Below are 57671 nucleotides of genomic sequence, written 5' to 3'. Positions count from 1 at the left end.
GCTGTTTTCGTAAAGAATGCTGTTATAAACCACCTTCAGACTTCTAAAACGGTATAATAAAGAGGAAAATTATGGGAAATTAGTGAATTCATTTGATATATCAGCGGATTTCGAGAGTTTATCAGCGAATCAAAAAAAGCAATACTCCTTAGAAAATAGCCATTAAAAAAGAGAGGGTCTTCATAATGGGTTCCGTTCCCTATCGCAAACAAAAAAATGTTAATTAAAATGGGTATCAAATATATTAAATGGAGCAAATCAATTATGAAACATGTTAGATTTTTTATTTATCAATTCATATTGTTTGGCACACTTTTAGTTCTTAATGTTTATTCTGATAAATACATTAGCAAACCGTTTACTCGTGTTGATTTAATAGCAATATGTATAAGTGCTCCAATCGCTATAATAATTGTAAACCTCGTAATTAAGGTTTATTTACGTTTTAATACTATTCGATTACGAAATACAATTTTACTGTCTATATTAGCCATTATTTTAGCATTCATTTTTATAGGGCTAATGGAGAGTACTTGGTTTGAAATAAAAGGGCATATGTTATTCTCTTAGTAAATGTCCCTACTTTTAAAAAAATAGGTTCCTATAGGAATCTATTTTTTGTTGAGGGGGGGTGTAGTCCATAGCAAAAGAACGTAGCAATCAGAATCAAAATGTGAGTAATGAACTGACCGCAATAATTAAGAGGTAGTACCGATTTCAATAGCCGATAATCTGCTAAGTGCAGATGATCTATATCACATTAAAGCAATCTGTTCACTTAGTACTAGCGATTTCACTAGGAATAGTTGCTTGGGGAGTATTTTTAATAGGTCAAAAATTTATAATGGAAACATTTATTTCGTAAAAAAGTGATTATACTGGAAAGTCATTGTTATTCAGCTATTTTTGTAGTGCAAGGAGGACTTCAATAGTAGACGAGGCAAGTCTGTTTACTCAAGAAGATTACAGTGGAAGAGGATACGGAGTAGTTGCAAATGCCTGGGCAGTAGAGGTACAAAAACAAGGTCGAATTGCACTATATAGCACTTCGTGGGATAATTTTTGCATCCCAATTCATGGCGAGGAAGTTACAATTGGTTCAGTATGGAACGGACGTTCATATGAGCTATATTTACTCCTTCCTCAACGGGATGCTTTAGTTCAAAGCTACGAAATAAATACGGGTGAATAGCCTAGTTATATGGTATTTTTTCAAACAATTCGCACCGCAAAAAGCGGTGCGAATTATTATGCATTTTGCTTTACATTTTTGGTTATACATTCACGTTTTGCGACAGAAAACGGAACCCGTTAAGGTTTTCACCTTCTCTTTCCTCGGTTATTTCGGCTGCATTCGAATCGCTCCATCGAGACGGATGGTTTCACCATTAAGCATTGGATTTTCGATAATACTTTGAACAAGTTGTGCGTATTCGCTTGGATACCCAAGCCTAGAAGGGAACGGCACCATCTTTCCAAGTGAATCTCTAGCCTCTTGCGGCAGGGTATCAAACATTGGCGTGTGGAAAAGTCCGGGGGCAATCGTCATGACTCGGATTCCATAACGCGCAAGTTCCCTTGCTATCGGCAAGGTCATTCCAACAATTCCACCTTTGGAAGCACTATACGCTGCCTGACCGATTTGTCCGTCGTAAGCTGCAACCGAAGCAGTATTAATAATAACGCCTCTTTCGTTTTGATCATTCACTTCATTGCTCGTCATTTTCTCGGCAGCTAAACGAATAACGTTAAAGGTCCCGATTAAATTCACATTGATTACCCTAGAAAAAAGTGTTAGATTATGAGCACCATTACGCCCTACCACTTTTTCAGCTATGCCAATTCCTGCACAGTTCACGACGGTATTTACTCCACCCATAAATTCGGCCGCTTTATTGACTGCTTCTTGGATATCTTCTTCCTTCGTTACATCTGCTTTTAAATATAAAACTGATTCTCCTAATTCAGTTTGAAGCTTTGCTCCCTTTTCTTCCGATTGGTCAAAAATAACTGCTTTCCCGCCACTTCCAACAATATTACGGACTGTTGCCTCGCCAAGACCTGATGCTCCTCCCGTAACAATGGCACGACATGCTTGAATGTGCATATAGGAAACCCCCTTAAAGAATTCTCCTTAATATTTTGCAAGTTTTATACCAGTTGTAATTTTTCAAATAGACAAGTCGATTTAAACACATGCTTCTTTTTATATGTATGTGGTTTGGACAGCTATTAAGCAAAAATGACCAGATATTGTACAGTCGTAAAAAAAGAAAAAGGCCAAGCCCTCAAATCTAAAATGAGGTCCTGACCTTCTTCTTCGTTACCACACTTTCCTGTGCAGCTATACGTTTCTTTCTTTCCATTATGACAACTAAGACAATCGCGACAATGAGAAAAAGACTCGCAATCCTGAAGATAGTGGCTATATCAACAAATTGCGCCAGTCCGCCAAAAATAATACCGCTAAGCCCAATGCCTAAATCAATAGACGAAAAGATCATTCCATTAGCCACACCGCGCCGATGTGTCGGTGTCATTAATAATGCCCATGATTGCAATGTTGGGATCAAGCAGCCAAAACCAGCTCCGAATAAAACACCGGCAATGGCAATAAACAGACTCGAATGCGCAAAGGAGAGTACCCATATTCCGATAAATGTAAGCGAGGTACAAAGCAGCACAAGTCCTTTCGGGCCTTTCTCATCAAACCATTTCCCGGCGACTGGTCGCGCCAAAGTGGCCATGACTGCATTAAAAATATAGAATAAATAGATTTGCTCAATTCCTCGTTCCTGACCAAAGATGACGATAAACGTAACTATCGCTCCATAGCCAAGATTGATGATAATTGTAACAAAAGCCGGGAACCAGCTTGATTTTTCAACCAAAGAGCCCATATAGGAAAATTTAAGATCTTCTTTTCGAGTATTTTTTACAGCTTCAGGAGTTTGATAGCGTACTGCTGTAAGTAAAATGACTGCGATAAACCCTAGAAATGCGGAGATATAAATAAGGTTGTTGAACGAAGTAATTTTATATAAAAAGATTCCTAGACTTGGAGCAATAATCATACCAATGGTAATCGAAAGACCAAAATAGCCCATTCCTTCACCAAGACGCGAATTAGGTATGACATCGACGGCAGCTGTGCCATTAACTGTGGTTGACCAGCCCCAAACAAGGCCATGTACGAAGCGGAATAATAGAAAAATCACAACAACCTGAGAAATCGGATATAGAATCGTAATGAGCAAAAGCATGATAGCTCCCGTTATGACAAGCGACTTCCTCGGCTTGTATTCAAGCATAAAACCGATAAATGGCCGGCTGAGTACAGCTCCTATGGAAAACAATGCAGTTACTAAGCCAATTTCCAAACCTGATGCCCCAATGGATTTAATATATGGCGGCAGAGTTGGAATAAGCATTTGAAATGACATAAACACAAATAGGTTGCCCACCATGAGCATGGTAAACGACTTTGTCCACAAACGTTCTTTCAAATAAAAACCTCTCCTTTTAGTCCAATAAAAAAGAATCTTCGCCAAGAAGATCCGCATTCATTTCATTAATTTAGTATCATTAAATAATAACACAGAAGCCGGAAAAAGGAAAAGCAGAAGGTTTTTCCAAAATGGCTTCTATTTTTGTTATCATGAATGTATATATAAATCGTTTTGAACGGAGGAAATCGGATGCAGAAAAGGAAAATAGTCATCACTCGTGAATTGGAACAAGATCACATCGAACAAATAAAGAAAGTCATTCCTGATTGGGAATTGATTGCTAGCAAAGATAAAGATGTTTGGCAGGAGCATGCATTGGATGCTGAAATAATCGCTGGTTGGAAAAAGGGGTTGGAAGAATATTGCCACGACCCGCAGGCAAAGCTTAAGTGGTTGCAAACATGGAGTGCAGGAGTTGATTCTTTACCGCTTGAATCCTTACAATCGAAAAATATTACTTTAACAAGTGCCAACGGTGTGCATGCCTATCCCATTTCCGAAACGATTTTTGCCTTAATGCTTGGCTTAACGAGAAAAATTCATACATATGTGCGTAATCAACAAGCGAAAACTTGGCATCATGCCCATATGGGACTAGAAATGCATGAAAAAACGGTTGGGATTATCGGCGTTGGAGCAATTGGAAAAGAAACAGCGAAGCTTGCCAAAGCATTTGGGATGACTGTCTTGGGTGTAAGAAACTCGGGCAAGCCGATTGAATATGTTGATGAAATGTACACTTTAGACCAATTAGGTCTTCTGCTGCCAAAGTGTGATTATGTGGTTGTTACATTACCACATACAAAGGAAACACATCGTTTATTTGGTGCAGAGCAATTTATGCAAATGAAGTCTACTGCCTTTTTTATTAATATTGGCCGCGGAGAGATCGTGGTTGAAGATGATCTCGTCCGGGCGTTACAGGAAGGAACTATTGCCGGAGCGGGGCTGGATGTATTTGAGAAAGAACCGTTAAGTGCTGAAAGTCCTTTATGGGAGCTGGAAAACGTCATCATTACCCCGCACACCTCTGGCTCAACCGAAAATTATAATAAACGTTTGATTGAAAATATCTTGATACCTAATCTAAGAGAATATATTTCTGGTCGGAACCCCTCGATTAATCTTGTGGATTTTTCAAAAGGATATTAATTCACCATGTTTCATTTAACTAAAAAACTCGTCAACGATGAGTTTTTTAGTTAAAGACAAAATTACTCCAACTTTAGTTAGTTTACATCCACTTTCTCAATATTCCTAATCGAGAAATAAGCAATCAAGCAGCCAATTGCCCCGAGTACAAGCGGTATAGCAATATAGGAGAAAGCAGATACACCATTATTTGATGAACCGGTAATCGACACAAGGATAATGGCTGATACAATTGTTGCTGGAACAGACTTTTTAAGCATTCCAAAATATAAGGGAATTAATGTGATTCCCGCTGAAGCAATAGCGCCAAGAATCATATCGGTAAATCCTTTCCATAGGACCTCCGCTGTTAATGCTTGAGGCACAAAGTGCAAATAGAAATCAGCTAAATAAAAGAGACTGCCAACCACTAGACTCGATACGCATATTGTTAAAAATGTAAACCCTGCCACAATAATTAGTTTAGCAGACATGATTTGCTTCCGTTTAATCGGATACATAAACATCAGTGAGATGGAGTTATTTTTATACTCGTCAATGATCAGTTTGGCAATAAGTGTCGCACCAAAAATCGTAAACGTTGCTCTAATTATACTTCCGAAATCTATAAATACTACTTCATAACTTGGAAATGGAACATTTCCTTCACTTTTATCACCAAAATAAATTAAACATAATAAGCCCATGATGGCAAGATTGGCAATCGCAATTCCTTTCCAATAGCAATACAATTTATATTTCTTTATTTCAAGACTGATTAATTTACGCACTGATTCCGCCCCCATTGATTAATGTTAAGAAATAATCTTCTAGTGAATGATTCTTTTTATTGATTTCCTCAATCATGACCCCGTTTAGAATGAGAGTCTTCGATATTTCTGATTGTGATGCTCCTGTATCATAGATTCTGAACCGTGATGCGTCGACCACTTTAAAATTTGTGAGATGGAGAATTTCATCAAGTACATAAAAGGCCTTCTTCACATCGTCAACAGCAAGTTCAATATACTCCTTATTTTGTTCCTGGATTTCATCCATCGAAACCTCTTTAATTAATTTCCCGTCACTGATTACCCCAATCGTATCGGCAATTTGCTCCATTTCACCAAGGATATGGGACGAAATCAGCATGGTTATTCCATATTCACGGCAGAGCATATGGAATAATTCACGCAGTTCTTTAATCCCCACTGGATCGAGGCCATTAATTGGTTCATCAAGAATTAATAGTTCAGGCTTAGTAATGATGGCGCGGGCAATCCCAAGACGCTGCTTCATTCCGAGTGAGAAGTCTTTTACTGACTTATCCTCGATATTTTTTAATTTAACTAAATCTAGGGCTGCATCAATCGCCTTTTTGTCGTAATAGCCCATATACTCACAATGCAGTTCCAGATTTTCACGTGCCGTAAGCCGGTCATAGAAAACAGGATATTCGATGATGCTCCCCATCCGCTTTAACACTTCATAGGAGGTATTCGTCAGTTTTTCACCAAAGATTTCAATTTCTCCGCTCGTTGGTTTCACAAGATTGGTCAGCATTTTCATGATCGTTGTTTTACCGGCACCGTTTGGCCCAAGAAACCCGTATATTTCGCCCTTTTTAACCTTCATATTGACATTCGAAACCACTTCCTTGCCCTTATAGGCTTTCGTCAGTTGATTTGTTTTGATAATGTAGCTCATCAATTTTCAGCTCCTCTTCGTTCTTAACTACTTTTTATTCTAGTCAGCAGACTTTTCTTTTTTATTACTCAAATCTTACAAAAATCTTAAGAAAGAAAGGATGTCTCTGAAGCGAGGCACCCTTAGCTGTTTTAATATGTAATTCGCTTTAATTGAACGGTAAAAGTCGTTTTTTCAAAGGGCTTACTGGCTAGAAAAATTTGCCCGTCCATTTTTTCCACAAGCCGTTTGGTAATGGTAAGGCCGAGACCGCTGCCTTGATAGGACTTGTTTCGTGAATCTTCTAACGTGTACATCCGTTCAAACACTAAATCCTTGTGGAGCTCGCTGATTCCCTTGCCTTTATCCCACACGTCTATATAAACAAATTGTTCATCACTTTTAAGTGTTAAACCAAGCACTTTCCCATCACCGCCATATTGAATCGCATTGGAAAGTAAATTATTTAAGACCCTGTTGAGTTCTTCCTCATTCACTAGAGCATAAAGAATGTTTTCCGGCAGCTCAATCGCAACATCAAAACCCTTTGCCGTCAAAAGCTCATAAAAGTTTAATATATTCTTCTGGCACACTTCATTTATGTTCACCCTTGTAAGCGGCAGAGTTTTATCCCCAGACTCCAGTTTCGCAAGATCAAAGAACTTGTTAATTAAATCTAAGACTTCAACCGCTTTACAGTGAACTTTTTGCAGGAGCTCATCGGTTTCTTCTTGATTTCTATTCGGATCATTCAACATAAACTCAATATACCCGAGCACCACTGTCAACGGCGTTTTTAAATCATGCGAGATATTGGAGAGCATTTTCCGCATCGACATCTCCGTTTTATTGTAGTTTGCCATCATTTTTTGATTATGTTCTAAAAGGCGGTTGATTTCGATTAATATCTGTTTTAAATCCTTATTATCCGTTTGCAAAAGCAGCTTTTCATCCGTTTTCCTATCAATAATCTGCTTAAGTTTTTTGTGTATGTAGGTGAAATTTTCTTTATCATTGGTTCTCGATTTATATTGAAAAAAATTAAGACCCGCTAAGGCGATGATGATGATAGATAAAAAAATGATCATTATGAAAACTCCCCAAGCTTATAGCCGATGCCCCATAAAGTTTTGATATACTGCGGTTTGGACGGGTCATCCTCGATTTTCTCCCTTAGCCTTCTCATATGAACATTTATCACATTTTCATCACCGTAATACTCGTCTTCCCATACTAAGCTATAAATTTGTGCCTTCGTATAGACACGGTTTGGATGTGAGATAAATAGTTTTAGAATATGAAACTCCTTTGCGGTCAGCTTGATTTCTTTTCCGTTTTTTTGTAAGGAGAAATTTTCGAGGTCAAGTTCCAACTCTCCGACCGTTAACAGCTTTTTTTCTTGCTTTTGTTCTGTACGGGAATAATGAGTTGCCCTTCTGATTGCTGCTTTCACCCTAGCCGTTAGCTCAATCATCGAAAAAGGCTTGGCGATATAATCATCCGCTCCAAAACCCAAACCTAAAGCTTTATCTAAGTCCCCGTCTTTAGCCGACATGATCAGTACGGGTATCATGCTCTTCTCACGGATTATTTTCAAAAATTCCATTCCATCAAGCTTCGGCAGCATTAAATCAAGGAGAATCAAATCAAATGTGTCGTTTGCAAACACCGCAAGCGCCTCTTCCCCGTCAAACGCTGGCACTACCTCAAAGCCTTCTTTGGTAAATTGACCTTTAACCATATCGCTAATGGCCATATCATCTTCTACTAATAAAATTTTATGCTGCATTTTATCCCCCACCCGTTCATTCCTATATAGTTATTTTCCATATTCTCTTTGAAAAATCCTTTTTTCGTTGAAAAAAGAGAGACTAAATTAATAGTCCCTCTTTAGAAATACTTTGATTAATCTTTGAAAAATGCTGTATATCGTCAATTCGTAGTGGTTAATTGTTTTTTATTATTTTAATAACCTTCTCAGATGAGTAGACTGAAAGGGGGATAACAATCACTACTAATATAAAAATTGCTAATACATCAGATAATTGATTTTCTGGGGAATAAAAAAACTCAACGATATAACTAAGAATTTTAAAGAAGATGTAGAAAAAGACGATTGCAAAAAAATAGAAAATAATATTGCTACTAATTCTAGTTTTATTCATTTTGGGTATTCCTCTTCTCAGAAGATATTAATGGAATCAGCAAATAATTGGCGTAGCCTATGATCTTTTATATCTGGTTGGGCTGAATTTTTCACTACCTTTAAAGTTATAAACCGGTTTGATAAAGCTGGCAATCTTAACTGTTTCTTCAACCTTTTCTAAAATTTCGTTCATCGACTTATAGGCCATTGGAGCTTCATCAAGTGTTTCTTCAGAAACAGATGTCGTCCAGATGCCTTTCATGGTATTGTGGAAATCATTCATGTTTAAGGTCTTCATCGCTTTTGTCCGGCTCAGGACGCGCCCAGCCCCATGCGGTGCCGAATAATTCCAGTCCTCGTTGCCTTTGCCGACTGCTAAAATGGACCCGTCCCTCATATTAATTGGGATAATAAGACGTTCGCCTTTTTGCGCGGAAACCGCACCTTTTCGTAAAATCAGATTGTCGGTATCAATGTAATTGTGCACCGTATCGAAACGTTCTATTTCTTCAAAGCCCATATTATCGGTAATCGCCCTGGCAATTTCTTCACGGTTTGCTTTCGCAAAGCTTTGCGCTAATTTCATATCATAAATATAATTTTCAAAGTCCTCGCCTTCCAAATAGGCTAAATCGTTTGGAATAACAGGATTCTTATCCTTGTAGCCTTGGATGGCTGCCTGGATTTCCTTTTGACGTCCTTCCGCCTTTAATTTTTCAATCATCTCGCCTAAGTCATGTTGACGATGCCTTGAAATGGCTACTTTTTGATAGTAGGTGGCAATCTTTGATCCAACATAACGGCTGCCTGTATGAATCGTTAAATAGTGACGGCCATCGGAATCGACAGAGACTTCGATAAAATGATTGCCTCCGCCAAGTGTTCCTAAGCTATAAAGACTTCTATTTTCACTTAAAATATGCTCCGCTTTAAATTCTTGAATGGGCGGAAAACTCGTGTTAATAAACCTGACCGTCTCCTCTGAATGAAGATCCTGCCCGCTTGGGACATAGGTACGGATAACCTGATCAAGCTTATTAAAATCCACTTTTTTGTCCTGCAGCTTGACGGTTAAGACACCACAGCCGACATCGACGCCAACCAGGTTGGGGACAACTTTATCCTTTAACTGAATAGTGGTGCCAATCACACAGCCTTTTCCAGCATGATAATCTGGCATAATACTAATTTTTGTTTCCTTTAAAAAAGCCTGATTGCACAGTTCTTGAATCTGCTCAATCGCTGTTTCCTGCGGATAATTTGAAAATACCTTTGCTTCTGTTTGTGACCCCGTTACATTAATCACTTGTTTTCCCTCCTTCAAAAGCAGATTACCAAAAGGCTACCATCAATTGGATATTTGGGCAACGTATTTTTAATTGTTTTGATTGGAGAAAAGATCCATTTCAAATCTACTGATTTATTAAAATCCATCCCAGCCATCCGACTAAAATAAAATTGGGAATGACAAACAAAATGGCTAACCAGATCCTTTTATTTGCTATAAATTTCCCCGCAACAAGATAAAGGCCTGGAAATATTAAACCCCAAACTAGAAAAAGTGGTGTAGCCGCTAGGTATAAAGACATTGGTAATATAAGGATTGAGGATATTACAAGGAGTTTAGGTTTCCTTGTACCTATGGCTATAATGGAGAGAATGAGTGAGGCAATCGTACAAGGCCAAAATAATAACTGCATAAGGCACCTCCGGACTCCTTTATTAAATATAAATTGGTCATTATCTGTTGACCTCCTTTTCCTTCCAATTACTACTAGACTATTTAAAATTCTATATAAAAAGGATGAAGTTTTTCTGTTAAGCAGTACTCAATTCGTTGTCTAAAATTTTTCCAAGTGACCATTTCTAATGCTTCATTAATCGGAAAGAAGCCTACCTCTAGACTTTCCGAGCTTGTTGCTGGTTCTCCTCCCACAGGCTTTCCCAAAAATAATGTGTTACAAATGCAATCATTTACATTTTGAAACACTCCACAAAATTTTGTAACTTCAATATCTATACCAGATTCTTCTTTTGTTTCCCTTATGGCTGCATCCTTCAAAGATTCTCCTTCTTCTACCTGTCCCCCAGGCATTTCCCATCCTCTTCGCGGGCCTTTTATTAATAAAATCTCATTTTGCTTATTTAGCACAATAGCTGCCGCTGAAACAATATGCTTTGGTATCATCTTTATATCCTCCATTTTCTACAACAAATGCCTTTCAATATTCAATCCAAAATCCACAAATATTTACACCTTTTATTTCTTCAATATTCCCTTTATCGTCAGCAAGTTGAATAGAGCCCTTTGCAAACAGCAAATACCAATCAAATGTATCTTCTCTTACTGAAAGAATTTCTACCTTAGCCTTTAATGCACCATAATCTGTTATTTCCGGTGTTACTTTTACACATTCCAGCCCTTCGACACATTGGTACATTTCTTTACTATTAATATAGTTTTCAAATGAAGCGGGATGAGTTGGAACTCGGTAAGTAGAAAAAAACAAGAAAAAAATGAAAGTAATTATTAACTTTTGAGAAAACCTTCCTTCACCTTTTTCAGATTTTTTACAAATTAGTATTCCTATTATTGAATAAAAGGTTATCCAAAGCATCCAGTCAATTTCAAAGAAACGATTAGCAAAAAATGAATTTATTGCCCCAAAAGACAAATAGCTAGCTATGTTTGATAGTGATTTGGGAAAGTACGTATCCATTACTTCTTTATCGAAACCTTTTATAATAAATTGATAAAACGAAATAACAAAAATAAGTACCATAAATACATAGTTCAAAATTAACACTTCCTAATTTCCAATTGTCATCCTTATATATTCGGTAATCTTGAGAAAATAACCTTCAATTATTTTATTCGAAAAAAAGCGGTCTTCATGATTGAAGAACCGCGCCCGTTTATTTACTTAGAATTCCGTTTTATATTCAATCTTCTTTGCCTTATACTAACCGATCATTAAAAATTGTAATGGGATGAATCTTTTGATTTACTATTCTATCTACAATCTGCCTAATAACACTTGGGTCACGAAGTTGATTATTATCAATATTCATGAGCTCAGATACCTTTATCCACTTACTATCTATTATTACGTCCTCTTCAAGCCTCAATGATCCGCCAATAATTTCAGCGGTAAAATGAAATAAAATCACTTGATCATTTGAACTACTGATGAAGTTATATACACCAGTTGTACTAGTAAGTTTCACATCAAATCCTGTTTCTTCTTTTACTTCCCTGCAGGCTGCATCAAGTATATCTTCTTTAGACTCAATACGTCCGGATGGAAAATTCCACTTATTGATTGCAAATGGTTTATTTTCTTTAATAATTAAAACTTCGTCGCCATTAATGATTGAAACACTAACAACTAATACTATTCCATTCTGAGGCATTTTCTTATCACCTATTTTTATATTTTTAAATAATCTAGCCAAAAGTTAGAACCTTCAGTCTTTAATGCCGGTTCAATTACTCAGTTGCAGACAATTCCAAAAAACAGCCCTTCTCCGTTAAGAAGAATTCATTTTTTAAAATTCGATGATCGGATAGAATAAATCGCTTGCTCGGCTCCAAATCTGCTAATTGTTCTTTCTAATTCCATACCTACTCTCTCTAGAAGCCTGCAAGAGAACTTATTAGCAGTTTGTGTTTCCGCCACTATTTTTGCAAGATTCAATTCATTTAATGCAAAAGTAAGTATCACTTGAACTACTTCTGTTGCATAGCCAGATCCCCACCAATTGGGTAAAAACTGATATGAGATTTCCATATACACTCTCTCGTGGTGAGGGTCAAGAGAAACCAAACCAATAAAATTATCTGCGTGTTTTTCCCTTACAACCCAATAAAAAGAGTCGTCACTTGAATTAAGCATTTCATCCATTACTTCTCTAATCGAATCTTCCTGACGTATGCCCCCAAGATATCTTCTTACTTCCTGATTTACATATAATTTTTTCACATCAAAATAATCCGATTCTTGAATGATATTAATAAAACATCTATCTGTTTCAAACAAATAATTCAACTCCCTATAGTTCGAGGAAAACTCTTAAACAAGGATTTTTTCTAATATAATCATTTAAAATATTGAGTGGAAACTTTAGTTTACGCCTAGAACTTAGTTTACAAGAGGAAAGGCTGGAAAAATAAATTTTTATAATTCAATCCAAAACCTTTTAATAATATTTCCATCTTCTTCAATAAAGTCCGAATCTGGTACGCCGCCATTATTCAATATTGTTTTTTCCGAACCAATATTACTCTTGTCACAAACAACGAGGACTTTTTGGATTCCTAGTTCTTTCGCTTTTTCTAATGATAATGATAAAAGTTTCGTAGCATATCCTTTTCGCCGCTCAGAGGGACGGATGCCATAACCAATATGTCCGCCACAGTTTAATAGCTTATCAGTTAGTCGATGTCGAATATTAACAGCACCGATAACTTTTTTATCATCATTAACTAACCAGAACGTTGTGTCAGGCACCCAATTTTCAGGGAGATTTATTCCATTCTCGGAATCAAGAAAAAATTGAATCATTTCTTGGAAATTTGAGGGATCTTTACTAATGACCCACGGGACCATGTCCTCTCCACTTTCCTTCCATTCCCGGTAAAAGGACAGATATTCTGTTTCTAATTCCATTGTTGGTCGAGTTAAATATACATTTGGCTCTATTGGATTCACCTTCTAACAAAATTTTATAAAGTAATTAACTTTTGACAACCTTATTATTATTTTATTTTCGGATTGTCTTCGATTTCAATCTCAAGTTTCCCATTTGCATCAATAGATTTTATTTTTATTACAGCATTGCCTGAATATCCTTTTTCAAAATATCCAATTACATATTCTGTGTTTAAAGATCCAAAATTATCAATATACTTTAGCAGCAAAGCTCCCTCAACAAAATCCTCAGTGGAGTTTTTAATCGTATTCAAGTTGAGTTTATAGGTTTCACCCGGCGCGAGCGGTGGGATCTTAATATCTGAATTAATATTTTCATAGGTCAAATACATCTCCGGTATTTCTTCGTTTGTTTGATTTATCACCTTTATATCGATTCCTACTCGTCCAAGAAGAAAAACTGCAAGACCGACAATCGCTATTATCATAATAGTGATGACAATTAATATTTTTTTCATTTAAGCGCCCCTACATAAATATTAGCTTCCAAAATCCTTTACTAAACTAACCTCAATATCCAAGAATTTGAAAGGCTTCCGATACATCCTTATATTGAAAATACACTTTCCTTCCGAATATATCCAGCCCTGTTAATCCAATAAACATGATTTATGGTTGCAGTTACCCATTATTAAGCTCCTGAACCTTTTGTTAAGTTAATAAACTCTTCCGCATCTTTAATGGATAATTGCATTCCTTTTTCCCAAAAAGCTTGTGAAGTAATATCTTCCCCTAAATGCTTCATTACCAATTCTTCAATGGTCATCCTGCCTGAATCACGTAGCAGGTCTAAATAACTTTTTTCAAATTCTTTTCCTACTTTCTTTGCCCGTGCATAAAGGTTAAGAGAAAATAAGTACCCGAAAGTATAAGGAAAATTATAAAATGGAGTATTAGTAATATAAAAATGTGGTGTCCAAACCCACGAATGAATAGAAGCACCATCAAGGGAGCCTTGATAAGCTTCAACCATTGCCGTTTGCATTAATTCATTTATCCGTGATGAAGAAACGATTCCATGTTTTCGTTCCTCGTAAAATCTCGTCTCAACCAAGAACCTAGAAGGAATATTCATGAAGTTCATCACAGTGCGTTTTAATTTTTCATCCAGTAAAAATAATCGTTCGCTAGTGCCGTTCGCTTTTTCCATGGCTGCATCTAACATGATCAGCTCAGAAAATGTTGAGGCTGTTTCAGCCATAATCATCGGATATTTTTTATTCATACCTTTGACGGGATTCATTGCATAGTTATGAAAGGCATGACCTAACTCATGTGCTAGTGTTAAGACATTTGTGATTCTCCCGTCATATGTCATAAAAACTCTTGATTCTCCCGAAAGTGGAAACCCTGCACAAAAGGCAACAGCCGATTTATTCGGTCGATTTTCTGCTTCAATCCAGCCCTTTTCAAAGGCATTGCGCGAAAAACTTTCTAATTCCGTTCCAAACTGACTAAAATGCTCTATTATAAAATCAACAGCTTCTTCATAATTCATTTTTTGAGTACTTTGTGAAATAGGTGCCCAAAAATTATAGGCTTGCATCTTTTTATCACCGAACATTTTTGCTTTCTGGTTTAGGTAATCAGCAAACAGTTGTTTGTATTTATTAACTGCTGCCCACATGGCGTTCAGTGTTTCCTCTTTAATGCGGTTGTCCTTAAGAGGTTTTTCTAGAACATTTTTTATACCACGCTTTTCGTATACTTGTAATCGGAAACCAGCAATATGATTGAGGATCTTTGCAAACAGGTCTTCTTTCTCAGTCCATATTTCTTCTAAAGCCTTATGGGATTCCATTCGAACTAATTCATCAGGATGGGAACGTAAATTAATCGTTTGGCCAACTGATAATTCGTTATTTTCACCGTTGATTGAAATATTAACTTTAATACTACTAATAAGAGAATTATAAAACTGTCCCCAAGCATGATAGCCATCAACCATTAGATTGGACACTAAACTTTCTTCTGTTTCGGATAGCTGATTTTCAGCATTCTCTCGCCATTCGTTTAGAATAAATTTATAGCCACTTAACCGATCAGTATCAAGTAGGCTTTTCCACAAAAGTTCGTTTGTGTTTACAAGGACGTTTTTTATTTTTTGTAATGCAGACTCAAAGCGGGCACTAATAGAGGATGTCTTTCCTCGGAGTATGGCAGCATTCTGATCCTTTGGATTCTGCGCTAGAAGACAAGTAATAAAAGAATTTGCCTGTGACAAGTTCAGCTGAATACCAATTGTTTGATCAATAATATCTGCTATTTTTAGCGAATCATTTATTTCAAGTGGAGTATGAAAAAATTCTAATCTATTTTCCAATTCATCAACTTTTATCTCTACCTGTTCGATATGGTAACAAAATTGAATTGATTGGCTTCCCCCTGGAAATAATTTTTCTAAGTCCCAAACTTCTCTATACCTAGTTTCATTCATTCAATTTCCCCCTAAATTGTATAATGAATCAAATAGCTATTCCTGACCCACTCTGAATATTCCAAAAATGAAGGGCGGTAATTCCACTAAACTGTCCAGTAGGTCACAAGAAATATTAAAAAGTAAGGGAATTGTATACTTCCCCGATAATCCCCTTCAATTGATGAACCCCTAAATCGGTATTCGTCATTATCACTGCTCCAGTTTCTAAATAAGGATACGCCACCATCATACATTGAAAGCCCACACCCCAGCCGAGTGATGAAATTTCAATTTCATGCTCTGATTCATCTAGAAAAACACCTAGTCCAGTCCACTCTTTACAGCCCTGTGAGTTAATCATTTCTTTTCCTTACTTGCAGAAAGACCAATCTTACTTTCATCTTTTAAAGAACTCATAAATTCAATTACCAGACTGGCTAAATCATATGGTGTTGTCCATAGTCCGGAAGCTGCCGGATAGGGATAAATCGGATATTTAGCATTGACTATCTTTCCATTTTTATGACCACAAGAAAAATCTTCTCTTCTTTCTTTTGGTATTGTCTGTGGAAATGAACTATTTTTCATTTTTAATGGTTCAAATATATATTCATTCATTGCGTCATAAAATGACTTTCCAATGCAATCCTCTATTAGCTGTTGTATGATACAAAAACCTGCATCTGAATATTGAAAGTCGCTCCCTGGTTCATACATCACTTCAATAGGTACATTGCAATAAGGCGATCTTCCCTCCAATAAATCGACCATAGCTGGAAATCCTTGAGTGAAATTAAGTTCAGGAAAACTACCATCCGGGTCTATAACCCCTGATTGATGACAAAGCAGCCGCCGTAATGTTACTTTATTATTTTTCGTGAATTCATTATCAGGAACCTTCCACGATGAAAGTCTGTTATTTACGTCTTCATCCAAATCGAAGACACCTTGTTCCGCTAATTTCATAACTAGCATTGACGTTACAAATTTACTAATTGAACACGCATTAAATATAGAATTATTGTTTACAATATTTGTGGTTCCTGCCTCAAGGGCACCAAAGCCTGCTGTCATATTGATTTGGCCATTATCAATTAATGCGATACTTAAACCAGCTACATTATAATGTTCCATACGCTCGCTAATGTTTATATTTTTTAGCTTCATAAAAGCCCTCCGCTCTTTGCAACATTAGAATAATTTTAACACGAATATACGTTCTAATGTATATTTTTGGACTGCTCATTATTATTTTATTTTTCTTATTTCATCAAAGAGTGTCACTAAACAATTACATAAATATTAATATGCAACAAAAAAGAGCCTTTTGGCTCTTTTTACAGGTCATTCCTTCACTAATCCGCCTCTTAATTGGTTCACACCAAATTCTAAATAACCCTTTAAACAGGTCAGCATGAAAACCCAGCCTTCTTTATTATCTAGCAATTGACTAATTAGAGCTTCATCATTTTCATTAAATCCAGCTTCGTTAACTTCAATAATTGTAGTTGCATGATCCGTCTCATTCAGCGTAATCGTAACAATATGCCCTTCGCCATTTGCTCCCCATTGGAATTCGATTTTCTTATTTACCTCGATTTCCTTTATTTCTATATCCAGTTGCGCATTGTATTCAACATATCTCACTGTAATCGTCTTACCTTGCTCCCATCTTTCCGAACTCGATGAGAACCAAAAATGACCGATTTTCGTAGGATCGACGAATGCTTCAAATACCTCGTTCGCTGGTTTGAATATTTTCATTTTTGTCACGTTGTTCATACACTAAATCATCCCTTTATGGATTTTTTTAAATACGTATTATTTCTGAAAGTTGAGCAGCCAGCCAATGCCAAACTTATCGACTAAGTTTGCATGAATCGCTCCCCAGAATGTATCCTGCAGCTCAGCAGTTATCTTTCCGTCTTTGCTTAGAGCGTCATACACTCTTCTAATTTCTTCTTTGCTTTCACATTCTAAGCTAATTCGTACGTTATCCCCTTCATGGGTTTTACTGAAGGTATCTGAAAAATGAATGATACTGTTACCAAGGTGTAGTTCGGCATGCAAACACTTGCCATCCTTGCTTTTTTGAAAATTAATTATTTCCCCGCCAAAAAGACTTTGGTAATACTCCATGACATCACGGCAGTTATCTATGAATACATATGGACTAGCACTTTTCAAAAGAATCCCTCCCAATTTTTGATAAATTCATTTTATCACTGATGCTTCTTAAACTTAAATGAGTCGATTATTGATAAAAGGCATTTACCGTCTTTTGCTTTGTAAAACCATCGTTATTGAACAGATAATTTTTTAAAAAAGCAGTTTAATTAACCACTGCACAACCAGAACTAAAATAGCCGAAATAACAACTTCAATTGGTAGTCTTTTTATTCCCCCGTATTTATACTTTGAATCAAAGAGGATCCTACAGCCGTAGAATACTAAAATGCCAAGAAACAAATTAATATAGCTTCCTAACGCCACTAGCCTCACTACCCTTTTTTTTAAAACTGCTCTTTTAATTATTCAACAGAATAGCTTTTAGTGTTTGGGCATTTTCTTTATCTAATGTTCCTAAAGCATTCTCTTCTCTGTCAATAATCGTTGCTGATGCATCGCCTTGATTAAACCAGATAAAATATTCAAACAATCTCTCTGGCATATTTTTATCAAACGTGAAGAATAAAGTAGCCTTCACATCTTCTTTTCGAGACATTTTAGCCTTTACGTTCTGTTCCCACTCAATTTTTGCAAATACTTCTCTTAAAGTTTTAATCTTTTCTTTCTCTGTTATTATTATTTCGTTGTCACTGTGTTCACCTGTTAATATTTGAACATCTACTCTAGTTAGTTGGTTCAAATCAAACTCTTTAGGAACTTCTTTCGAGCATCCAATAAGAGTTATTAGGAAGATAGTAACTATAGATAAATTCATAAGAATTTTTTTCATTCAAGAACCCCCATTATCAATTTTAATTCTATCTACCTTTTTTATCATTCACTCCTAGATGGATATTCTCCAATTATACCCAAAAATATCTTCTGCAACATCTTTGAATCTATAGCTCTCTCCAATTCATTTCTGTGGCGATTAATCCATGAATATTTCCATACACCATTTTGCCATAATTCCATGCTTGTCCCTTACTACATAAATCGCATTAATCTGAAAAACGGCCACCAATAAAGAAAATTGGTGACCGTTCTTCAATACTATTAATAGATCGTTTGCATGCCTTTTCCAGCGACTGTCATCCATTCGAATTGACGCAGGCGCACCTCAAATAGTGTCAGAGGATCGCGGAACATTTCTGGATTAGCATTCATGTTATTTAGCATTTCCTGGTTCGTCTGAATCCCGGCACTTGCTTCTTCAACAGAGCGATTCAACATCGTTAGCGGGCTCTTGAAAAACATCGTGACATCCCGCTCCAATGATTTTTCAAACAGTTCAAAGGGACGGAAAAACTGCTGGCAGACCAACTTAGCCGCTTCATCATAATCCTCATTTTCGACAAATGATTTGTATTTGTTATAAAGCATTGCTTTGTTTTGCGACAGGGCGCCAAACAGTTTTCCAGCGCTTTTTAATAAAAATTGCGACGGTGTCCGGCGGAGCAGAATATTAATTGAATCCAGCTGAAAACGGCTCGTCATCCGGTCCGTATCGCGGCGCCAATCATCTAGTACTTTGAAGTCACACTCCAGCTTGAGGCGCTCGTCCCCGTACATCTGATTAAAGCTTTCTGCCATCTCATTCAAAAATTCCTGACCTTGCTCAAACTCCTCTTTGCAGCGCACAATCCAATCCTGAAGCAAGCGGTAATATTTCGGCATCACCTGCTCCTCCAAGTAAGCTTGAAGTCGTCTGTTCATCTCGTCATTTAATTCCAAGTGGATATTGCTAAAATTGCTATCTTCCTTGATTAGGACCGAACACTCCTTTAGCAAACTCGGGACTGTCTCTGCAATATCGATTTCAATCGCATCTTTAAATGCGCGATATGACTTCGTGAACGCTTTTGTTTTTTGTGCCTCCGTATCCTTCAGTTGATTGACGGCTCCGGTTAACTTCATCAACATTTCTTCATTCCAGCGCACTGATTCTACCAATTGATTCTCCACATCAATCCGCTTTTGCAACAGGCTGGCAATCGTCGTTCGAATATAGAACAATAGCTTTGCCAGACGCTTATCTTCTATGTTTATCGAATTGTTAATTGATTGAATAAACTCTTTTAAATCCTTCAACTGTGAACCGCCCTCATATTGCGAAGAAAACGCAAAAACTTGGGATTCCGGAAGATAAGTTTGAATGGTGGACCTAGTTTCCTCAAAAATCCTGATTGCTTCCTGCTCGCCGGTAATTGTATCCATTTTACTTATAATAAAATGAATCGGAATCTCAGGTGCTACGTCTTGAATTTGTGTTAGAACACTACGCTCCTTTTCCGTAAACGGGACATTAGCATCAAGCACAAATAGGACATTGTCAGCAACATGGAGACTTTTCAGAATTTCATTACGATCGTGAAGGCTGCCCTTAAGTCCCGGTGTATCAATGAAAGCAACCCTATTTCCTTTTAAAAATGCGTTCGGCCGCTTAAATTCAATGATTGATTCGAGCGCATTGCGGCGGCGATCCATTCGTTCTTGGAAATCAGAAAAACCAGCTAGATTGGTAATCTCCCAGTCGGTAATTTCAGTGATGGCTAATTCATTCTCGTCTTTAAACATGACGACAGATGAGGTTGGGCTATCCTGCAAATCTTCCCCTAAAATTGTATTAACAAACGAAGATTTCCCGCTGCCACTTAACCCGGTAATGAATATATGTTGGGTGTCAAAGTCAATTAATTGATCGACAAGCCATTTTAAACGGTGGTTCTTACCCATCTCATGGTCCTCTGCCCAATTCATAATGGAATCAAATAGTGTCAGGCACTCATCCAGTTCATCCATGTCTGTTTCTGTCATACTGATTAGGTTTTCTGCTTCACTCACAATCGTCGTACTGATACTTGCTGGAAAAAGCTCATTCCAAGAGAGCACGGCTGCTGACGCTAGGACTACATTAGCTTGGTCAGCCAACCGCAGCCAGTTCGTTAACAGGTCAGGGATAAATTCCTGAATTTTTTTAATAAAATATCTGCCGTCAATAAAGCTAAAATAAGTTTCCTTATGAAGCATGGAAAGCACTGGCCAGTTTTCATTTCGATCCAGGTCAAGATTTAATAATAGGTGGTTGATTTCTCTTAACCACGCTAAATAAGTTTCCTCATTCTTGTAGCTGTTCCAAAGCGCGGAAACGAACTGCTCAAATTTCTCCTTGTCTAGTTCAAACAGTAAGATCAAGGCTTGGCTAAAATAACTAGGTGCTAGGCTTTTCGTTACACCCTTTTCTACATACGTAATAACCATATCAAACCAAACCGGCGATTCTGTCCGTTTGGCTTCATTTACAGCTAGTTCAATCGCATTATTCCAATCCTGTTGTTCCTCGAAAAAAGTACGGGCGATTTCGGTAACATTCGGGTAATCAGGATTGGCATCGATCGTTTTTTTCATCACCGAAACGGCTGCATCTAGCTTGTCGCGCTCGATATAGAGTGAAAATAACTGTAACGCTACTTCTGTATTTAAGGTTGGATCATCTGAGACAATCGCTGTGTAAATATCCTCAGCCGTCGATAGCATCCCTAACTCATAGTAAGCATCGGCGGTATTTTTCTTCGCCCATGACTCTAGATCATTACTAATGTTTTCCCATTTAAAAATCGCCGCTTCAAAATCTTTGTAATGAAAATAGACTTCACCTTGGGCAAAGCGAATGTGGGATAAATCAGGCAAATCCTTTTCTGCTTCCTCCTGAAACGCTTCGCCAAGAACACGAATCGGCTGACTATTTTCATGCTCATTGATGAACATTTCATGATACGTTTTCTGTTTTAATTGCTTCTCTATTGACATTTCATTCCCTCCAATTGCAACACTCTATGTCATTCATATGGAAAAGAGGCGTAATTATTCCTCATACTATTCGACGGATATGTAAAATATAAGTCTCAATTAGTACGATTCTACCAAAGGATCTTTTTAAAAGGATGTCAGTTGTATTTCATTTTGGAGACAAATTAAAACTTTCGAGCTAGTATCAATAGAGAGTTCTGCGGGTTATAATTAAGACAAAGACCTAAAGGAGCAGTTAACCTTGGAACAGGAACAAGCACTTTTTTTAGCCAATTGCATCGAAAAATCACCTCCCGCCGCCTATGAGATAAAGAAATTAGAAACAGTTGGCGGGACTCTTCCAAAGTTTCACCAATGGACAAATGGGAAGAAAACGTTAGCAGCCTATGAGGTGACCCGGCCTGCAACGGAAACCGGCTATTACTTTGTATTTATTGATTGGCACCGCAATGACATTTATTATTTGGTAATTTATGCCCATGATAAAAAAACGACAGTCGCAGAGCTCCGGCAAGTAGAGGAAATTGACGAAGCACAGCAAATCGTCTGGTCATACAAACCATTTAAACGTGATGGAAAAAACGATCAGCGGAAAGCTTATTTTAAGCAAATGTTTGGCTCAACAACGGTGCACATCAAGCTTCCGGCAGCCGCAATGGAAGTGGAGTCATTTTTTGAACAAGTTTTTAAGCTATGCCAAAACCGAATAAAAGCAGATCGAATTGTGGATGTTTTTGATTTTGAAAATTGATTGGAGTGTGGAAAATGACAGCCTATAAGAATTGTCAAAGCTGTGGAATGCCTTTAGCAAAGGACGAGCATGGAGGCGGAACCGAAAAGGACGGGTCAAAAAGCACCAAGTATTGCAGCCACTGTTATTTGAACGGAGAATTCACTCTTCCCAATATAACAATGGAGGAAATGAAGGAAAGAGTGAAACAGAAGATTGTTGAATTCGGGATGCCAAAGTTTATTGCTGGTTTGTTTACTAGAAATATTCCTAAACTGGAAAGATGGAAGAGATGACGTAGTGTCGTCTTTTTTTTATCTTTCCGCTTATTTATTATTAGTGATTAATCCGACAGTTGGCTCCGCTTTGCCGACAGTTGGCGAAGCTTTTCCTTCGAATGACTTTGGTTGCCTTATCGTTCCACTTTCCAATAAGTCCGTGTTCCGTTATTTCTTATTACTGCGTCTTTCGGAACCTGCACTAGCACGAGCATAAATCCTAGTATATCAACACTGGCCCCCATTGAATTAAGGATAATGAAAAATATCATGGATCCTGTTAATTGGCCGAAGACACCTAGAATGAGCGGGGCCAAAATCGATAGAATCGCAAAAGGGGCAATCGATATCAGCAGAAACCTTGCCTTGGTTAATGATTGCTCTGTATGCACATATCCGCCGAAAAAGGTCAGCCCCATATAGGTATCCTTTGATTTGATGAAATTGGGTATGAAAATTAAATGAAAAAATTCATGAATAATAAGCATCAGAAATACCCCAATAATAAGGCCAATAATAACATCAAGATGAATCGTAAGCGTGATTGCATCCCCTGTAAAAAAAGTGTTATTTATCGAAAAGTCCGAAAAGAAATAGATAATTCCAATTGAAATAAGCATATTGAGGTACATGAATGGAACAGAAAGAATAATAGCTGAAGGAAGCGTTTTTGGCTCTTTCAGCGGATTCCAGGCACTGTTCAGTAATTCTATGTGTGTTTGCTCATTAAATTTAGGCACTTTATTCCGTATTTTAATAGAAATCTCCTCCTAAACCAATATTGCGTTCCAAGCCACCATCTACCATGGAAATAAAATCAGAGAACCATCCCTGCCAATAAAGGCGGTGTGAGCAGAGCAAGACTTCTCACATTTATAGCCGAAAAACGTATATTTTCCACTCAACTTGGATATACTGATTCGCTTTTGCGGCGCTCCGCCCCTTTTCCACACAAAAATTAGTGGGAAACATTCCCACTAATCGTAACAAAATAAGGGACTGCTGTCAGCCCCAAAGTGGTCAAAATATGCTTTATAAAACTTTACTTAAAAATGCCTTCGTCCGTTCCTCTTGGGGATTGTCAAATAATTCTTTCGGGGTATTTTCTTCGACAATCAGGCCGCCGTCCATGAAGAGAACGCGGTCGCCCACCTCTTTGGCAAAACCCATTTCATGGGTCACGACTACCATCGTCATCCCCTCTCTGGCCAGCTGCTTCATTACTTCCAGCACTTCACCGACCATTTCCGGGTCGAGGGCTGATGTCGGTTCATCGAACAGCATGATGTTCGGCTCCATCGCCAAAGCTCTCGCAATCGCCGCCCGCTGCTTTTGCCCGCCGGATAAGGAATCAGGGTAGGCCTCTGCTTTATCCACTAAACCTACTTTTCTTAAAAGCTCTAATCCTTTCACCCTCGCTGTTTCTGCTGAAACCTTTCTTACTTTCATCGGTGCGAGCATAATATTTTCAATCACCTTTTTATGGGGAAATAGATTAAATTGCTGAAAAACCATCCCGACCTCAGACCGTAACTTATTAATGTCTGTTTTTTTATCCATCAAATCTGTCCCGTCTATAAAGACATGTCCCCCGGTAATCGTTTCAAGCATATTGATGCAGCGTAGAAATGTCGATTTACCGGAGCCGGAAGGTCCAATCACAACAACTACCTCCTGGGGCTTGACGGTCACATTGATATCCTTAAGAACCTCATTCGTACCAAAGGATTTTTTTAATTTTTTCACTTCTATCATTCTGTAGCCAACCTCTTTTCAAGGAGAGATAATAGGGAGCTTAACGAAAGAGTTAATACAAGATAGATAACAGTAGCTGTAAGATACGGCTCCCATGCGCGCATATATTGTCCTTGCATCGCCCGGCCCCAATACATTAGCTCAGGGACGGCAATTAACGCCGCAAGCGAAGAATCTTTAATTAAGACAATGAACTCATTGCCTAGCGGCGGAATCATCCGTTTAAATGCCTGTGGCAAAATAACATACCTCATGGCTTGTCCATGTGTCATGCCGAGCGACCTAGCCGCCTCCATTTGCCCCCTATTGATCGATTGAATCCCGGCACGAAATATTTCTGAAACATAAGCAGCTGAGTTTAAGGAAAGAGCCAAAATCGCGGCCAAGATGCCATTCGTTGTATCTAAAAATGCAGGTACAACAGCAAAATGAATTAATAAGATTTGCACCATAAAAGGAGTCCCGCGAAAAAAGTTGATATACCATCTAAACGGCAAAGCCCACAGCTTTTTTCGCATCATTTTTCCTAAACCGATAAATAATCCGAGTACTGTGCCGATCAAAATACCCGCAACGGATAGGCCAATGGTTAATAACGTTCCCTTTAGAAAAAGAGGAGCGTATTCTACAATAAGATTCCAACGAAAATCCATCTCTCGATCCCCTGCCTAATGTGAAAATTTGCTTTGCTTTTTATTTATCCTAATCAAAAATTGCGTAACTGCTTTGGAAAACTAGTTACGCAATTTCATACGCTATTGCTGCTCTTTTAATAATTTTATATCAGGCTTGATTTTGAACCATTTTTCATAAAGCTTTTCATAGGTTCCATCTTCTAATAGTTTGTTCACAGCCTTATCTAAATCTGCCTTGAGCTTGCTTCCCTTTGGTAACAAAAGGCCGTAGAATTCCTTTTCAAACGTACCATCGTCTTCAATGAAAACGAAATTGTCGTTCGGATTATTTTTCACATAGGTTTCAATAACGGTGTTATCCGCCACAACGGCATCCACGCCACCTTTCTTCAACTCAAGGATAGCTAGATTGTTGTTTTCAAATTTTTTAAGTTTATCATTATTCTCGCCAAAAAGTTTCTCAACCGCTTCCTGGCCTGTCGTCCCATTCTGAACGGCAATCTTTTTGCCTTCCAAATCTTTGGCACTCTTAATTGGGCTCCCTTTTGGGACAAGGATTTCATTTTTAGATAGAAAGTACGGAACGGTAAAATCATAGGTTTGTAGTCGTTTAGGTGTGATCGTAATCGCAGAAACGGCAATATCGGCTGTTTTCCCTTCAATTTCAATAAAAACTGGATCCCACCCGACGTTTTCAACCTTTACAGGGTAGCCAGCTTCCTTTGCTACTGCCTTGACAAAATCAATATCAAAGCCGACAACTTCTCCTTTATCCTGATATTCAAACGGCGCATAGGCAGCATCTGTCACCACCCTCAATGTCTTCTTTTCACCATCCCCGCTTGTTTTGCTTGTGCCGCAGGCCGATAGAATAAGAGCTAATGAAACAAGTAAAACGGTTGTGAACATTTTTAATTTCTTCATTTCTTGCCCCCCATTTTTTTTGCTATTTTATTTTCCACTATTTTCATATTTTTATTGTAATAGACCCAGGAGAAAAACCGCTTTGTACAATCATACGTTGACCTTGTCCAAAACATTCTCTCTATTTTATTTTCAATGTAGCATTCCTGTTTACAAGAATGGGATTACTTGGAGCAGTGATTTTTTTTCGGGAGAATTATTGGGACGTTCCTCACCTTTTTTTAAAGTGTGAGGATTTTTTTTTATGATTTTTTGAATATTTTTAAAAAATTTTTTTACCCTCTTAACCTTATGAGGACACGAATGAAAACGCTATCAATTATTTTGACTAATTTGAATTATCTGATTTTTGTATTGACCATGTTTCCAATTGGTTGTATGATTATCGAAAATAATCATCTATAAGGAAACACTGTCTTCGGTCATCACCGCCATATTAGCGCGGGATGAGGCAAGGCAATTCTTTTTAAAATTTAGGTTTAATCATTTAAAGCGTTTTAACATTAAAGAGGAGTGGTTAGGTTGGGAAGTCAATGGATTTTCCTTGGCGGCGAGTTCGTCAAGAAAGAGGATGCTGTCGTATCAGTTTATGATCATGGTTTTTTATATGGTGATGGAGTCTTTGAAGGTATTCGCGTCTACAGCGGAAACGTCTTTAGGCTCGATGCCCACCTGAAAAGACTATTTGAATCAGCACAATCCATTATGCTGAAGATTCCATACACACAGAAAGAAATGACGCAATTAATCGTGGAAACGGTCAGAAAAAACCAGCTGGAAAGCGCCTATATTCGTGTCGTTGTTTCCCGCGGAAAAGGAAATCTCGGCCTGGACCCTTCTTCCTGCTCAATACCAAATGTCATCATTATTGCCGAGGAATTGACGATGTATCCGAAGGAGTTCTACGAGCGCGGCATCAAAATTGCCTCGGTCGCAAGCCGCAGGAATCGTCCAGATGTTCTAAGCCCTCAGATAAAGTCGCTAAATTATTTAAATAACATTTTGGTTAAATTAGAAGCCAATCAAGCCGGAGTCGAAGAAGCACTTATGCTGAACGACCAAGGTTATGTAACAGAAGGTTCAGCTGACAATATCTTCATTGTGAAAAATGGAGTTGTCTATACCCCGCCTGTTTACTTAGGCGCTTTAGAAGGAATTACCCGCAACGCCATTATTGATGTGGCCAGGACCAAGGGCTATGAGGTTCAAGAATCGCCGTTTACAAGACATGATGTATATGTTGCTGATGAGGTGTTCTTAACCGGAACTGCAGTGGAGGTCATTGCTGTTATTGAGGTAGACAGCCGTGTCATTCAAGACGGAAAACCTGGAGCCGTAACCAACGACCTTTTAGAAGAATTTAGAAAAATTGTAACAACAGACGGAGTGGCTTGTTATCCAACAAGTACAAACCATGCCGTTGTAAGTTAGGAGATAGCAAAATGAGAAGCGATATGATTAAAAAGGGGATTGATCGAGCCCCCCACCGTAGCCTATTATACGCAACCGGGGTAACCGTGAAAGATTTAGAAAAACCGTTTATCGGTGTTTGCAACTCGTTTATTGAAATTATTCCTGGACATAAACACCTTAATCATTTCGGTGAGATTGTCAAAGAAGCCATCCGTGAAGCCGGCGGCATTCCGTTCGAGTTTAATACGATTGGCGTTGATGATGGCATTGCCATGGGGCATATCGGTATGCGTTACTCACTGCCTAGCCGTGAAATTATCGCCGACAGTGCCGAAACGGTTATCAATGCCCACTGGTTCGATGGTGTATTTTACATTCCGAACTGTGACAAGATTACTCCGGGAATGCTGATGGCCGCTGCTAGAACCAATGTTCCTTCAGTATTTGTTTCAGGCGGGCCAATGGAGGCAGGTGTTTCTTCTTCGACTGGAAAGAACCTTTCTCTCACATCAGTTTTTGAAGGAGTTGGTGCTTACCATAACGGCACGATTAGTCAGCAGCAGCTGCTTGAAATCGAAACTCAGGCATGCCCTACTTGCGGTTCCTGTTCTGGGATGTTTACCGCAAATTCGATGAACTGTCTTATGGAGGTTTTGGGAATGACAGTTCCCGGTAACGGCACAATCGTTGCTACTTCTGAAGAAAGACACGAATTGATACGTCAAGCAGCTCGTCATTTAATTGATTTAGTGAAAAAAGATATTCGCCCGCGTGACATTATTACTAGAGAAGCCATTGATAATGCCTTTGCTTTAGATATGGCCATGGGTGGATCTACCAACACTGTGCTACATACTTTGGCGATCGCCCACGAGGCCGGAATTGACTATGATTTACAGGATATTAATAAAATTGCTGAAAAAGTTCCTTATTTAGCAAAAATTATGCCAGCATCAGATTATTCGATGGATGATGTCCATAAGGCTGGCGGCGTTAGTGCCATATTAAACGAGCTTTGTAAAGTTGATGGTGCACTGCATCAGGATTGCTTGTCGATTACCGGAAAAACGCTAGCTGAAAATGTGAAGGATGCAACAATCCTTAATGAACAGGTTATTCGCCCGAAAGACAACCCATATAGCCCAGTTGGCGGATTATCAATCCTGTATGGAAACATTGCTCCGGATGGCGGCGTTATCAAGGTCGGCGCGGTTGACCCATCGATTAAAACCTTCCTTGGTGAAGCGATTGTGTTTGAATCCCAGGACGCGGCACAGGAAAACATTCATAACGGCACCGTCAAGTCAGGCCATGTAGTTGTCATCCGCTATGAAGGTCCTAAAGGCGGACCTGGAATGCCGGAAATGCTTGCCCCAACCTCAGCGATAGCTGGGCGCGGTTTAGATAAGGAAGTGGCGTTGATTACAGACGGCCGGTTCTCCGGTGCAAGCCGCGGAATCTCTGTTGGACATATTTCACCGGAAGCCGCAGAAGGCGGACCGATCGCCTTTGTTCAAAACGGTGACAAGATCTTAATTGATCTTGAAGGCCGTTCCATCGAACTTCTCGTAGATGAGGAAGAATTGGCTGAGCGACGCCGCTCATGGGTGCAGCCGGAGCCAAAAATTAAATCTGGCTATCTCGCAAAATATGCAAAGCTTGTTACCTCCGCTAATACTGGCGGGGTAATGAAAATATAAACATTTAATTTTATATTAGCCGCACTGCTATTTGATTACTGGCGCGTAACACGCTTTTACTGGCGGATAAGCTCTTATTACTAACGAAAAGTCCAATTTGGAAATATAGGGATTCACTAGTACCCCTCCCCTTCCTAAGAAGATAAGGTGCTAATCAAACTGACATTTTAATAAAAAAATCGATGACGGGAATAAAGGAATAAGAAATCGTATTTTCAGAGAGCTGGGGTTGCTGGAAGCCCAGTAATACAACTTATTCCGACATCATCCCTGAGTGTTGAGCTGAACGGTTTTTACTTTAGTAGGCTCAATCGGGTGCTCTTAACCGATCACCTGTTACCAAAGGAAGCGTATTTCTATTTAGTTATCGCTTCATAAGGCAGTATTTGTAAAAATACTGTAAAACCGGGTGGTACCGAGAAAATGAAAGGTCTTTTCTCCCCGATTATTCTGCTTAGATGTTCTTGGCTGCAGTTTATTCGGGGAGAATAGGGCCTTTTTTACTATGTAATGAAAACACAGTCACACGCTCAATTTTTCAAATATTCAATTATCCATAAGGAGGGATTACGACGTGAAAGTTGAAGCAAAACAGCTGGAATTCCAAACCAGTATCGCACCTAAAACAGGTGCAGACCTTCTCATTGACCTATTAAAAAGTGAAGGTGTTGACACATTATTTGGGTATCCGGGAGGTGCTGTCCTGCCGATTTACGACGCAATCTATCGGGCCCAGGGTACCATTAAACACATTCTATTCCGTCACGAGCAAGGAATGATCCATGCTGCCGAGGGATATGCCCGAATTACCGGCAAGCCTGGTGTAGTTATTGCTACTTCAGGACCGGGTGCTACAAACTTGGTTACTGGAATCACGGATGCGATGATGGATTCCTTACCGCTCGTGGTATTCACCGGACAGGTTGCACGCAGCGTTATTGGAACAGATGCCTTCCAGGAAGCTGATGTGATGGCGATTACGACGCCAATCACCAAACATAATTATCAGGTGCAATCCGTTTCTGACTTGCCAAGAATTGTGAAGGAAGCTTTTCATATTGCTTCTACCGGCCGGCCAGGCCCAGTATTAGTCGACATTCCAAAAGACATTTCGGCGGGAGTTCTAGTTGAGGAACCTGAAGAAGCATGTATCGATTTACCCGGGTACCAGCCAACAACAAAGCCAAATCCATTGCAGATTAAGAAACTGGCAGATTCAATTGCCAAAGCAAAAAAGCCCGTCATACTGGCAGGAGCAGGTGTACTCCATGGAAAAGCTTCAAGAGAATTAACTGCTTTTGCCGAAAAACACCGGCTTCCGGTCGTGACGACATTATTAGGACTTGGCGCCTTTCCGGCTGATAGCCCGCTCTCGTTAGGGATGGGAGGCATGCATGGTACTTATGCGGCAAACATGGCTTTATACGAAACTGATTTACTCATTAATTTTGGCGCCCGTTTCGATGACAGGTTAACAGGCAATCTTAAACACTTTGCGCCACATGCGAAGGTCGCCCACATCGATATCGACCCAGCTGAAATCGGAAAAAATGTGCCAACTCAAATACCAATTGTATCCGATGCAAAAGAGGCATTAGTTGAATTAATCGTTCAAACAGCTGAATCACCCGAAAACAAGGCATGGCTGGAAACGCTCGATCAATATAAACGGGAATATCCACTTTGGTATAAACACAATCCAGACGGAATGTGTCCGCAATGGGTAATCGAAGCCGTTCATAAAGTAACAAATGGAGAGGCGATTGTTTCCACAGACGTAGGCCAGCACCAAATGTGGGCAGCACAGTACTACACCTTTAGAGAGCCGCATCGCTGGATTACATCTGGTGGTCTTGGAACAATGGGCTTCGGCTTCCCGGCTGCGATTGGGGCACAAATTGCTTCACCGGAAAGTACTGTTGTCGCGATTGTCGGTGACGGCGGTTTCCAAATGACTCTGCAAGAACTTTCCGTCATTTATGAACGAAACCTGCCAGTCAAAATCATCATCGTCAATAATGGAGCTCTTGGTATGGTTCGGCAGTGGCAGGAATTATTACACGGCAACCGGATTTCCGAATCGATTTTCCATACTCAGCCTGATTTTGTAATGTTAGCTGAGAGCTATGGGATTCGGGGGATGAAAATTGACAACCAGGAGGATCTCATCACTTCCCTGCCTGAGTTGTTTGCCCATGATGGCCCAGTTCTTGTAGATTGCCGCGTGCTGCAGCAGGAAAAAGTTTTTCCAATGATGGCTCCTGGTAAAGGAATCCATGAAATGATTGGGGTGAAACCTTTATGAAACGCATTATAACCTTAACAGTTCAGGACCGAAGCGGTGTTCTCAATCGTGTCACCGGTCTCCTGCAGCGACGGCAATTTAACATTGAAAGTATCTCCGTAGGACCGACAGAAACAGAGGGAATTTCAAAAATGACCCTTGTTGTTGAGATTGAAGATGAGCAGCGCCTCGAACAGGTAACAAAACAACTAAACAAGCAAATTGATGTGTTAAAAGTTTCCGATATTACCGATAAAGCGATTGTCGTCAGAGAACTGGCACTCATCAAAGTGGCAAGCAGCTCACAGCTCCGCAGCGAAATCAATGGCATTATTGATCCATTCCGTGCTTCGATTATCGACGTCAGCAAAGAAAGCTTAGCAGTCCAAATCACTGGCCGGCCGGAAAAAATTGATGCCTTAATCGAACTCTTGCGCCCTTATGGAATCAAAGAAATTGCCAGAACAGGACTTACCGCCTTTTTACGCGGCTACCAGCCGCAGGTTAACGAACTAGCAACTTATTCACTATTAAAATAATCATATTCTTGAAAGGATGATCAATAATGGTAAAAGTACTTTATAACGGAGATATTCAAGAGGAAGTTTTACAAGGGAAAAAAATCGCCGTCATCGGTTATGGTTCCCAAGGTCATGCTCATGCTTTGAACTTAAAAGAAAGCGGCTTTGATGTCGTGGTTGGATTACGCGGCGGGAAATCATGGGATAAGGCAGTTGAAGATGGAGTTGACGTTCGTTCAGTAGCCGAGGCAACAGCTGCAGCCGATGTGGTAATGGTCCTCCTTCCTGACGAAATGCAGCCAAAGGTGTATGAAGAAAGCATTAAACCAAATCTGGAAGCTGGCAATGCCCTTGTTTTTGCCCATGGATTCAACATTCATTTTAGCCAAATCGTCCCTCCTGCCGATGTTGACGTATTCCTAGTAGCACCAAAAGGACCGGGACATTTGGTGCGCCGCACCTATACTGAAGGCGCTGGAGTACCTGCCCTATATGCCGTTTATCAAGATTACAGCGGCCAGGCACGCGATGTTGCCCTAGCCTATGCGAAAGGGATTGGTGCAGCCCGTGCCGGCGTATTGGAAACCACTTTCCAAGAAGAAACAGAAACAGATCTATTCGGGGAACAGGCTGTTCTTTGCGGCGGAACTACCGCCCTTATCAAAGCCGGATTTGAAACACTTGTTGAAGCTGGTTACCAGCCGGAAGTTGCATACTTTGAGTGTTTACATGAATTGAAGCTAATCGTTGACCTGTTATACGAAGGAGGCCTAGAAAACATGCGCTACTCCATCTCTGATACAGCACAATGGGGCGATTTCGTTTCCGGACCGCGTGTTGTCAACGAAGATACAAAAGCGCGGATGAAAGATATTTTAAAAGATATCCAAACTGGCGCATTCGCAAAAGGCTGGATTTTAGAAAACCAAGCAAACCGCCCACAATTTAATGCAATCAATCGCAGTGAAAACAATCATCAGATTGAGGTAGTCGGCCGCGAGCTTCGCGCGTTAATGCCATTTATTAAAAAACCAGTGAATGCAAAGAAAGAAGTGGTGGTCCATGGTTCACGTTAACATCTTTGATACAACTTTACGCGATGGTGAGCAGTCCCCTGGTGTTAATTTAAACCAGCTGGAAAAATTGGAAATTGCCAGACAGCTTGAGCGCTTTGGCGTAGACATTATGGAGGCCGGCTTTCCGGCTTCCTCCCAAGGGGATTTCGAAGCAGTAAGAGCGATTGCGCGGACGATCAAAAATGCTTCTGTCACAGGATTGGCACGTGCAACGAAATCGGACATTGACATTGCGTGGGATGCTTTAAAAGATGCAGCAGAACCAAGATTACATGTTTTCCTGGCCACCTCCCCTATTCATATGCAATATAAATTATTGAAAACACCTGAGGAAGTCTCACAAATAGCCGTCGATATGGTATCTTATGCAAGAAAAAGGTTCCCGCATGTTGAATGGTCAGCAGAGGATGCTTCCCGGTCGGATCTTGATTTTCTCGTGCAAATCATTACCAATGTCATCGATGCCGGAGCAACTGTCATCAATTTGCCGGATACAGTCGGTTATACAACGCCAGAAGAATATGGACGGATGTTCCGCTACGTGCGGGAAAACGTCCCAAATATTCATAAAGCTTCATTATCCTGCCATTGCCATGATGACTTAGGTATGGCCGTAGCAAATTCGCTGGCAGCAATCGAAAACGGCGTTACCCAAGTGGAGGGTACGATAAATGGAATTGGCGAACGGGCCGGTAACGCCTCATTAGAAGAAATTGCCGTCGCTTTAAATATTCGCAAAGATAAATATCCTTACACTACCAATCTAGTTTTAAAAGAAATCAAACGCACCAGTGACTTAGTAAGCCGCTTTACCGGGATGAAGGTTCCAGCTAATAAAGCCGTTGTCGGAAAAAATGCCTTTGCCCATGAATCCGGCATCCATCAGGACGGCGTGCTTAAAAATACCTTAACTTATGAAATTATTACCCCGGAATTAGTCGGCGTCAGTTCCAATGACCTTGTGCTTGGTAAGCATTCAGGCCGTCATGCCTTTAAGGATAAAATTGAGCAAATGGGCTTTGAATTGGCTCCTGAGAAACTAAATGAAGCGTTTCAGTCATTTAAGCTGTTAACAGACCGGAAAAAAGAAGTAACCGACGAAGACCTATTTACGATTTTAATCGATATTCAGACTGCCGCTGTCGATGTGAAGAAATACGAGCTTGTTGCTTTTCAGGTTCAGTATGGCTCAGCGAATCTCCCGACAGCCACTGTCGCCCTGACCACACCTGAGGGGCTGCGTGTGGAAACTGCTCGTACAGGCAGCGGAAGCGTTGAAGCACTATATAACACTTTAGAGGCACTTATTAAAGAAGAAATTCATTTGACTGATTTTAATCTAAGTTCAGTTGGGCGCGGCCGCGATGCCCTTGCAGAGGTTCATGTCAAAATGACCGTGAACGGAACTGACGTCAGCGGCCGCGGCTCCGCACAAGACGTATTGGAAGCATCAGCAAAAGCATTCCTAAACGCCGTAAACCGAGTATTCTTTAACCAAACAGCCATGGTGAAACAACCAGCAGCACTATAGGATTTTAACTTTTGTTAATTTTTGTAAAAAGGTGCCTGACACCTTTTGGGTGTTTTTACCAAATGGTGTCAGGCACCAAAATATTTTTTTAATAAATAAGGAGGTTGCTTCTAGTGAAAAAGCATATTGTCTTACTTCCCGGTGATGGGATCGGCAAGGAAGTTATTGAATCTGCCAAGGATGTATTAAACGCAATTGCTGAAGAATTTAATCACTCGTTTAGTTTCGAGACTCATGAAATCGGAGGAGCAGCCATTGACCTTTACGGCACTCCTCTGCCGGAATCAACTGTTGATGCCTGTAAGCATGCCGATGCTGTATTACTTGGGGCTGTCGGCGGGCCCAAGTGGGATCAAAATCCCTCTCACCTACGCCCAGAAAAAGGTCTGCTCGGAATCCGTAAAGCGCTGGATTTATATGCTAACTTAAGGCCCATCAAAGGATTCAAGAATCTGCTCCATGCTTCACCGTTAAAGGAAGAAGTCATTTCAGGAAGCGACCTCCTTATTGTACGTGAATTAACGGGCGGGCTTTATTTTGGAACTCCAAGTGAACGCCGGGATAATGGTCAGACGGTGGTTGATACGCTTGCTTACACCCGTTATGAGATTGAGAGAATTGTTGACAAAGCTTTTGAGGCTGCTCAAGGCCGCCGCGGCCGTCTTACTTCTGTGGATAAGGCGAATGTGCTGGAATCCAGCAAGCTATGGCGGGAAATTGTTGAAGAAAAAAAGGCTCAGTATCCAGATGTAGCGGTTGAACATGTTTTGGTCGATGCTGCTGCCATGAAGCTAATTACGAATCCAACTCATTTCGATGTCATTGTCACCGAGAATATGTTTGGCGATATCTTAAGCGATGAAGCGTCAGTGTTAACTGGTTCACTAGGCATGCTCCCTTCTGCCAGCTTAAATGAGTCGGGTGTCGGTCTTTACGAACCAGTCCACGGTTCAGCGCCTGACATCGCCGGCAAAGGTGTTGCCAATCCAGTAGCGATGATTCTCTCAGCTGCATTGATGCTAAGATATTCCTTTGGATTGAATGATGAGGCAAAAATGATAGAAGATGCCGCCCAAGGTGCGCTTGATGCCGGCTTTCATACCGCTGACCTCCGGGTTGAAAATGGCCTCCAGGTAGGCACTAGGGAAATGACGAAGCTGATTGTTGATTTTATTAAAACGCAAACAGCTTCTAAGTGTATCGCAAGTTGTTATTTTTAAGTGATTTATAGGGGTAAACCGTCTTTGGTTGGTTGACGGTTTATCCTTACAATTTATTGGTTGTGGTTAATCGACAGTTGGAACTCGGTTGCCGACAGTTGGAGTACGCTTTGCGACAGTTGGCGTGCGCTAACCGACAGTTGGAGCGGGATATGCGACAGTTGGCGTAAGTTTTACGACAGTTAATCAAGCTATCCGCCAATTACGCAATATATAAATTTATAAACGTGAGGAAGGAAGCTATGCAGACACCAAAAACGATTATTCAAAAAATTTGGGAACAGCATGTTGTCCATCAAGAAGAAGGCAAGCCGGATTTACTTTACATTGATTTGCATCTCGTTCACGAAGTTACCTCTCCTCAGGCATTTGAGGGCTTACGAATGAACGGGCGCAAAGTGCGCCGGCCGGAGCTTACCTTTGCGACGATGGATCACAATGTGCCAACCCGCCAACGTCTAGTCATCAATGATCCTATTTCGAAAAAACAAATCGATACCTTGCAACAAAATTGTCAAGAATTCGGTGTAACATTAGCTGATATTCATCACCCGGATAACGGGATTGTCCATGTAATCGGCCCCGAGCTTGGTCTGACACAGCCGGGAAAAACGATTGTCTGCGGTGATAGCCATACCTCAACACATGGGGCATTCGGAGCACTCGCTTTCGGAATCGGAACAAGTGAAGTCGAGCATGTCCTCGCTACGCAAACACTTTGGCAGGCACCGCCAAAAACGTTAAACGTCAAAGTTAATGGCATGCTTGGGACAGGCGTTACCGCAAAAGACTTAATCTTAGCGATTATTGGGAAATTTGGCGTGCAATTTGGAACCGGTTATGTGATGGAATACACAGGTGAAGCGATTCGCGCCCTATCAATGGAAGAGCGGATGACCGTTTGTAATATGTCAATTGAGGCCGGTGCCAGAGCAGGACTCATAACTCCAGATGAAACGACATTTGAATACTTAAGAGGAAGACGACATGTCCCGCAAGGTGAAGCGTTCGATGAAGCAGTAGCAAAGTGGCGCGCCCTTGCCACCGATGAAGGTGCAGCCTACGACGCAGTCGTTGAAATCGATGCAGCTGAAGTCGAGCCGCAGGTGACCTGGGGAACGAATCCAGGCATGTGTATCCCGATTACAGCAGCCGTTCCGAATCCGGCCGAAAAAGAAAAGCCGAACGAGAGGGATGAAATCAGCAGGGCGCTCTCCTATATGGGACTTGAAGCCGGACAACTGATTTCTTCTGTAAAAATTGATCATGTGTTCATCGGCTCGTGTACAAATTCACGTTTAAGTGACTTACGTAAAGCAGCCGCGGTCGTTCGTGGTCGGAAGGTTAGCCCTACTGTGAAAGCTATTGTCGTTCCTGGATCATATAGTGTCAAGCTCTCAGCCGAAAAAGAGGGTTTAGATCACATATTTAAAGAAGCTGGGTTTGAATGGCGCGAGGCCGGATGCAGTATGTGCCTGGCGATGAATGATGATATCGTCCCTGCTGGCGAGCGCTGTGCGTCAACTTCAAACCGTAACTTCGAGGGGCGTCAAGGAAACGGAGCACGCACCCATCTTGTCAGTCCGGAAATGGCTGCGGCAGCTGCGGTTGCTGGTCACTTTGTTGATGTTCGTCAGTTCACAGCACAGGAGGTTTGTTAATTAATGGAACCTTTACGTACTCACCAGGGCATTGTTTGTCCGTTAAACCGGACCAATGTCGACACTGACCAAATTATTCCGAAACAGTTCTTAAAGCGAATCGAACGCACCGGCTTTGGGCAATTCTTATTTTACCACTGGCGTTTTGACGACAATGGGAATCCGCGTCCCGATTTTCCTTTGAATGATTCAAAATATAAAAACGCATCCATTTTAGTAGCTGGCGAAAACTTTGGCTGCGGCTCCTCTCGTGAACATGCTCCCTGGGCTGTTCAGGATTTTGGGTTCAAAGTCATTATTGCCCCTAGCTATGCCGATATTTTTAAAAATAACTGCGTGAAAAATGGCATTCTTGCGATTCAAGTTAGCGAGGAACAAGTCCAAGCAATTATGAAAAAAGCCGAATCCGAGAAGTACACATTAACCGTGAACCTTGAGGAACAAATTGTTTTTGATCATGAGGGCTTTGAAATAAAATTCGAGATTGCACCATACCCGAAACAAATGCTCCTTAACGGCTGGGATGAAATTAGTGTTACCTTAAGTAACGAGGAAAAAATCAAGCAATATGAACTTTGCCATCATTAAGCAGATTGGGGCAAATAATCAAATCAAGCACAAAAAACACATGGCTTTTAAAGATTTCGCCATGTGTTTTTTGCTTAAAATTTACCCATTGTGAAAAAACAAAACTATCCCTATGCTCTTTTTCATTACCTGGGTGCTCATTAGAATTCGGGCAAATGATCAAGATTATTTTCCTTAATCCCATCCGGTTCGCTCCGGATGATGTCTCTCCCGTACTTATGGAAAACATCAATATTCGCAATCCTTCCTTGCTTTGCTTCCTCTAGTGCAGTTATATAATCCAGTTCCCGCCCTGTATTTGTCTTAAAAGCAATAAGATCGCCATCATTGTTTTTTCTAACCGCGACGAACGCTTCTTTTCCATCCCTATTAGGTTGATTCGCTTCCATTTGGGCCTGCTGCTCACTTTGCTGCTTGTATTGGTCGTATATTTTTTCAAAATCCTGTTCCATTAAATGTCCACCTCCGAACATTTGTTAGTATTTTTCTTTTTGAAAAAATTATCCGTGGACTGAACAAACTCAAAACAAAAACCCTCCAAACAGCAAAATGGAGGGGCTCTCGCTTTGTCAAAATTCTAAACTCAAATAAACGAATGGAAAAAAATGCGTCCATACCAGAAGGACATTTGTCCACGGACGGTGCCTGACACCGTTTCTTTGACACCATTTTTTTAAAAGTAACGGTTTACCACCCCTTGTAGATTCCAATCACATTTCCATCAAGGTCCAGGAATTGCGCATATGTACCGAAATCTTGGACAGCTGTTTCAGGTATGATGACTTTCCCGCCAAGTTGGGTTACTTTTTCTAAACAGGCTGAAATATCAGCCACTTTCATATAAATGGTCAGGTAGGTAGGTTCTTCACGTGTCCAATTATAGATGATACCGTTTAAGCCAGCATCTTCTTTAGCAATATTCATTACTGGTCCATCATCGGTAATCCGCCAATTGAAGACTTTCTCATAAAACTTTTGTGAACGGTTCCCTTCTCTGGCACCAATATCGAAGAAACCGAATTGATTTTCAGATATATTATCTGCTGAAATCTGACTGTTTTTATGTCCAGCACCACTATAAGCACCAACGATATTCCCACTTGGATCGACGAACTGGGCAATTGAGCCGCCTGTTGGAACCTTCATTTCCGGCAGGATGACGGTCCCGCCCATTTCCTCCACGGTTTTCAAACATTCTTGAATGTTATCCACCTTCACATAAATGCTGACATGTGTTGGGTGATCTTTATGCGGCCATTTTAGAATGTGACCGCTTATTCCCGCACCAGAAATTTGCAGTAGAGGCCCTGCATCAATAATTTTCCAATTAAAAAGGTTTTCATAGAAGCTTTTCGCTTGATTTCCGTCCCTTGCAGCAATGACAAACATTTCAATCGGTTGACTCATTATAACCACTCCAGTTCTATTTACTTACTCCTCAAAACACTCCGCTTTCAGTATAAGCAAAGGCAGCCACTTTATAAACCATTCATCTTAAAGTTCGACCCCATTTAACCTATTTCCTCCAAAGAAAGGGGGGGATTCGAGTTTCCACTCATACTGTCCACCCCACGCGGACATTTGTCCACGAGCGGTGCCTGACACCATATTTTTAACACCTATTTTTGACGCTTTTCTTCTTTTTCAGTGCCGATTCCATCGACGAGTTTTTCGGCGACGCGCCGGTATAGGTTACTCATATGGACGAGTGAGGATATCATGAGTACCTGCTCTAGGTACGAGGAACTCTCCTCTTGGTTTGTGGTGATTTCTTCCTTAACATCTTTTACTCTCGCATCGATATCCTTTTTAAAATCAACCACATTCTGGCTGGTCAGATTCAGGTAGCTAGTATAAAAAGATTCCAAGTCAATTTCCTCGTTGATTATCTTTTTATTGATTTCATCAAGCGTGACTTTAATATCATTGATGGACAATGCCCCTTTCAGCTGATAGATCAAACTGATCAAAATCAGATGCTCTTTTGAATACTTTTTATTTTTGATCGGAAAAATCAGCTTTCCCTTGGCATAATTATTAATCATCGTCTTGGTAAGAACCTTTTCCTCGTCATTCCGTTTTGATTCAGTAAATTTATTTTCAAATAGTTGAATGACTTGATCCATATATAAATCTACTTTTGGAATTTCATTCAGCTCTAAGCTTGTCTCGAAGCCGAGCCGTTCGATTATTTGCTTGATATCTTCCATTTTAAAAACTCCGTTCATTTACTTGTTAAATTTTATTATACACAACAAAACCGGTATTGACTAGATGTCGATACATTAGTATTATTATATGTAGTTATTAAAACTACATGGTGCGCCAAGGAGGCATATTTAATGAACAGTTATATTCGGGAACCTATTAATGGATTCACTCATTTAGCTGGAGCAATTCTTTCGTTTATTGGACTTCTAGCGATGGTCATCAAGGTATCGCTGACAACTCCATCTCCACTCGCCATCGCCGCTGTTATTATTTTCGGAGTAAGTATGATTCTGCTTTATTCTGCATCGGCAACATATCACATGGTGATAGCAAGGGACAAAGTCATTGCCTTTTTACGGCGGTTGGACCATTCGATGATTTTCATCCTGATTGCCGGCACATATACCCCTTTTTGCTTTATTAGTTTGAACGGGAAAACGGGTGCCATCCTATTTTCGATAATCTCAGCTGTGGCTATCAGCGGGGTAGTCTTCAAGATGGTATGGTTCAATTGCCCGCGCTGGATTTCAACAGCACTATATATCGCCATGGGCTGGATGATTGTGTTTGTTTTTTCGCCGTTATCGGGGAGTTTAAATCCGGTTGGTTTGTTCTTATTGGTGCTCGGGGGAATCTTCTATACCATCGGTGGCGTCATTTACGGAGCAAAGCCCAAGTTTTTGGAATCTAAATATCTAGGCTTCCACGAAATCTTCCATATTTTCATCCTGTTTGGCAGCTTAGCCCATTTCTTATCCGTATTTCTTTATGTAATTTAAATAATTACTGTATCAAAAAAAGCTTGGGATCCAAGCTTTTTTGATACAGTAATCCTATTTATTACAACTGAATTTTTGTATTTCTTCCGATCTGTGCAGATCAATGTTGATTAACTATTTTTCACTAATGATTCCATCCCACTGAGGATGCCCGTTTTAGTCCTCGTCTTTTATGTCGAGGTCTTCTGGGATAGGTTCGTTTAGGATTTCTTCGACTAGTTGTTTGTATTTTTCTATTTGTTTTAGGTGAGTGTTAAATTGATCTTTATAGATTAAATACTCAGTGCCATCAAAAAGGGCACGAATTTTCTTTTTTTGGATAAGATTTTTGACTGTTTCCTCCGGTAAGGATAAATATTCTGCTGTTTCTGCTATTGTAAGGTACATTGTTTCCTACTCCTCTTTCAAAAAGTTAAGATGATTGACAACTCGTCCTGCTCTTCCTTTTGTGGTGACCGCTTGGGAAAGAGAGTTTAAGATTGCTTCTTCTGAAGCCTCGGCTGCCGCGGTAAATAACTGGTTCATTATCTGGTGGTCTTCGCGAACTTGAATCCGCATCTCCGTCAATTCCTCTGAAAAATGGGGAATTATCTGTGCGGTAGAAAATGCAATGACAATATCACCGCTGCCATGGCTAAAATGACTGCCCGTTCTGCCAAGACCAATTCCACAGCGTTTGGCAACACGCTCTAACTGACGGTCACTTAACGGTGCATCTGTTGCAAGCACGATAATAATCGAACCATCGGATGTTTCGGAAAGTCCGTCCGTCCCATCATATTGAAAGGTACGAAACTCTTCCTTTTTACCAAAATTACTAAGAACTAAACAGCCAAGGGTGTATTCTTCAAACATCCGTGATGAAGAACCAATCCCACCCTTATAACCAAAACAAATCATTCCTTTACCGGCACCAACTGCCCCCTCCTCCGCCTGCTGGTTGGAAGCATTCTTGATTGCCTCTTTCGCATGCTCCGGTTTAACCGGGAACTGACGAATTGAATTTAAATAGCTGTCATTGCATTCCCCTACAACAATATTAAGGGTTCCTGTGGTATCGCCAATTTCCACATTATCCGCTAGCATATACTCAAGCGTTCCTTGGGTCACGGCAGGTACTGCGAAGGTGTTCGTCAACATAATCGGCGATTCAAGCACCCCTAATTCATTTAGCTGGACAAGCCCCGTCGTTTTCCCAAAACCATTGATCACATAACTTGCAGCTGTTACTTTCTCTTCAAACAAATTACCTCCGTGAGGCAAAATTGCCGTTACCCCTGTACAGGCATACTCACTTCCATCTTTATCAAGAGAGAAATCAAGTGTCACATGACCAACCATGACACCATCAACATCCGTAATGCAGTTCTTAGCCCCGCTTGGCAGTTTTCCTATCGTAATTCCTGCGTTTCTAACTTTCATCGCCCTACCCCTGGTCGAAGGTCAAGGAAGTTTTGGCTGGCAAAACCCCTTACCTCCTCTTCTTTAAAGTGCTTTAACAATTCATTAATGAGATTTTGACTTTTTGAAGCGTCCTCTAAATTCGTGACAAAGGTTGAAATGCCGTCAAAATCGGAACCAAGTCCGATTTGCTTCACCCCGCCTAATGAGCAAAAATGATCAATATGCTTAACTAGGTCGGTAATCGTTGCCTCTCCTGATTCTTTTATAAAAGGCGGATGGTAAACAACATGAATCAATCCACCTTTGGCAAACATTGCTCTCGCCTGTTCATCTGTTAAGTTACGCGGATGATGGCAAAGCGCCCTTGCGTTGGAATGGCTGGCAATCGGATATTTGGCTAATTCAATGACCTCCCAAATCCCCTTGTCACTTAAATGAGAGACATCTGTCAGGTTCTGATGCTTGTTATTAAACTCGACAATCTCCTTTCCAAACAGCGTAAGCCCGGCCCCTCGTGGTTCACCGGCACCGTCCGCCGCGAGGTTTGCATTATTCCAAGTTAGACCAACAGATCGGACACCAAGCCGATAAAGAATATCGAGCTTAGTTAAGTCGTTGCCAAGCGCATCCACGCCTTCAAGCGTTAACATCGCACCAATCTGACCAATTTTGAGCCAGTCAAAATCAGACCATTCTTTTATATGAACCATATCTGGATTTTTCCCAAGCACTTCCTTGTAAAAATAATCGATTTGCTCAAGGGCAACCTGGAATTTCTGATCGCCCTTAATTTCCGGTTCAATGAAAATGGCAAAGCATTGTACCTTAACTTTCCCCTTATGTAATCGAGTTTTATTTGTTTGCAATTCAGGCGCATCCGCAAATCGTAATTTCCCTTTTGCTTCTTGGAGTTTCATCAATGCGTCACAATGCAGGTCAATGATATTCATATAGCGTGGACTCCTTTTTATTCAAAGTTTAACATACGAAAAGAGCCAGGGTAAAAATTCCCCTAGCCCAATTCTCTATTTGTTTGTACTTTCTACACGCGTCTTTTCTCGAAACAGCACGTGCTCCAGCAATAAACAGAAAATTAATCCGACGAGCAATCCATTGGCGACGATGTTGCGAAGCCATGGAGCGACACTTTCAAACGCTTCAGGAGGCAAAAACATCATCCCAATTCCGACCATTAGTGAAAGGCCGATGACCAATAAATTTCGAGCAGACGGCTCCTGCCCCATAAGATCGCGAATACCAAAGCCCATCATTTGCGAAAAGGGAATAAACAAGGAAGCATAGGCAACTTCTAATGGCAGAGTAGCTAAAAACCCGCCAATATACGGGAAAAATCCCGCAGCCATAATTAAGACTGCGCCAATAATCAACGGACGCATTTTTTTAATACCTGTTGTTGTAATAAATCCAGCCGAGACGGACAAGGGAACCACTCCAACAACGGAAAAAATACCAGAAACAAGTAAATTTAAGCCATTTCCAAAAATACCCTTTTGATACTGTTTTGGCTTCACTTCTTTTTCTAAGGCAATTCCAACCACTAAAATACTGGCAATGACGTTCGAAATCAGAACGATTGAAGTAATAATCGATGTCAGCACAATCCCTACATCAAATTTAGGGAAGCCCCACTCTAAAAGTTGCGGAATTGCAAACCAGCTTGCTGGCTCATAAGCTTTTCCTACATGATTGAATCCGAAGAAATGGAACAGCGACCAGCCGACAACAATCCCAATAAGTGGCCCCATGCTCTTCCAAATACCTTTTGCTTTCAAGGAAATTAATAGGATAATGACAATTTCAATGAAACAAATTCCAGCAATTTTCCCATTTAGCTGGCTTGTTGCGGTGATGCCGAGAATACTTTTGAAAAAGGAGCCGCTTAGTTGGGCAACCAGTAGGATTAAATAAACCCCTGTCACGATTGGGGTAAATAGATTGCGGACTTTTTCAATGATTGGCAGAAAACCTAGGATGGCAAGAAATAAACCGGCAATGATAAGCCCCATTTCTAATTGCTGCAACAGCAAACCTTGTTCTCCTGGAGCACACATCGTCCCCAGGAGAATAAAGATGGCCCACCACATTCCGGCCGCTCCTTCGACAACAGGCAGACGATGACCAATAAATACTTGGATTAACGTGGCGGCGCCAGAGACCAAAAGCATCCGCTGCATAAAGGTCGAAATTTCTGCTGGCGACATATGAAAGGCTGCTCCAACAACAACTGGCACAGCGATAATATTCGTGAGCATAAAGACTGCCCACTGGATGCCCTGAACTCCTGACAAAAAGCCGCTATCTTTTTTGGTTAAGTTATTCATTATTTAAAACACCTTCTTTTTTATAAAAAACTGATTTCTGCTTTTCTACTTTTTTACTATAATAGCGATCGAGAAAATATCCATTTGTTGAGGCCAGGACTTGTTGAAATAGCATGCCTACAACTACCGGAACGGCAACTGCTGCCGGAAAAAAGGAGACGGCAAGTACAGCACCGGCACTGATATTTCTCATTCCGCCCGAGAAGGTCAGTGTGATGACCGTATCTCGATCCCTTTTCATTAACAGGCCCAACAGGAAGGAAAACAAGTACCCTGTTAAGGCGATGAAAAAGACGGTCATCGTAATACTTACAAGTTTCATATTTATATGTTTCAAATAGGGAGCAACAACTGCCCCGTTAAGCATGACAACAAAGCCGATACTTATTTTGGAAAAAGGAGCGAGATGAATTCCCAATTGATTGTTAATTTTCCCCTTTGTTACTTGATTTAACAACATTCCAATCAGGGAAGGGATGACAACCATGCCCAGGAGACCCTTCATAATATGCAGGAAATCCATTTCCACTTGTTGGCCGATAAATAGCGAAAGCGAGATCGGCACAAGGATTGGCGAAAGCAGGGTGTCAATTAAAATAACCGATAAAACTAGCGGTATGTTTCCTTTATAGATGGATACCCAAATGAAACTCGTGACCCCAGTTGGGATGACCATTCCCAAAATGAGCCCGGTAATCGTGTAAGCATCACCAGAAAAAGCGATATGTCCGATGCCCCAGGCCCAAATCGGCATCAAGGCATGTAAGATCAACATCGCTAGGAAAATTGGAAATGGATGTACCATAACTTCTTTTATTGAATGAAAATTGGAACTTAAACTACCGGCAAAGGTCATAAAGGCAAAAATCCAAGGAATTAAAAAGGAGAAATCCTTCAGATAAGCACTGAGCAGTACACCCGTCACAACACTAACGGGAGTAATAAGAGGCATGATTTTTTCTAGTTGTTTATTTAACTTTTGCAGCATGTTTTGCCTCTCCCTCTAGTCCTTCAGTGAACTCATATAGGTCTTCCAAGCGGTAAGACCTCCGTCTAAAACAGTTACTTTATAATCGCGGTTATCGAGAATTTCTGCACATTTTGCGGCAGAATTCCCCGTTGTGCAGGTGACGATGATCTCCGTTGCTTTAGGTAAGGATAGCTTAGTATCTGATTCGTCCTCTTCAAGATCAAAGATAGTCGTCTTAGGGATGTTACGACTTTCTTCTATATGAAACTCATGGTATTTTTCTTCTGCCCGAACATCGAGAAGGACTAGTTTATCTCCACCTTTCATCCGTTCATGGAGCTCTTTCGGTGTAATTCTTTTAATTGTCATTCCGCACACCTCCATTACAAAGAATACCATAATTTCTTTTCAAATAAATCATGGGCTTAATAAAAATATTTCGGAAATCGATAAATTGGAGGAGAGAAATACGTCTCAAGCCTTAGGAAAAAATAATTCCCTAGTTCATTGAGGAAAAACGAAGGATTTCTTATCATAAATATAGAAGATAGTTGAAAAAGGGGATGGAAAACAGTGAAAAGAATTTTGATACTTTTATTGGTCATTACCGGGCTATATATTGTCTTTAATCAGTCCGTTCATTTCAATCTGTTTGGCAGCAACAGCAATACCAACACAGACGGGCAGGCTGCCATAACAAAAAACACCAAGGTGCTTGCGATTGATGTATCGAGTGGAAATACAACCATAATTCCTGAAGACAGAAAAGATTTGAAAGCTGTTTATACGGGAAAACAAATGCTGACCGTTAAGGAAGATGGAGATACAGTCGAAGTTACACTTAAAAGCAAGGGCTTTAATTGGTTTGACTGGAGCGCCTTTTCCGAAAAGAGTAAGTTGACAATCTACATTCCGAAAGATTATCAGCGAAACATGTCCATCGATTTGGGCTCGGGAAATATCGATTTTTCCGGGGAGTCAAAAAACAAGCCGGTAAAGTTGGAAGAATTAACAATCAATATTGGATCTGGCAACATGAAACTCAAAAACCTGAACGTAAAGCAATTTGACCATGGCGGCGGGTCAGGGAATGTGGATATCGATTCATTAATAACGAAAACAGGCACTTTTGATATTGCCTCTGGCAATCTTGATATCCAGCATTATACCGGAGCAATAAATGTGGAAGTATCATCCGGAAGGCTTAATATTCAACTGGATAAGTTAATTGATTCCATTAAAATGGATGTAAGTTCCGGGAATGCCGAACTCAACTTACCGGATAAGGCTGATTTCACTTTAAATGGGCATGTGAGCAGCGGAAATATCTCCTGCGATTTCCCATTAACAACAAAGGACCTAAACAAGAAATCAATTAAAGGTACTCACGGCTCAGGTAAGTATCAAATCGAGCTAGATGTCTCAAGCGGCAACATCAGAATTCATTAATTTTAAAAGGGCACTTGGATTCCCATTCCAAGCGCCCCTTTTTACTCCAAAAATGACAAGTAACCATTATTCCTATAAATTCATAACGTATAGTGCCTGCCGCAAAAACGGATTAGGTTTCGTATGGAAGGAGAGTGGTCACATGTATCAACACCCATTTCATTATCAAACCTGTCCATGGGTTCCGTTTTATCCGACATATATGGTTACCTATCAACTTCCCCGTACTTATCCGCCAGTGGATACCAAAATATTTGCCAGCTCAGTCAAATCGTTTCGGTTATTAATGGAACAAGGAAGTATTTTACTAGATAGATTGGGCAATTTAGCGTTTGCCCATAAAATGATGACTGCCGCCCAGCAAGGGAAAAATGCCGAGGTCGACAGGATGATTAAATCCATTGGCCTAAAAGTCCCCGTAACAACCCAGTTTTCTCCTACTGGTGTGAATTTCATATTATCAACTGATCCCAGCCAAAACCAATCAGTTAATTGCTGCTCCTTAACCATTTCAATGAAATGGGGAAGATGATTATCCTGTTTGTTTTCATTGGAGATTATTTTCTATTCTTATCTTATTGAATTAGGTGTAAAATGAAACTTTAATAAGTTAATAGAAAATAGGAGTATCACCTTTGGAAAATCTGACTAATAAGTATCAAGAACAATCCCTTTTCAGTATCTCTTGGCCGCTCTTTATTGAGCTGGCTCTTCATATGGGTATGGGCATCATTGCTACATTTATGTTAAGTCACTACTCGGACGCTGCCGCTGCTGGAGTAGGCGTCGCGAATCAGCTTTTGAATATATTTATTTTAGTGTTCACCGTGACTTCGATAGGCGCAACGGTATTAATCAGCCAAAACCTCGGAGCAGGACGCCTGAAAAAAGCAAGACAGTTATCCCGCTCTGTATTCGGCTTGAATTTTTGGTTTGGGATTATTGTATCCATCATTGTTTTCCTCTTTGGAGAACAGCTGTTACGTCTATTCGACATTCAGGGAAAAGTATTTGAATACGGACTTACGTTTGTCCGAATTTGCGGTATCTCCCTCTTTTTCGAATCAATTTCACTGGCGTTAAGTGCCGTTCTGCGCAGTCATGGGTATACAAAGGAATCAATGGTCGTGACCGTGGTCATGGACCTGATCAGCGCTGGCGGAAATATCATCGCTATTTCAGGAGTTTTTGGCTTACCCATTACAGGAGTAACCGGTGTTTCGTGGGCTATTGTTGGGGCGCGTGCCTATGCAGTATGTGCACTCATCTACCTCGTGTACAACAGGCTTGCTTTGAAACTAACGATCAGTGATATTTTTAAAGCAAAAAAAGCGGATATGAAAGAACTGCTTTCGATTGGAATTCCTTCAGCGGGTGAAAATCTTTCCTATCAATTGTCTCAACTCGTGATAACAAGCTTTGTCGTTTCGATGGGCACTGCTTCCCTTGCAGCGCGTGTCTATATTTTAAACATTAACATGCTCTGTTATTTATTCACACTAGCGATTGCTCAAGGCACGCAATTGCTTGTAGCCCGTTATATTGGCGGCAGCCAGTTCAGCCGGGCACTTCAGCGCGGCATTCGTACATTAAAGATTGCCATGGTCGCCTCGTTAGTTACATCATTAATGATCGCCCTAATCGGCTCGCCTATTTTGGAGACCTTTACGATGGACCCAATGATCATTGCGATTGGTTTGCCTGTATTATGGGCAATTGTGTTTGTTGAACCGGGCAGAGCGATGAATATTGTCTTGATGAGTTCGTTAAAGTCAGCTGGCGATGTTCGGTTCCCCGTTATAATTGGAATCATCTCGATGTGGGGTGTCGCAGTTTCGCTTAGCTACCTGCTTGGGGTTCATTATGGCTTAGGACTGTTAGGGATATGGCTCGCACAAGGGACAGACGAATGGCTCCGGGGCTGCTTTGCCTTGAGACGCTGGCTGATGAAACCTTGGGAGCGGAGAAAAAAAGTGAAGGGTCTTGCTTTACGTTAATTATTTTAAAAAAAGTGGAATCCCGCTTATATCGGGATTCCACTTTTGCGATTGAAGAGGTACTCGTTCATTTGCTCGACTGGAATAGGTCTGCTAAATAAATATCCTTGACCAGTTCTGCAGTCATTTTTCTTTAAGAAGGAAAGCTGTTCATCAGTCTCGATTCCTTCTGCAATAACGGCAAAGTTTAGGTTTAGCCCCATATCAATAATGGTTTTCACCATTATTCCCTGGTTTGAATGGTAAAGAATATCATCGACAAACGACTTATCGATTTTGATTTTATCAATTGGGAGATGCAATAAATAACTTAACGAAGAATAACCTGTCCCAAAATCGTCAATCGAAAGCAGGACGCCCAGCTCTTTCAATTGATTTAAAATAATCATTGAATTCTCAAGGTTTTGCATAATACTTTCGGTAATTTCCAGTTCTAAGTGGTTCGCTTCAAGTCCGACTTCAGCTAAAACATTGGAAATATACTCGACAAAGTGATCATCCTCAAATTGACGAACAGAAACATTAACAGCGATTGGAAAATTATGAAATCCTGCATTCTCCCATGCTTTTCTTTGTTTGCAAGCTTCCTGCAAAACCCATTTACCAATTGGAACAATCAACCCAGTTTCCTCTGCCAGCGGGATAAATTCAGAAGGGGCAATAAAGCCAAGTTCAGGATGCTGCCAACGAATTAATGCTTCTATCCCTACTAATCCCCCTGTTGCCAAGCACACCTGCGGCTGATAATAAAGCATCAGCTGATTCTGCTCCAACGCTTTTCTTAAGCCGTTTTCCAGCTCCATTTTCCGAATCGATATCCCATTCAAATTCGAGGAATAGAAACAAAAGTTATTTCCTCTTTCTTTTGCTTGGTACATCGCAGTATCGGCATTTTTTATTAACGTTTCCTCATCCATTCCATTAATAGGGAAAATGCTGATTCCAATACTTGGAGTGACATAAAATTCCTGATTATTTACTTCTAATGGATAAGAGAATTCGTTCAGAATCTGCTTGGCTACCTTGGTTGTTTTCTCTTTGTCGATGTCCTCGAGCAAAATAATAAATTCATCTCCGCCCTGTCTAGAGACAAATCCTTCATTTTGAACGGCCATTTCTAACCTATTCGCAACTTTTTGGAGAATGACATCCCCTACTGTATGACCTTTCGTATCGTTAATAATCTTAAAACGATCCAAGTCTAAAAATAAGACAGCAAGCATTTGGTCATCTTGTTGTTTTAACGCTTCGTTCAAGTGGTGTCTAAACCTATTGCGATTTGGCAAGCCTGTCAACGAATCAAAATAGGCCATATTTTGAATCGTTTTCTCGGCTTTCTTGCGCTCGGAAATGTCCCTTCCGACCACTTGAACGGCAAACCTGCCCTCATAAAATATGGACGTAGCGGCCATTTCCACATCAATCGTCTCTCCATCAAGCCGTTTTGCCTGAAATTCAAATCTTACTCGTTCTGGTTCACGATTATCCATTCTGCCTACTTTACTTTTTATGGTCTCAATAATTTGCGAAGAAGCAAATTTCAATGCAGACTCGCCAATGACTTCATCAGGGCTGGTTGCCCCTACTAATTTCCAGCCGGCTTCATTCATATATTCTATTTTTTTGCTGCCTACGACGGCGATGATGTCAGGGGACATTTCTACTAAACTGCGATAGCGGTCTTCACTTTCCTTGCGATCGGTAATATCAAACAAGACACTATTAAAATCAACAAAATTTCCCCGTTTATCTAACGTTGGAAAACCCCTGTCCTGGATCCAGCGCACTTCCCCATCGGGACGAATGATCCGGTATTCACTTGTGACCGTTTCCCCGGCAGCAAATTTCTTTTCTCTTGCTTGAACTATATATAAATCATCTGGATAGATCACTTTTTTCCAGAGGTCAAAATCGTTATAAAAATCCTTATATGAATAGCCATATAACTTTTCAATCCCTGGAGTAATTAACAACTTATCTGACTTTAAATCATGCGACCAAATGGCGACATCTAGTGTATCAAAAATATTTTTCAATTTAAGTTTATTTTCCCGAAGCTCTTCACTTATTTCTCGCCCCTTGTTTAAAGTGCGAATAAGATAAGGTAACGTTCCGATAAGAATGAATAGGGAAATATACTTAATGAACGTGATCGACGGAAAAAAGCATGATATAACCACATCTAGCAGCACTACACTGCATAGCAAACAAAATATTAGTAACCAACGAAGTCTTTCATTTACTTTTTTGCGGGTTCCCATGTTTGTTTTCTCCCTACGTCATAAAAAATATGAGTCATCTTTAAAGTAACAAAAATTCACTTATTTAACAATAATAGCTTTATAAAAACGGAAGCGATTACACCCATACCCATATATTGTGGATGTAAGGCTTGTTGGTTTTTATCAGTGGAATATCCCACCTGATATAACAGCTTTTTGGGAGCTGTTCATTTTTTTGTCAAAAAGTTTCGAACAAACTTTGAACTTATCACTATTGCCATGTTTTTTATGTGGAAATCTAATATATTGGAAGTAGAAAGAAACAAATAAAAAAAGGAAAGGCGGAATGAAACATGTTTAACAAATTATTAAGAGAGAATAAGATTTCAGCAGTCATCCTAACAGTCATTCGTTTATACCTCGGATATTCTTGGTTCACAGCAGGTTTACACAAAATTACAGGAGGCTTTGACGCTGCAGGATTCTTAAAAGGAGTAACAGCGAATCCCGTTAAAGGACCAGACGGCGCCGTAGTCTACGGCTGGTATGTGGAATTCTTAAAAAGCTTTGCCCTTCCAAACGTAGATATCTTTAACTTTATTGTCCCTTGGGGTGAACTATTAATTGGCTTAGGACTTCTCTTAGGCTGCTTAACGACAGCAGCTATGTTCTTTGGCTTAGTGATGAACTTTAGCTTCTTCCTAGCAGGTACTGTATCTCACAACCCAACAGACATCTTCTTAGGCTTTATCATCTTAACAGCTGGTTATAATGCTGGTAGAATCGGTTTAGACAGATGGGTCATTCCTTTCATCAGAAAGATGGGCAAAAAGTATACTGGTAACGAAAAATCTAACGTAGTCGCTTAAATTAACCACCAACAAAAAGACGATTCGAGTGCCAAATCGTCTTTTTGTTATTTCCTTTTGCTACTACACCCACCACATTTGCGATACGGGATCTTCAATTAAAACTGATTTTAAATTAATAGTAGCACGTTTGAAACCTTCTTCGATCGACATGATCGGGTCCTCATGCTCAATGCTGACTACATAATCGTAACCATAGGTTCGAAGTGCGCTCATCATGTCAGACCATTCTTTTAAACTATGGCCGCAGCCAACCGAACGGAAGGACCATGCCCGCGAACGCACTTCCCCATATGGCTGCATATCAGTTAAACCATACATATTCACATTTTCCTGATCAATGGATGTGTCTTTCGCATGGAAATGGTGGATCGCATTTTCTTTTGCTAAAATTTTAATCGCGGCAACAGGGTCAATTCCCTGCCACCATAAATGACTTGGATCTAAGTTAGCGCCGATTGCATCACAGGTTTCCTCACGTAATTTTAACAACGTATATGGTGTATGCACTAAAAAGCCGCCATGAAGCTCAAGACCAATTTTCACATTATGATCTTTTGCATATTGACCAACTTCTTTCCAATATGGAATCAATTTCTCTTCCCATTGCCACTTTAACACGTCACCATATTCATTCGGCCATGGTGTAACCGGCCAGTTAGGAAATTTCGCTCCTTCATGATCACCCGCCGTTCCTGAAAAACAGTTGACAACTGGAACACCTAATAGCGAAGCAAGTTTAATCGTTTTTAAAAGAGTTTCCTGAGACTGATTTGCAAATTCTTTTTCAGGAGAGATCGGGTTACCGTGGCAGCTGAATGCGCTAATCATCAGCCCACGGTCCTCGACTTTTCGGATATACTCCCTGCGCGCTTTTTCACTTTCTAGTAATCCATCTAAATCACAATGGTTATTTCCAGGATAACACCCGGTTCCGATTTCCACCGCATTTAGACCAGCTTCCTTTACAGTATCCAGCATTTCTTCGAATGATTTTTCAGCAAATAAAACGGTAAATACACCTAGTTTCATAAAGTAGTTCCTCCATTCTCATATATCTGGTCAATAATTTGCGAAACTTGAAGTGCTTCCTCAGGTTTTACAACCAGCTCTTCCAATCCTAGACATGCATCGATAAAATTCTTCGCCTGCGGCAGTCCTGGATTTTCCTCGCCCGGAATCCAAGTAGCCTCACTATTTAACAGCATTCCGTTCTTTGTCGTGTATACCTCAAACGGGAAAACACTTAAACCGCCGTCCACACCGGAAATGCTTAAATGCTCTTGATCGTCTTTGATATTCGCCGCCCAAGAGGTTTCGAACAACACCGAAGCCCCATTTTCAAATTTAAGATAAGCTGTGACATGATCATCGACATTAAACGATTCGTGATCAAACGAACCCCATTGGTTCACTTGATTAGGTATTTTACTTAACCTGTTATACGTGGTGCCTGACACTGCAATATGTTTTGGATTTCCCATCAGCCAAAGGGCTAAATCGAGAAGATGACAGCCATAATCAATCAGGCTGCCGCCGCCTTGAAGGTTTTTATTGGTAAAAACGCCCCATCCTGGTACTTTGCGGCGTCTCAAGGCTTGGACTCTCACCACCAGCGGAGTCCCTACTTCATCCATCGCTTTCTTAGCCGCCACAGCTTCCTTCATAAAACGGTAGTGGTAAGCAATCGCCAGTACTTTATCCGCTTTTTTGGCCGCCGCGATCATGGCCTCGCATTCCTTTGCACTTAGAGCCATCGGCTTTTCACACAAAACATGGACTCCGGCTTTAAAGGCAGCAACCGTAATCTCGGCGTGGAATTTATTTGGTGTACAAATACAAACAGCATCCACTTCTGAAAAGAGATCACGGTAATCAGCAAAGACGTGAGGGATGTTATATTTTTCGGCTATCTCTTTTGCTCGGTCGATATTCACATCACTTAGGGAAGTTATTTCACATATGTCACGAAGCTGAAGAAATGCAGGGATATGACGGCCTTGGGCAATGCCGCCAACCCCAATAATTCCGATGCGAAGTTTTATCATTCTTTCACTCTCACAATTTGTTTTGTTTCATTTGATTCAAGCGCTGCCAAAATAACCAATAATGATTTCATTCCTTCTTCACCAGGGACGGGCGGCTCTTGGTCATTAAGAATCGAATCCACAAACTTCCCGATCACTTGGGAATTATTTTGTCCGCCCTCATCATTAGACTGGATTTTTCCAAGCTGATAATTCACCACTTCCCCGTTCGCATATTGGACAACAAGCGAATTAACCGGGTCATCTTCTAAACGAAGAATCGCTTTTTCCCCGTAAATAATCGTCGAGTTATCTTCTTTACTAACATAAGCCCAGCTTGCAGCAAGTGTTCCGATAATCCCACTTTTTGTCTTTAATACACAAACGGCATTGTCATCAACATCAGCGAAATCCTTTGCGCTCGTTTCCACAAAGGAACCTACTTCGACAATTTCTTCCCCTAACAAATACCGCAGCAAATCCGTCTTGTGAACACCTAGATCGCCCATCGCCCCAACGAATGCTTTTTCTTTTTGGAAAAACCAGCTCTCTTTTCCGTCAACACTCCAACCTTCTGGGCCGCCATGTCCGAATGCCGTACGGAAACTATAAATTTTACCAATTTCGCCGCTAGCAATTAACTGACGTGCTCTTTGATGAGACGGGACGAAGCGCTGATTATGAGCGATCATTAACTTTTTACCGCTCTCCTTCGCTGCTGAAATCATCGCTTCTGCTTCTTGCTTAGATGTTGCCATCGGTTTTTCACAAAGAACATGAACACCAGCATTTAATGCAGCAATGGAGATTGGGGCATGAAGATAGTTTGGAGTACAAACACTTACTGCGTCCACTCCACCATTTTTCAATAATTCTTCATAGCTTGTATATGCCACGGCATCGAATTTTTCAGCTACTTCTATTGCACGCTCTACGTTAATATCACAAACTGCCACAAGCTCCACTTGTTTATTTGCTTTAAATTCTGGTAAATGGCGGTGCTGGGCTATACTGCCGCATCCGATTACTCCGACTCTTAGCTTTTCCATTATATTTGTCCCCCTTTGATTTCTTCTAGCGGTTTCGCGTTTCCATAGACTGGGCGCTCACGCTTGACAGGCTGTGCCCATTTCACCGCATTGATAATGACGCGCTGAATTTGTTTATTATGATAGGTTGGATACGTTTCATGGCCTGGTCTAAAATAAAACACTTTTCCATTCCCGCGTTTGTATGTGATTCCGCTGCGGAATACTTCGCCGCCTTCAAACCAGCTTGTAAAAATAAGCTCATCAGGCTGAGGGATATCAAAATGCTCGCCATACATTTCTTCTTTTTCTAATTCAATATATTCAGAGATTCCTTCTGTAATCGGGTGGCTTGGGCTTACAACCCAAAGACGCTCTTTTTCATCCGCTTCGCGCCACTTTAAATCACAGCTTGTTCCCATTAACGTTTTAAAAATTTTTGAGAAATGCCCGGAGTGAAGAACAATTAACCCCATTCCATCAAGAACACACTGCTGGACCTTTTGCACAATTTCATCGGTAACTTCACCATGTGCAAGATGCCCCCACCAAACTAATACATCCGTATTAGCAAGTACCTCGTCCGTTAAGCCGTGATCCGGCTCATCTAGAGTAGCTGTTCTTGTATGGATCCCTTCTGATTGAAGGAATTCAGTGATTGCCCCATGGATACCTCTTGGGTATATATCCCTGACAACCGGATTTTTTTGTTCGTGACGGTTTTCATTCCATACAGTTACTCTCAACATAAAACAAACCACTCCTTATAATCGATTTCTTTAACTTTTATTTTAGAGAATAAGAAATTTATGAAAAGCTTCCATTGATGCGTAGTGCGGAAAAAATTGAACTAGATGGATTACTTAATCTGTAATGCTTTCAAGTAATTCATACTGATTTCAATACTTTCAAAGGGCGTGAGACGGCTCATATCCTGCTCGATTACCCACCATTGAACACCGGCTTCTTTTCCCTTATTTAGTACAGCTTCAATATCAACCCCACCTGTTCCAAGCTCGGCAAAAAATTGTTCCTCGTCTGTCGTCATATCTTTCAAATGAATGAGCGGGGTTCGACTTTTATAGCGATCCATCCACTCAACCGGCTGTTCACCTGCTTTTGTCAACCAATATACATCCAGCTCTGTATGTAGATTATCTGCATATGTATCATTAAAAATAGTTTCAAGTGCCGTTCTGCCATCGGACAAACGCTCCAGTTCAAAATCGTGGTTGTGATAGCAAAGCGTGATGCCTTCACTAAGACATGTTTCACCAGTCTGATTTAAAAAAGGAATAAGGGCTTGGTAATCCTCTTCCCTTCGACAATCCGGCGGTAAGTAAGGGCAGACCACATACTTACTTCCTATTATTTTCTGCTCTTCAATGACCCCAGTTAAATTGTTTTTTAATTGTTCAAGCGGTACATGACTTGCCGCTGCCTGAAGACCATACTCATCCAATAACGCTTTTACTTCTTTTGCAGTTAATCCGCCATACCCGGCAAATTCAACACCATCGAAGCCAAGCTCTGCCACTTTTTTTAATGTACCGGCAAAATCCTTTTCACTTTCTTCCCGCAATGTGTACATTTGAACAGCTACAGGAATTTTTGTCATCCTAATCCCCCATTTCTACTAACATTACTTATTTGTTTCCATCTTATATTGTGTATCTGCAAATAAACATAGATGATATAATCAATACATCTACTATTTTGCTATTTTTGAATTTTATTATTTTTGAGGGAACTTATGACGACGAACCTATTCTATTGCGGTTATTCTTATCACACAAACGGATATCATTCTCAACATAAAACAGGATACCCCTCGTATCTATTCCGCTTGCAAACAGAAGGGCATTGTGAAGTGGTGGTAAAGGGAAGAAAAATGAACCTCGAGAAAGGCGACCTACTGCTAATTAAACCAGGGGATCACTATGAACTGCTCGTTAAAGAGGGGCAAAACAGTGGGGACTATCACCTAGTCTGTGAAGGCACTTGGGTGGACCAATGGTGGAACCGTTCCACTAAGCCGGATGTCTCCCGCATCGATCTTGATGAAAAGCTGCTAGCCTTATGGCGCCATATCATGATCGAAAAACGCCGTCCAGAGCCCAGTCAAAATGAAGAGCTTACCGGCTATTTGCTGCGAGCTCTCTGTATAACTTTAGAACGTGCCGTCAGCGAAACCGGCACCTCCTTCAGTCATCCGTATTCGGTGACACGGATGATGAGATATATTGAAGAGCATGCTACGACGGCATTTAAATTAGAGGATGTTGCGCGGTATGCTGGGCTTAGTGTTTCCCGATCTGTTCATTTATTCAAAAGCAGTGTCGGGAAAACGATGATAGAATATGCACTAGAAGTACGGCTTTCCGCGGCAATCGAGCGGATGAAATATACCACAATGACACTTGAACATATTGCCGAAGACTGTGGCTTTGGTACCTATCCTTATTTTCACAGGGT

55 protein-coding genes and 1 pseudogene (1 of these 56 only partly in view) are annotated in these 57671 nt (G+C 40.4%); 18 read left to right on the top strand and 38 right to left on the bottom strand.

Annotation, left to right across the window (positions count from 1 at the left end; all coding sequences use genetic code 11):
- Positions 1-1339 precede the first annotated feature (1339 nt).
- A complete protein-coding gene (locus tag ACFVSW_RS21235) occupies positions 1340-2107 on the bottom strand; it encodes a 3-hydroxyacyl-CoA dehydrogenase (RefSeq protein WP_387318609.1) in 768 nt (255 codons plus the stop codon).
- Between the two features lie 187 nt (positions 2108-2294).
- On the bottom strand, positions 2295-3506 hold the full coding sequence (locus ACFVSW_RS21230) for an MFS transporter (RefSeq protein ID WP_387318608.1): 1212 nt from the start codon (positions 3504-3506) through the stop codon (positions 2295-2297).
- 192 nt (positions 3507-3698) lie between these two features.
- On the opposite strand from ACFVSW_RS21230, the gene ACFVSW_RS21225 reads away from it, so the two are divergent.
- The gene (locus ACFVSW_RS21225; RefSeq protein ID WP_387318607.1) at positions 3699-4661 is read left to right on the top strand and encodes a D-2-hydroxyacid dehydrogenase; all 963 of its coding nucleotides are present in this window, start codon (positions 3699-3701) and stop codon (positions 4659-4661) included.
- 77 nt (positions 4662-4738) lie between these two features.
- Here the strand turns inward: ACFVSW_RS21225 and ACFVSW_RS21220 are convergent, their stop codons facing one another.
- The 17 genes and pseudogenes from ACFVSW_RS21220 to ACFVSW_RS21140 form a co-directional block, all read right to left on the bottom strand.
- Positions 4739-5431, bottom strand: coding sequence for an ABC transporter permease (locus ACFVSW_RS21220; protein WP_387318606.1), 693 nt, complete (start codon positions 5429-5431; stop codon positions 4739-4741).
- The gene (locus ACFVSW_RS21215; RefSeq protein ID WP_387318605.1) at positions 5424-6347 is read right to left on the bottom strand and encodes an ABC transporter ATP-binding protein; all 924 of its coding nucleotides are present in this window, start codon (positions 6345-6347) and stop codon (positions 5424-5426) included. Before ACFVSW_RS21215 ends, ACFVSW_RS21220 begins: the two co-directional genes overlap by 8 nt.
- A gap of 131 nt (positions 6348-6478) precedes the next feature.
- Entirely contained in the window at positions 6479-7414 is a 936-nt protein-coding gene (locus ACFVSW_RS21210) for a sensor histidine kinase (protein ID WP_387318604.1), read from the bottom strand.
- Positions 7414-8115, bottom strand: a complete 702-nt coding sequence (locus tag ACFVSW_RS21205; protein ID WP_387318603.1) for a response regulator transcription factor — start codon at positions 8113-8115, stop codon at positions 7414-7416. Before ACFVSW_RS21205 ends, ACFVSW_RS21210 begins: the two co-directional genes overlap by 1 nt.
- 433 nt (positions 8116-8548) lie before the next feature.
- The gene (locus ACFVSW_RS21200; RefSeq protein WP_387318602.1) at positions 8549-9778 is read right to left on the bottom strand and encodes an RtcB family protein; all 1230 of its coding nucleotides are present in this window, start codon (positions 9776-9778) and stop codon (positions 8549-8551) included.
- Between the two features lie 477 nt (positions 9779-10255).
- Complete coding sequence (locus ACFVSW_RS21195; RefSeq protein WP_387318601.1) at positions 10256-10660, bottom strand: NUDIX hydrolase; 405 nt, start codon at positions 10658-10660, stop codon at positions 10256-10258.
- 34 nt (positions 10661-10694) lie between these two features.
- A complete protein-coding gene (locus tag ACFVSW_RS21190) occupies positions 10695-11270 on the bottom strand; it encodes a hypothetical protein (protein WP_387318600.1) in 576 nt (191 codons plus the stop codon).
- 160 nt (positions 11271-11430) lie between these two features.
- Positions 11431-11886 (bottom strand): NUDIX hydrolase, encoded by a 456-nt coding sequence (locus ACFVSW_RS21185; protein ID WP_387318624.1) that lies wholly within the window; start codon positions 11884-11886, stop codon positions 11431-11433.
- Positions 11887-12014: 128 nt separating this feature from the next.
- Positions 12015-12512 (bottom strand): GNAT family N-acetyltransferase, encoded by a 498-nt coding sequence (locus ACFVSW_RS21180; RefSeq protein WP_387318599.1) that lies wholly within the window; start codon positions 12510-12512, stop codon positions 12015-12017.
- A 138-nt stretch (positions 12513-12650) separates the two neighbouring features.
- A complete protein-coding gene (locus ACFVSW_RS21175) occupies positions 12651-13142 on the bottom strand; it encodes a GNAT family N-acetyltransferase (protein WP_387318598.1) in 492 nt (163 codons plus the stop codon).
- Between the two features lie 89 nt (positions 13143-13231).
- On the bottom strand, positions 13232-13642 hold the full coding sequence (locus tag ACFVSW_RS21170; RefSeq protein ID WP_387318597.1) for a hypothetical protein: 411 nt from the start codon (positions 13640-13642) through the stop codon (positions 13232-13234).
- 173 nt (positions 13643-13815) lie between these two features.
- Positions 13816-15621, bottom strand: coding sequence for a M3 family oligoendopeptidase (locus tag ACFVSW_RS21165; RefSeq protein WP_387318596.1), 1806 nt, complete (start codon positions 15619-15621; stop codon positions 13816-13818).
- Between the two features lie 115 nt (positions 15622-15736).
- Positions 15737-16770 (bottom strand): annotated as a pseudogene (locus ACFVSW_RS21160) (serine hydrolase domain-containing protein).
- A 177-nt stretch (positions 16771-16947) separates the two neighbouring features.
- Entirely contained in the window at positions 16948-17385 is a 438-nt protein-coding gene (locus ACFVSW_RS21155) for an SRPBCC family protein (RefSeq protein ID WP_387318595.1), read from the bottom strand.
- Positions 17386-17424: 39 nt separating this feature from the next.
- On the bottom strand, positions 17425-17790 hold the full coding sequence (locus ACFVSW_RS21150) for a VOC family protein (RefSeq protein WP_387318594.1): 366 nt from the start codon (positions 17788-17790) through the stop codon (positions 17425-17427).
- Between the two features lie 340 nt (positions 17791-18130).
- Positions 18131-18562, bottom strand: a complete 432-nt coding sequence (locus tag ACFVSW_RS21145) for a hypothetical protein (RefSeq protein WP_387318593.1) — start codon at positions 18560-18562, stop codon at positions 18131-18133.
- 266 nt (positions 18563-18828) lie between these two features.
- Positions 18829-21582, bottom strand: coding sequence for a dynamin family protein (locus ACFVSW_RS21140; RefSeq protein WP_387318592.1), 2754 nt, complete (start codon positions 21580-21582; stop codon positions 18829-18831).
- Positions 21583-21823: 241 nt separating this feature from the next.
- On the opposite strand from ACFVSW_RS21140, the gene ACFVSW_RS21135 reads away from it, so the two are divergent.
- Both ACFVSW_RS21135 and ACFVSW_RS21130 read left to right on the top strand, forming a co-directional pair.
- Positions 21824-22333: a hypothetical protein gene (locus tag ACFVSW_RS21135; protein WP_387318591.1), complete on the top strand. Its 510-nt coding sequence runs from the start codon at positions 21824-21826 to the stop codon at positions 22331-22333.
- Positions 22334-22347: 14 nt separating this feature from the next.
- A complete protein-coding gene (locus ACFVSW_RS21130; RefSeq protein WP_387318590.1) occupies positions 22348-22608 on the top strand; it encodes a zinc ribbon domain-containing protein in 261 nt (86 codons plus the stop codon).
- A gap of 116 nt (positions 22609-22724) precedes the next feature.
- Here ACFVSW_RS21130 and ACFVSW_RS21125 read toward each other — a convergent pair whose 3' ends face one another.
- The 4 genes from ACFVSW_RS21125 to ACFVSW_RS21110 form a co-directional block, all read right to left on the bottom strand.
- On the bottom strand, positions 22725-23330 hold the full coding sequence (locus ACFVSW_RS21125; protein ID WP_387318589.1) for a DUF3267 domain-containing protein: 606 nt from the start codon (positions 23328-23330) through the stop codon (positions 22725-22727).
- A 292-nt stretch (positions 23331-23622) separates the two neighbouring features.
- Entirely contained in the window at positions 23623-24345 is a 723-nt protein-coding gene (locus ACFVSW_RS21120) for an amino acid ABC transporter ATP-binding protein (RefSeq protein ID WP_387318588.1), read from the bottom strand.
- The gene (locus tag ACFVSW_RS21115; RefSeq protein ID WP_387318587.1) at positions 24342-24998 is read right to left on the bottom strand and encodes an amino acid ABC transporter permease; all 657 of its coding nucleotides are present in this window, start codon (positions 24996-24998) and stop codon (positions 24342-24344) included. Before ACFVSW_RS21115 ends, ACFVSW_RS21120 begins: the two co-directional genes overlap by 4 nt.
- A gap of 102 nt (positions 24999-25100) precedes the next feature.
- On the bottom strand, positions 25101-25904 hold the full coding sequence (locus tag ACFVSW_RS21110; RefSeq protein ID WP_387318586.1) for a basic amino acid ABC transporter substrate-binding protein: 804 nt from the start codon (positions 25902-25904) through the stop codon (positions 25101-25103).
- Positions 25905-26426: 522 nt separating this feature from the next.
- On the opposite strand from ACFVSW_RS21110, the gene ilvE reads away from it, so the two are divergent.
- The 9 genes from ilvE to leuD all read left to right on the top strand — a co-directional run bounded on the left by ilvE (position 26427) and on the right by leuD (position 37898).
- Positions 26427-27335, top strand: a complete 909-nt coding sequence (gene ilvE / locus ACFVSW_RS21105; protein WP_387318585.1) for a branched-chain-amino-acid transaminase — start codon at positions 26427-26429, stop codon at positions 27333-27335.
- Positions 27336-27346: 11 nt separating this feature from the next.
- Positions 27347-29017 carry a dihydroxy-acid dehydratase gene (ilvD, locus tag ACFVSW_RS21100; RefSeq protein ID WP_387318584.1) on the top strand — a complete coding sequence of 557 codons (1671 nt, stop codon included), beginning with the start codon at positions 27347-27349 and terminating at the stop codon, positions 29015-29017.
- Positions 29018-29591: 574 nt separating this feature from the next.
- A complete protein-coding gene (gene ilvB / locus ACFVSW_RS21095) occupies positions 29592-31322 on the top strand; it encodes an acetolactate synthase large subunit (protein ID WP_387318583.1) in 1731 nt (576 codons plus the stop codon).
- Positions 31319-31840, top strand: coding sequence for an acetolactate synthase small subunit (gene ilvN / locus ACFVSW_RS21090; RefSeq protein ID WP_387318582.1), 522 nt, complete (start codon positions 31319-31321; stop codon positions 31838-31840). The genes ilvB and ilvN overlap by 4 nt, the downstream gene beginning before the upstream one ends.
- A 26-nt stretch (positions 31841-31866) precedes the next feature.
- Positions 31867-32898, top strand: a complete 1032-nt coding sequence (gene ilvC, locus ACFVSW_RS21085; RefSeq protein ID WP_387318581.1) for a ketol-acid reductoisomerase — start codon at positions 31867-31869, stop codon at positions 32896-32898.
- Positions 32885-34429 (top strand): 2-isopropylmalate synthase, encoded by a 1545-nt coding sequence (locus tag ACFVSW_RS21080; RefSeq protein WP_387318580.1) that lies wholly within the window; start codon positions 32885-32887, stop codon positions 34427-34429. Before ilvC ends, ACFVSW_RS21080 begins: the two co-directional genes overlap by 14 nt.
- Before the next feature lie 113 nt (positions 34430-34542).
- Positions 34543-35649 (top strand): 3-isopropylmalate dehydrogenase, encoded by a 1107-nt coding sequence (gene leuB, locus ACFVSW_RS21075; RefSeq protein ID WP_387318579.1) that lies wholly within the window; start codon positions 34543-34545, stop codon positions 35647-35649.
- 242 nt (positions 35650-35891) lie between these two features.
- A complete protein-coding gene (gene leuC / locus ACFVSW_RS21070; RefSeq protein WP_387318578.1) occupies positions 35892-37310 on the top strand; it encodes a 3-isopropylmalate dehydratase large subunit in 1419 nt (472 codons plus the stop codon).
- Positions 37311-37313: 3 nt separating this feature from the next.
- Positions 37314-37898 carry a 3-isopropylmalate dehydratase small subunit gene (gene leuD, locus ACFVSW_RS21065; protein ID WP_387318577.1) on the top strand — a complete coding sequence of 195 codons (585 nt, stop codon included), beginning with the start codon at positions 37314-37316 and terminating at the stop codon, positions 37896-37898.
- Positions 37899-38038: 140 nt separating this feature from the next.
- On the opposite strand, the gene ACFVSW_RS21060 is transcribed toward leuD, so the two are convergent.
- The 3 genes from ACFVSW_RS21060 to ACFVSW_RS21050 form a co-directional block, all read right to left on the bottom strand.
- Positions 38039-38350, bottom strand: coding sequence for a DUF3892 domain-containing protein (locus ACFVSW_RS21060; RefSeq protein WP_387318576.1), 312 nt, complete (start codon positions 38348-38350; stop codon positions 38039-38041).
- A 235-nt stretch (positions 38351-38585) separates the two neighbouring features.
- Positions 38586-39305, bottom strand: a complete 720-nt coding sequence (locus tag ACFVSW_RS21055; RefSeq protein ID WP_387318575.1) for a VOC family protein — start codon at positions 39303-39305, stop codon at positions 38586-38588.
- A gap of 212 nt (positions 39306-39517) precedes the next feature.
- Positions 39518-40108 carry a DUF1836 domain-containing protein gene (locus ACFVSW_RS21050; protein ID WP_387318574.1) on the bottom strand — a complete coding sequence of 197 codons (591 nt, stop codon included), beginning with the start codon at positions 40106-40108 and terminating at the stop codon, positions 39518-39520.
- 132 nt (positions 40109-40240) lie between these two features.
- On the opposite strand from ACFVSW_RS21050, the gene trhA reads away from it, so the two are divergent.
- Complete coding sequence (gene trhA / locus ACFVSW_RS21045) at positions 40241-40888, top strand: PAQR family membrane homeostasis protein TrhA (RefSeq protein WP_387318573.1); 648 nt, start codon at positions 40241-40243, stop codon at positions 40886-40888.
- 156 nt (positions 40889-41044) lie between these two features.
- On the opposite strand, the gene ACFVSW_RS21040 is transcribed toward trhA, so the two are convergent.
- From ACFVSW_RS21040 to ACFVSW_RS21015, 6 genes are all read right to left on the bottom strand, one after another.
- Positions 41045-41275 (bottom strand): excisionase family DNA-binding protein, encoded by a 231-nt coding sequence (locus ACFVSW_RS21040; RefSeq protein ID WP_387318572.1) that lies wholly within the window; start codon positions 41273-41275, stop codon positions 41045-41047.
- Positions 41276-41281: 6 nt separating this feature from the next.
- Complete coding sequence (locus ACFVSW_RS21035; RefSeq protein WP_387318571.1) at positions 41282-42310, bottom strand: DmpA family aminopeptidase; 1029 nt, start codon at positions 42308-42310, stop codon at positions 41282-41284.
- Positions 42307-43242: a dipeptidase gene (locus ACFVSW_RS21030; protein WP_387318570.1), complete on the bottom strand. Its 936-nt coding sequence runs from the start codon at positions 43240-43242 to the stop codon at positions 42307-42309. The genes ACFVSW_RS21035 and ACFVSW_RS21030 overlap by 4 nt, the downstream gene beginning before the upstream one ends.
- 75 nt (positions 43243-43317) lie before the next feature.
- Positions 43318-44634: a purine/pyrimidine permease gene (locus ACFVSW_RS21025; protein ID WP_387318569.1), complete on the bottom strand. Its 1317-nt coding sequence runs from the start codon at positions 44632-44634 to the stop codon at positions 43318-43320.
- Positions 44627-45622, bottom strand: a complete 996-nt coding sequence (locus tag ACFVSW_RS21020) for a bile acid:sodium symporter family protein (protein WP_387318568.1) — start codon at positions 45620-45622, stop codon at positions 44627-44629. Before ACFVSW_RS21020 ends, ACFVSW_RS21025 begins: the two co-directional genes overlap by 8 nt.
- Positions 45623-45637: 15 nt before the next feature.
- Positions 45638-45973, bottom strand: a complete 336-nt coding sequence (locus ACFVSW_RS21015; protein ID WP_387318567.1) for a rhodanese-like domain-containing protein — start codon at positions 45971-45973, stop codon at positions 45638-45640.
- A gap of 204 nt (positions 45974-46177) precedes the next feature.
- On the opposite strand from ACFVSW_RS21015, the gene liaG reads away from it, so the two are divergent.
- The 3 genes from liaG to ACFVSW_RS21000 all read left to right on the top strand — a co-directional run bounded on the left by liaG (position 46178) and on the right by ACFVSW_RS21000 (position 49050).
- Complete coding sequence (gene liaG / locus ACFVSW_RS21010; RefSeq protein ID WP_387318566.1) at positions 46178-47053, top strand: LiaG family protein; 876 nt, start codon at positions 46178-46180, stop codon at positions 47051-47053.
- Between the two features lie 142 nt (positions 47054-47195).
- Positions 47196-47585: a YuzC family spore coat inner layer protein gene (locus tag ACFVSW_RS21005; RefSeq protein WP_387318565.1), complete on the top strand. Its 390-nt coding sequence runs from the start codon at positions 47196-47198 to the stop codon at positions 47583-47585.
- A 103-nt stretch (positions 47586-47688) separates the two neighbouring features.
- Positions 47689-49050, top strand: a complete 1362-nt coding sequence (locus tag ACFVSW_RS21000) for an MATE family efflux transporter (RefSeq protein ID WP_387318564.1) — start codon at positions 47689-47691, stop codon at positions 49048-49050.
- A gap of 26 nt (positions 49051-49076) precedes the next feature.
- Here the strand turns inward: ACFVSW_RS21000 and ACFVSW_RS20995 are convergent, their stop codons facing one another.
- The gene (locus tag ACFVSW_RS20995) at positions 49077-51311 is read right to left on the bottom strand and encodes a sensor domain-containing protein (protein WP_387318563.1); all 2235 of its coding nucleotides are present in this window, start codon (positions 51309-51311) and stop codon (positions 49077-49079) included.
- A gap of 314 nt (positions 51312-51625) precedes the next feature.
- Here ACFVSW_RS20995 and ACFVSW_RS20990 point away from each other — a divergent pair, with 314 nt between their 5' ends.
- Entirely contained in the window at positions 51626-52141 is a 516-nt protein-coding gene (locus ACFVSW_RS20990) for a DoxX family membrane protein (protein WP_387318562.1), read from the top strand.
- A gap of 63 nt (positions 52142-52204) precedes the next feature.
- Here the strand turns inward: ACFVSW_RS20990 and ACFVSW_RS20985 are convergent, their stop codons facing one another.
- The 5 genes from ACFVSW_RS20985 to ACFVSW_RS20965 form a co-directional block, all read right to left on the bottom strand.
- On the bottom strand, positions 52205-53173 hold the full coding sequence (locus ACFVSW_RS20985; RefSeq protein WP_387318561.1) for a sugar phosphate isomerase/epimerase family protein: 969 nt from the start codon (positions 53171-53173) through the stop codon (positions 52205-52207).
- Positions 53170-54189, bottom strand: a complete 1020-nt coding sequence (locus tag ACFVSW_RS20980; protein ID WP_387318560.1) for a Gfo/Idh/MocA family protein — start codon at positions 54187-54189, stop codon at positions 53170-53172. The genes ACFVSW_RS20985 and ACFVSW_RS20980 overlap by 4 nt, the downstream gene beginning before the upstream one ends.
- Complete coding sequence (locus ACFVSW_RS20975) at positions 54186-55217, bottom strand: Gfo/Idh/MocA family protein (RefSeq protein WP_387318559.1); 1032 nt, start codon at positions 55215-55217, stop codon at positions 54186-54188. Before ACFVSW_RS20975 ends, ACFVSW_RS20980 begins: the two co-directional genes overlap by 4 nt.
- Positions 55217-55945, bottom strand: a complete 729-nt coding sequence (locus tag ACFVSW_RS20970) for a ThuA domain-containing protein (RefSeq protein ID WP_387318558.1) — start codon at positions 55943-55945, stop codon at positions 55217-55219. The genes ACFVSW_RS20975 and ACFVSW_RS20970 overlap by 1 nt, the downstream gene beginning before the upstream one ends.
- A gap of 110 nt (positions 55946-56055) precedes the next feature.
- Complete coding sequence (locus tag ACFVSW_RS20965; RefSeq protein ID WP_387318557.1) at positions 56056-56814, bottom strand: sugar phosphate isomerase/epimerase family protein; 759 nt, start codon at positions 56812-56814, stop codon at positions 56056-56058.
- 135 nt (positions 56815-56949) lie between these two features.
- Here ACFVSW_RS20965 and ACFVSW_RS20960 point away from each other — a divergent pair, with 135 nt between their 5' ends.
- Positions 56950-57671: the 5' portion of a helix-turn-helix domain-containing protein gene (locus ACFVSW_RS20960; RefSeq protein WP_387318556.1), read on the top strand. It continues 61 nt past the right edge of the window; the window shows 722 of its 783 coding nt (coding positions 1-722); the start codon lies at positions 56950-56952; its stop codon lies beyond the right edge, outside the window.

It is taken from the genome of Neobacillus sp. NPDC058068, from assembly GCF_042885335.1.
Taxonomy (GTDB): domain Bacteria; phylum Bacillota; class Bacilli; order Bacillales; family Cytobacillaceae; genus Neobacillus.
This window is presented reverse-complemented; position numbering and strand designations above follow the sequence as displayed.

Bases quoted from the DNA above. Each gene is read 5' to 3' on its own strand.
- ACFVSW_RS21235 (WP_387318609.1), bottom strand. From the start codon at position 2,107: ATGCACATTCAAGCATGTCGTGCCATTGTTACGGGAGGAGCATCAGGT.
- ACFVSW_RS21225 (WP_387318607.1), top strand. From the start codon at position 3,699: ATGCAGAAAAGGAAAATAGTCATCACTCGTGAATTGGAACAAGATCAC.
- ACFVSW_RS21215 (WP_387318605.1), bottom strand. From the start codon at position 6,347: ATGAGCTACATTATCAAAACAAATCAACTGACGAAAGCCTATAAGGGC.
- ACFVSW_RS21210 (WP_387318604.1), bottom strand. From the start codon at position 7,414: ATGATCATTTTTTTATCTATCATCATCATCGCCTTAGCGGGTCTTAAT.
- ACFVSW_RS21205 (WP_387318603.1), bottom strand. From the start codon at position 8,115: ATGCAGCATAAAATTTTATTAGTAGAAGATGATATGGCCATTAGCGAT.
- ACFVSW_RS21195 (WP_387318601.1), bottom strand. From the start codon at position 10,660: ATGATACCAAAGCATATTGTTTCAGCGGCAGCTATTGTGCTAAATAAG.
- ACFVSW_RS21185 (WP_387318624.1), bottom strand. From the start codon at position 11,886: ATGCCTCAGAATGGAATAGTATTAGTTGTTAGTGTTTCAATCATTAAT.
- ACFVSW_RS21175 (WP_387318598.1), bottom strand. From the start codon at position 13,142: ATGGAATTAGAAACAGAATATCTGTCCTTTTACCGGGAATGGAAGGAA.
- ACFVSW_RS21170 (WP_387318597.1), bottom strand. From the start codon at position 13,642: ATGAAAAAAATATTAATTGTCATCACTATTATGATAATAGCGATTGTC.
- ACFVSW_RS21165 (WP_387318596.1), bottom strand. From the start codon at position 15,621: ATGAATGAAACTAGGTATAGAGAAGTTTGGGACTTAGAAAAATTATTT.
- ACFVSW_RS21155 (WP_387318595.1), bottom strand. From the start codon at position 17,385: ATGAACAACGTGACAAAAATGAAAATATTCAAACCAGCGAACGAGGTA.
- ACFVSW_RS21145 (WP_387318593.1), bottom strand. From the start codon at position 18,562: ATGAAAAAAATTCTTATGAATTTATCTATAGTTACTATCTTCCTAATA.
- ACFVSW_RS21140 (WP_387318592.1), bottom strand. From the start codon at position 21,582: ATGTCAATAGAGAAGCAATTAAAACAGAAAACGTATCATGAAATGTTC.
- ACFVSW_RS21130 (WP_387318590.1), top strand. From the start codon at position 22,348: ATGACAGCCTATAAGAATTGTCAAAGCTGTGGAATGCCTTTAGCAAAG.
- ACFVSW_RS21120 (WP_387318588.1), bottom strand. From the start codon at position 24,345: ATGATAGAAGTGAAAAAATTAAAAAAATCCTTTGGTACGAATGAGGTT.
- ACFVSW_RS21115 (WP_387318587.1), bottom strand. From the start codon at position 24,998: ATGGATTTTCGTTGGAATCTTATTGTAGAATACGCTCCTCTTTTTCTA.
- ACFVSW_RS21110 (WP_387318586.1), bottom strand. From the start codon at position 25,904: ATGAAGAAATTAAAAATGTTCACAACCGTTTTACTTGTTTCATTAGCT.
- ilvD (WP_387318584.1), top strand. From the start codon at position 27,347: ATGAGAAGCGATATGATTAAAAAGGGGATTGATCGAGCCCCCCACCGT.
- ilvN (WP_387318582.1), top strand. From the start codon at position 31,319: ATGAAACGCATTATAACCTTAACAGTTCAGGACCGAAGCGGTGTTCTC.
- ilvC (WP_387318581.1), top strand. From the start codon at position 31,867: ATGGTAAAAGTACTTTATAACGGAGATATTCAAGAGGAAGTTTTACAA.
- ACFVSW_RS21080 (WP_387318580.1), top strand. From the start codon at position 32,885: ATGGTTCACGTTAACATCTTTGATACAACTTTACGCGATGGTGAGCAG.
- leuC (WP_387318578.1), top strand. From the start codon at position 35,892: ATGCAGACACCAAAAACGATTATTCAAAAAATTTGGGAACAGCATGTT.
- leuD (WP_387318577.1), top strand. From the start codon at position 37,314: ATGGAACCTTTACGTACTCACCAGGGCATTGTTTGTCCGTTAAACCGG.
- ACFVSW_RS21060 (WP_387318576.1), bottom strand. From the start codon at position 38,350: ATGGAACAGGATTTTGAAAAAATATACGACCAATACAAGCAGCAAAGT.
- ACFVSW_RS21055 (WP_387318575.1), bottom strand. From the start codon at position 39,305: ATGAGTCAACCGATTGAAATGTTTGTCATTGCTGCAAGGGACGGAAAT.
- ACFVSW_RS21050 (WP_387318574.1), bottom strand. From the start codon at position 40,108: ATGGAAGATATCAAGCAAATAATCGAACGGCTCGGCTTCGAGACAAGC.
- trhA (WP_387318573.1), top strand. From the start codon at position 40,241: ATGAACAGTTATATTCGGGAACCTATTAATGGATTCACTCATTTAGCT.
- ACFVSW_RS21040 (WP_387318572.1), bottom strand. From the start codon at position 41,275: ATGTACCTTACAATAGCAGAAACAGCAGAATATTTATCCTTACCGGAG.
- ACFVSW_RS21035 (WP_387318571.1), bottom strand. From the start codon at position 42,310: ATGAAAGTTAGAAACGCAGGAATTACGATAGGAAAACTGCCAAGCGGG.
- ACFVSW_RS21030 (WP_387318570.1), bottom strand. From the start codon at position 43,242: ATGAATATCATTGACCTGCATTGTGACGCATTGATGAAACTCCAAGAA.
- ACFVSW_RS21025 (WP_387318569.1), bottom strand. From the start codon at position 44,634: ATGAATAACTTAACCAAAAAAGATAGCGGCTTTTTGTCAGGAGTTCAG.
- ACFVSW_RS21020 (WP_387318568.1), bottom strand. From the start codon at position 45,622: ATGCTGCAAAAGTTAAATAAACAACTAGAAAAAATCATGCCTCTTATT.
- ACFVSW_RS21015 (WP_387318567.1), bottom strand. From the start codon at position 45,973: ATGACAATTAAAAGAATTACACCGAAAGAGCTCCATGAACGGATGAAA.
- ACFVSW_RS21005 (WP_387318565.1), top strand. From the start codon at position 47,196: ATGTATCAACACCCATTTCATTATCAAACCTGTCCATGGGTTCCGTTT.
- ACFVSW_RS20995 (WP_387318563.1), bottom strand. From the start codon at position 51,311: ATGGGAACCCGCAAAAAAGTAAATGAAAGACTTCGTTGGTTACTAATA.
- ACFVSW_RS20990 (WP_387318562.1), top strand. From the start codon at position 51,626: ATGTTTAACAAATTATTAAGAGAGAATAAGATTTCAGCAGTCATCCTA.
- ACFVSW_RS20985 (WP_387318561.1), bottom strand. From the start codon at position 53,173: ATGAAACTAGGTGTATTTACCGTTTTATTTGCTGAAAAATCATTCGAA.
- ACFVSW_RS20980 (WP_387318560.1), bottom strand. From the start codon at position 54,189: ATGATAAAACTTCGCATCGGAATTATTGGGGTTGGCGGCATTGCCCAA.
- ACFVSW_RS20975 (WP_387318559.1), bottom strand. From the start codon at position 55,217: ATGGAAAAGCTAAGAGTCGGAGTAATCGGATGCGGCAGTATAGCCCAG.
- ACFVSW_RS20970 (WP_387318558.1), bottom strand. From the start codon at position 55,945: ATGTTGAGAGTAACTGTATGGAATGAAAACCGTCACGAACAAAAAAAT.
- ACFVSW_RS20965 (WP_387318557.1), bottom strand. From the start codon at position 56,814: ATGACAAAAATTCCTGTAGCTGTTCAAATGTACACATTGCGGGAAGAA.